This is a genomic window from Rhodococcus sp. IEGM 1379 (assembly GCF_030056815.1).
Taxonomy (GTDB): domain Bacteria; phylum Actinomycetota; class Actinomycetes; order Mycobacteriales; family Mycobacteriaceae; genus Rhodococcus_F.
In genome coordinates this window covers 57,672-115,342 of sequence record NZ_JASHKR010000009.1, presented here as the reverse complement: position 1 = coordinate 115,342, position 57,671 = coordinate 57,672, and the positions used below count along the sequence as shown (strand labels likewise).

Sequence of the window (57,671 nt, the reverse complement as noted above, 5' to 3'; positions counted from 1 at the left end):
ACATGCAGAACAATTGAAACGCAGCAGATAACGAACGGTCAGTTCGCGTCGTAAATCACATAGTGAGCAAACACTTTCATGTGCCATGCCACCAAATATCCCCAGGTGAAAGCACTCTCGGTACTGGTGTCCGATTTTCGGTCGTCTACTATGTGAAACCTGCCGCCGCACGACCACGGCGCAGATATCGCTGCATGGCCACGAACGAAGGGATGAACTGTGAAAACGGGAGGAACCGCGGCAGATTCGTTCCAAGAGCGACTCAATGCCCTGTACCCAGACACCCCTCCCAGATTGACCAATGCTCAAGTTGTAGAGGCGCTTTCACAGCGCGGATGCCGCATCTCAACGCCGTATCTTTCACAATTGCGCAGTGGTGTTCGGACCAATCCGTCGGAGCAGGTCGTGTTGGCGCTCGCCGAGTACTTCAACGTCCAAGCCGAGTATTTCTTCAGCCCTACTCCGCGCCAGGATCCCGAACTCATTCCGGAAGAAGACCGTTCGGTCGCCGAAGAGTTCATCGACCCAGAATTGCGTTCCCTGGCACGTAAAGCCGTGGATCTCTCGCCCGAGTCGCAGAGTCTGCTGTCCTCGATCGCCGAAAGGCTCCGATCCTCAGAGGGTCTGCCGTCGGTGCCGCCGGACTGCATCACCTACACAGCGCCCGTCTCACGCGAAGCGAATCCCACACTCAGCGCGTGAGCCGGCCTAGCAGTGCCGAAGCTGTGACGATTCCTGCCAGCGCCGCTCCGATCAGTACCGCAAAGTCGACAATGTAGTTGGTGGGCATCCCGATCAGCAAGCCTCGCAACGCCGATACCTCGTAGCTCAGCGGATTGATTCGACTGAGCCACTGCACCCATCTCGGCATCAGTTCCACCGGATACAGGGCATTCGACGCGAAGAACAACGGCATGGTGATGGCTTGTCCGATGCCCATCAGTCGATCTCGCTTGAGGACGATGCCGGCAATCGCAACAGACAGGCAGGCGAAGAAGGCTGCGCCCAGTACGACAACCCCGACGACGCCAAGAAGTTTGATCGGATTCCACGTCATACTCACGCCGAGTAGAACTGCGACGATCACGACAACTACGGCTTGGGCGACGGCACGAATCCCGGCGGCAAATGCTTTTCCGGTGACGAGCGCTGCGCGCGGCGTCGGAGTGACCATAAGTTTCGTGAGGACGCCGGCGTCCCGCTCCCAGATGATCTGGATGCCGTAGAAGATCGCGACAAAGAGCGCCGACTGCGCGATGATGCCGGGAGCCAAGAAGTCCAGATACGGTACATCTCCGGTAGGTATCGCTCGGATATGGCTGAACGTCTGCCCGAAGATGACAAGCCAGAGAATCGGTTGGATTGCGCGCGTGACCAACTCGGATCGATCGTGGCGCAATTTCTGCACTTCGACGAGACAAAAAGTGTAGATCCGCGACATCAATCGGGCGAACCCGTTGACGCTCGGATCAGCCCAAGCGGCGCGCTGTACGACGGGTGCTGCGGACATCGCGGAGACCTCCCGACTCTCGGCCGGTGAAGTCGTCGCCGGCAACGTGACGAAAAACGTCTTCCAGTGTGGCGTCCGGGCCGAGTGACGCGGCCAGTTCGCTCGGACTTCCGACTGCCCTCAGTTCCCCGTGGTGCATCAGAGCAACACGATCGCACAATTCGTCGGCTTCCTCCATGTAGTGCGTGGTCAGCAGAACGGTCATTCCGTATTGCTGCTGCATCTCGGATACTCTGCGCCACACGGATTCACGCGCAATGGGGTCCAGCCCGACCGTCGGCTCGTCCAAGACCAGTAGCGCGGGCCGATTGACCAGCGCCTGCGCCAATTCCAATCGTCGCACCATTCCCCCGGAGAAGCCGGCGGCGACTCGGTCTGCAGAGTCGAGCAGATCCACCATCTCCAAAGCTTGATCCACACGCTCACGCCGCTCGGATCTCGGCACGTCGTACAGGCGAGCAAACCACGTGACGTTCTCCCGGGCCGTCAACGTACTCTCGATCGAAAGTTGTTGCGGTACATAACCAAGATGACGCCTGATGGTCATCGCGTCGGTACGTACAGACTTTCCCAGGATGCGGATATCACCGTCCTGCAAGGGCAGCAGGGTATTGAGAAGTCGAATCGTGGTGGTCTTTCCTGCTCCGTTAGGCCCGAGAAGACCAAAACATTCACCCTGCTCGATGGTCAAACTCAGGTTGTCCACTGCCAGGTTGTCGCCCGCGCGGCTGGAACCGAATCTGTACGAGAGACTTTCGATCTCAACCGCAGGCACGTTGGGAGGCGACACTTCCGTGATACCTCGCCGGTTCCACCAGTGCTCAGCCATGTCAGGCCTCCTCGGTTTCGGCGCCGGCTGTGGCCAGCGCAACTGCAAGCCGAGTCAGCGCCGGCAAGGCAGCTTCTATGTGTGCTTGATCCTCGGCGCTCAAACTCGACATCGCCTGTCCCACTACGACGCTGCGCCGATCTCGCCAGTATTCGACCCGTTCACGCGCTTCCTTCGACAACGCGAGCCTCGCCACGCGCCGGTCTGCACCGTCGACGACCCGCTCGATCACTCCGTCGTCGGCAAGCTGACGAACCAGCGTGGACACCGTATTCGCGGCGACACCGAGCTTGGTGGCTGCCTCCGCCACCGAGAGTCCGGGATTTCTTCTCAGCAACCGCACAAGTTCTATCTGGGCACCGCCCAGTGGACGCTCCGCAAACGGACGCCCCGACGCTTTTCGAGTGCCTCGCCGCAACTGACCTAGCGTCTCGAGTACGTCATCGGACAGGCGATGAGGTACTTCGTGACCTGCATCTTGTATATCCATATCTCACAATACCTCTGTAACAGAGCTATTGTCGATGGTGTTCCGCTTGGTTTCCGGATCGGCTGCATCGGGTATCCCACACTGCTAGCACCGACCACCCGTGAAATGGAGCGATCATGCGCAGACAGTGGTTGTTCGCGATTGTCGCCAGTGCCGCACTTGCCGTGTCTGGCTGTTCGTACGACGCCACCGATTCCGGCACCGACGCAGATAACGTCACCGAGATGTCGACGTCACTGTCACCGCCTGCTGCAGCCGGTGCGGTGTTGCTGAAGACTGCCAGTTCTCCGCTGGGGACGATTGCCGTTGACGGTGAAGGCATGACCGTCTACATCTACAACCCGGACAAGGAAAACTCGAACGCGGATTCGTGCGACGAGAACTGCCTCTTGCACTGGCCGGCGGTCACGTCTACCACCGATTCGCCGGTGGTCCAGGGCATCGAGGCCGATATCGGCACGGTGCCCGGTCCGGACGGTTCCTTCCAAGTGACGGTGAACGGCAAGCCCGCCTATCGATACTTGGACGACCAGGTCCCCGGCGACATGTTCGGTCAGGGCGTCGGCAGCCTGTGGTTCGTGATCGATGCAACCGGGAATCCGGTGTTCGCTACGGAGTAGTGGTTCAGTTGTACGGCTGCCGTGCGGTTTCCGGGTCACCGTAGGTTATTGCTCGTTCCCGGCGAGTTTTCGACGCCAGGGTGACTCCCCAGTTGAGTGCTGTGCTGACGCGGTTGCGGAATCCTGCCAGGAACGCGATGTGGATGACTCCCCACGACACCCAGCCGAGGAACCCGGACATCCGAATCGGACCGGCCTGTAGTAGCGCGTGTCGACGCGAAATGTAGGCGGCAGTACCGAGATCACGGTATTTGAAGGGCTTCCCGTTGGGTCCACCGTTTTCGACGATCGCCGCAATCTGATTGCCGGCGTACCGCCCGCCTTGCATCGCGACTTCTGCGACGCCCGGCAGTTTGTCGAGGGACATGATGTCGCCCACCACCCAGACATCGGGGTGTCCTGGCACTGTCAGGTCGCGACCGACTTCGATACGGCCGCCGCCGACCTGCTTGACTCCGAGTGCGCCGGCCAGCGCTTCCACAAAAGGGACCGCCTCGACGCCGGCAGTCCACAGGATTGTTCGAGTCTCGTACCGCCGCTTCTCTTTTGTCTTCTTGTCGGTGGTCTCCACCTCGGTTTCGGATACGTCGGTCACATGCACGCCGAGATGTGTTTCGACGCCGATCTTCTCGAGGGTACGGCCGGCCGATGCGGACAGTGCCCGGCTGAACGACGGCAATACTCGGTCGTCGCCGTGAAAGAGCAGCACGCGCGCTTCCTCAGGATCGATTGCGCGAAACTCATTGGTGAGCGCATGCATCGCCAATTCACGGATCTGCCCGGCTATCTCGACTCCGGTGGGTCCGCCACCGGCCACTGCGAAGGTCAACCAGGGTCGCCGTTCCTCGGCGGTGGGCAGCGATTCCGCCATCTCGAATGCGGCAACCAGACTGCGTCGGATTGCCAGCGCGTCGTCGAGGGTTTTCATTCCCGGCGCCCACTTGATGAAGTCTTCCTGCCCGTGGTACGACTGCCGCATGCCGGCCGCGACGATCAGGTAGTCGTAGGAGAGGTCGAAAGTGGAGCCGTCGAATCGGCTGGCTGTCAGCACCTTGGCCTCGGCATCCACCGATTTAGCTTCGCCCAGAACTACATTCGCATTCTTCTGATCTTCCAACAGATGCCGGAGTGGGCTTGCGATCTGTCCTTCGGACAGGAGACCGGTAGCGCACTGGTAGAGCAGCGGCTGAAAAACGTGGCTGGTTCCGCGGTCGATCAGAATGACCTCGACGTCGGCCTTCTTGAGTCGCTTCGCGGCGTACAGTCCGCCGAATCCCCCACCTACGATGACAACTCGGGGTTTGCCGTTCGAGATATACATGCTCATCAGACAAACCTCGCTGTCACGGAGTTGGGCAGGAAGCGGAGCGCGGCATCGATGCCTTGCCATTTGAGGCCCGGCAAAGCCGCTCTGGTGGCCTCCTTTTCGATGGCATCCACCATCGCATCGACACCCTCGTCGAGGTCCGCCATCAACGAGGAATCGTCACCGGCACCGGCGGACATGTCGGTCTTGATGTAGCCGGGCAGGAGCGTCGTCACTCGAATCGGTGTGCGCGCCAACTCAATACTCAGTGCCTCTCCGAGTGCCGCAACTCCGGCTTTGCTAGCGGAGTACGTGGCTTTGCTGCCCGGCAACCCTCGATCTGCACTGATCGAAGACACCAGCACGAGGTGACCGGCGTTCTGTTCACGGAAGATTCCGAGTGAGGCTTCGCACTGCGACAGTGCTCCGACGAAGTTCGTCTGCGCCGTCGCAAGATTCGCGTAAGCCTTGCCGGTGCCGATCTTGGCGCCCTTACCGACTCCGGCATTCACGATCACCCGGTCGAGCCCGCCGAGTTCGTCACGGAGTTCACCGAATACTCGTACAACGGAATCATGTTCGGTGACGTCCAGGCCCCGGACTGCTACCTTGATGTCGGGATTGTGCGCCACCAATTCCTCGCGGAGGGCGTCGAGACGGTCTGTTCTACGCGCACACAACGCCAGATCGCGACCTTGGGCGGCAAATCTCCTGGCCATCCCTTCGCCCAGACCTGAACTTGCGCCGGTGATCAGAATTCTCTGCCGTGTCATGGACGCAACTGTAACCATCAAGGCGCGCTTCCACCGGGCTGTTACCCAGCGAACTGCACCCGTTTCGGCCTACCGTTGAACAATGACCGAAGAATTCGATGTCATAGTCATCGGTGGCGGACCAGCCGGCGAAAATGCCGCGGCCTATGCCATCGCCGGTAGCATCCGCACCGCGGCAATCGTGGAGCATGAACTTGTCGGCGGCGAGTGCTCGTACTGGGCCTGTATGCCGAGTAAAGCGTTGCTCCGGCCGGGGCAGGTACACGACGCGGCGAGCGCCTTGCCCGGGATGTCGATCGAACCGCCAGGTAACACGGCTCACTCGATCAGTGCAACCTTGGCCCGACGCGACTCCATCACCCACAATCACGACGATTCTTCGCAGGTGGAGTGGGCAAAGTCGACGGGCATCACCGTGATCCGAGGCCACGGCGCACTTGACGGCGAAAGAACCGTCGTGGTCGACGGCACACGAAAACTCCTTGCCCGCCAAGCCGTCGTACTGGCCACTGGAACCACTGCGTCGGTGCCGGACACGCCGGGGTTACGGGCGGCGCTCCCCTGGACGTCTCGCGACGCCACCAACCTCCACGAGGTTCCGCGGCGTGTTGCTGTCATCGGCGGCGGCGTCGTCGCGACGGAATGTGCGACGTGGATGTTGTCGTTCGGTGCCGAAGTGACCCTGCTGGTTCGCGGCAACGCGGTGTTGAAGTCTGCCGAACCGTTTGCCGGTGAGATGGTGGCCAGTCATCTCGCTGCCCGCGGCGCTGACGTTCGCTTCGGTACCACCGTCAATTCCGTGTCACGGCCAGATGCCCGGGACACCGGTGAAGGAAACATTCACGGCGGTCCGGTCACCCTCGACACGTCGTCCGGCGTCATCGAAGTAGACGAGGTGATCGTTGCCGCCGGACGCGCTCCGACGTCGGCTCACCTGGGCCTCTCGACCGTCGGATTAGACGACGGTAAGTACGTGCCGACCGACGATCGTCTCTGCGCACAAGGTGAATGGCTCTATGCGGTCGGCGATATCAATGGCCGCTCTCCACTGACTCACATGGGCAAATACCAGGCGAGGGTGTGCGGCGACGTCATAGCGGCCCGCGCCACGGGTAGTCCGCTGGCAGCCCCACGATGCACCGCGTCAGCAGACAACGGCCGAGTTCCTCAAGTCGTCTTCACGTCACCCGAAGTTGCCTGGGTAGGACGGACGGAAGTGCAGGCGCGCAAGGACGGTCTGGACATCGAAATCGTGGACATACCGATTGCCGTCGCCGGGTCGTCACTGCTCCGGGACGGTTACGAGGGCCGCGCGAAACTGGTGATCGACAAGCTCGAGGACATCATCGTCGGTGCCACATTTGTCGGACCCGAAGTGTCGGAGTTGCTGCACGCCGCGACAATCGCTGTGGTTGCGGAAGTCCCACTCGAAATGCTGTGGCATGCGGTCCCGTCGTATCCGACAGTCAGCGAGGTCTGGCTGCGATTGTTGGAGGCGCGTCGATGACGTAGTTACGTATAGTCACGGCTATGGCGGCAGACGCACGGATCAACTCAGAAGTACTTGTGACCACGGCCGACGGAATTTTGCGCGGTCTACGTGTCGGCAAACTCCGTGCGTGGAGAGGCATTCCCTACGCCCGTCCCCCGGTCGGAGCCTTGCGTCTGCGAGCACCCCAGCCCGTACTGCCGTGGAAAGGTGAACGGGCGGCGACGGCATTCGGCGACGCATCGGTGCAAAGCAAGAAGGGCCTGGCATTGGCCCCGGGAAAGTACCAGCCCAGCAGCGAAGACTGCCTCACCCTCAATGTTCTTGCGCCTGAGCAGGCTGCCGTCGAACCATTTCCGGTGATGGTCTTCATTCATGGGGGCGCCAACACCATCGGAACATCCGCGACGGGTCTCTATTCCGGACGTTCGCTAGTCACGCGGGGCAACATCATCTACGTGTCGATCAACTACCGCCTGGGCGCGTTGGGATTCCTGGATTTTTCCGAATTCTCCACCCCGGAACATCCTTTCGATTCCAATCTCGCGCTTCGAGACCAAGTGGCCGCGTTGGAATGGGTGCAGCGCAACATTGCGACTTTCGGTGGCGATCCTGATCGAGTGACAGTGTTCGGCGAGTCAGCGGGCGGCACCGCAGTCACCACACTGTTGGCGACACCCGCAGCAAAGGGACTGTTTGCCGGTGCGATTGCCGAGAGCTCGGCTCCGGATCTGGTTGTAAACCAAGAACTCTCACACATCTGGGCGAGAAGATTCATCGAGATCCTCAGTTCCGATGCCCCTCCGTCTCAGGCTTTGCGCCTGACCTCCGCTCGGGAGTTAAGCCGTACCGGATCTCTCCTGGGCACTGAAGTTCTTTCTGCCACACCGGGACTGCATCCGTTCGGACCTAGCGTCGACGGTGATTTCCTCCCCGTCTCACCCGTCGACGCGTTTTCTCGTGGGTTGGCCCATCAGGTGCCACTGATCATCGGAACCAACAAACGTGAGGGCACGCTCTTTCCCAAGGTGCTCGACGCACTGCCCACTTCTCCGCCGCGCATCGAGAAGATGTTTGCACTGACCGATCCCGAGGCCGGAAAGCGCATCCTTGCAACGTATCCGGACTATCCATCCGAGGATTCTGCGATCGACGTCGGCGGCGACGTGACATTCTGGCATCCGTCGATGGAGCTGGCACAAGCGCACGCCCAGAGCGCACCGACGTATGCTTACCGATTCGACTTTGCCCCACCGTTGATGCGCTGGCTCGGACTCGATGCGACACATGGTTTCGAGATGTTTGCAGTCTTCGGCATCGGCAACACCTCGATCGGCCGGGCGCTCACTGTGCCCGGCGGCCGACGCGGGCTCCGCGCTGTCACCGATGTGGTCCAGGAACATTGGCTCCATTTTGCGAAGCACGGCACTCCGCGTAGTTCGTGGCCCCGCTACGATGACAGCGCGCGCCGTACCTTGATCTTCGACGAGATCACTCACGTCGAAAACGATCCGCGACGCGAGCGACGTCTTGCCTGGTCTGGTTACGCGGGCTACCGCAACTACCAACCGAGCCAGGTTCTTTCGTGACGGTCGACGAGTGATGGACCACCTTGAAGTAGTTGTCGATTCCGGGAAGATCCGCGGTCGTCTTCTCGAACAGCGGGCCGGCAAAGTTGGGAAGCTCAGGACTGCGAGGTTCCGGACTTGGCGAGCGATTCCGTACGCTGCACCGCCCGTCGGCCCACTGCGGTTTCGAGCGCCTCAACCCGTAGAGCCCTGGCAGGGTATCCGCTCGGCTGCCGAATTCGGTTCGCCCGCACCACAGAGTAAGGGCAATCTTGACGAGAACTGTTTGCTCCTCAATGTGCTTGCATCCCAACATACTTCCGATGAACCGCGTCCGGTCATGGTATTCATTCACGGAGGCGCGTACAACGGAGGCAATCCGTCGGCGCCGATGTACCACGGCACATCCTTGGTGGAGCGCGGCAACATCATCTACGTCTCCATTCAGTATCGCCTCGGCGCACTGGGGTACCTCGACTTCAGTGAGTTATCCACCGACAAAAGATCATTCGAATCGAATCTCGGTCTCCGCGATCAAGTTTCTGCGCTGGAATGGGTACAGCGGAACATTGCGGCATTCGGCGGCGACCCGCACAATGTCACTGTGTTCGGTGAATCGTCCGGAGCAAATGCCGTCACAACACTGATGGCCACACCGGCGGCGACGGGTCTATTCGCGCAAGCCATCGCTCAAAGTCCTCCTGCCGCTTCGGCATACGGCAAGGATCGAGCACATCGTTGGGCACAGGAATTTCTCGAGATCGCCCACGCGTCGGCCACAGATCCGGCATCCTGGCTGTGCTCGGCTTCAGTTGGCGAATTAGTTGACGCCGGGGAGGAACTAGCACGCCGCGGTGCCGATGAAGAACCGGGAACGCGCGCGTTCGCTCCTGTTGTGGGCGATGACTTCCTTCCCGAACATCCACTCGACGTATTTGCGGCGGGAAACGCCCACCCAATCCCCTTTTTGGTGGGGTCGAATCTCCATGAGGGACGGATCTTTCCGCGCTTCCTCAACATCTTACCCACAGATCCGGCACGGATCGACAAGATGTTTTCTCACACTTCACCGGACGTGAAAGAGCGTGCGCTGGCAGCGTATCCAACGTATCCGCACCGTAATGCCGCCGCAGATCTGGGCGGCGATATTACCTTCTGGGAGCCGGCAATCCTCTGCGCACAAGGCCATTGCACTGTGGCACCAACCTACAGCTACCGCTACGATTTTGCGCCTCGACTGCTTCGGTTGCTCGGTATTGGCGCAACACATGCCACTGAATTGTTTGCCGTGTTCGGCCGATCGGATGCACTGATCAAGTGCCTCACTATCTTCGGCGGACGACGTTCACTCCACGCTGTCACCGAAACGATGCAGAATCATTGGCTTCACTTCGCTCGCCAAGGCACCCCGGGTAGCGATTGGCCCCAATACTCCACGGCGAACCGCGAGACCATGATCTTCGACAGCACCAGCTATGTGGACAACGATCCCCTCGCCGATCGCCGACGCGCCTGGATCGGATATCAGCACCGACGGTGAACTGCGTTCCGCTCAGGCCCCGAGAGCGTCATCTCTCGAACTCTTCAATTCTCAGTTTTTCAATTCTCAGCTCTTCGACGACCTTGCCGTCGGCAATCGAGAACACACGATCCGAATACCCCCTGGCTAGGGGGTCATGCGTAGCGACGACCACGGTCATCCCGTCATCCGCGAGCTCGCGAAACAGCGCGAACAGTGCCAGCGAGTTCACGGCGTCGAGAGCGCCAGTCGGTTCGTCGACCAGCAGTACTTTCCGGGCCCCGAGCAGGGCGCGGGCGACGCCGACGCGCTGCTTCTGACCGCTGGAGAGCTGCTGCGGGAAACGCCCGCCCAAGCCATCGAGACCGACCCGTCGCAGCGCTTCTTCAGCAGCCCGCTTCGCTGCCGACCGCCGCATACCTCCAGCTACCTGTGCCAGCGAGACATTGTCCACAACTGTCGCATTCGCGATCAGATTGTATTCCTGGAACACAACACCGACGCTCTCGCGGCGAAACGCCGCACGCTGATCGGCCGACAATGCGGTTACTTCGACGCCTGCCACATTCACGGTCCCAGAATCCGGATCATCTAGTCCTGCAATCATATTGATCAAGGTCGTCTTTCCAGATCCACTGACGCCGTAGATCGTCACAAGCTGGCCCGCCGCAATATCGAGCGAGACCCGCTCCACCGCAGGGACCGCGACGCCAACTGATCCGACACCACCCAGTCGGACACTATGCTCACTGCCCGACTGATATGTCTTGTAAACAGTATCGAGAGAAATCATCCACGCACCCCTAACCCAACTAGTTCGCTGAAGTCTCGAGGAAGCCCTCGAACCAACCTTGCGGACCTGCATGTTCACAGCAGAACTTTCGCACTTCTCAGCACTGCAATACTTCGCACAGCAACGCCGTTCGCCGCCGTCGACAAACCCAGCGACCCATTCGATGCCCCATCCGGAGGCAGCAAAAAGTCGCAGCTAAGGTAATCCACCATGCAAAGCAGGTACTCCTCAGTGAAGGGGATCCCACAACGGGAAACCGCCGATTCAGTCGATAGTCAACGCGTTTAGTGATTCGGTACTACTAACCAATCTATAACACAACAATGCCGCCAAAATCCGTCTCTTTCGTGAATATCCACCTAAAGTACTAGTGGTTCTGGACCGCCCCTTTGTTGGCATTTCCGAAAACCGTGCGACGGTAAATGGTCGAGTCTTCCCGACACTGCAAGTAGTTGGCCACGTAGGCTCTGCCTGAGAAGTCATCCGAGCCGGAGGTAGTCCACTGTCTGCTCAGCCACGTTCGTCATCCGCATGGTCTGCTCGTGCACGCTCGATCGCAGTAACCGGTGCGACAGGCCATATCGGCGGTCTGGTTGCTCGTTCACTGGCGCAGGAAGGCATCAGCCAACGATTACTTGCACGTTCGGTTGCCCGCCTCCCCCAACTAACCGGCGCCGACGCGGTGGAAACGTCGTATAGCGACTTCGACGCCGCCGTGGCAGGGCTTACCGGGATCGACGCACTGTTCATGGTCTCGGCGGCGGAAAGTGCTGATCGACTCACTGCGCACCGCACCTTCGTCGACGCTGCGACCACTGCCGGCGTCCGCCATATTGTCTATACCTCATATCTCGGCGCGGCCCCGGACGCCACATTTACACTGGCCCGCGATCATTGGGCAACCGAGAAATATATTCGCTCAACCGGAATGGCTTTTACATTTCTTCGCGATAGTGCGTACATCGATTTCCTCCCGTCTCTGGCGGGCACCGACGGAGTTATTCGCGGGCCTGCAAGTAACGGAGTGGTCGGTGCGGTTTCTCGGTCCGACATCGCCCGCGTCGCAGTTTCTGTTCTGAAGGATCTCGATTCACATGCGGGACGGACGTACGATCTCACCGGCCGTGAAGCACTGACGCTGACCGAGGTGGCCGCGATCATCACCGAAGTCACGGGCACACCGACGGCGTACGTCGAAGAGACCATCGAAGAGGCCTACGTATCCCGCGCATCGTACAACGCCCCGGATTGGGAAGTTGATGCCTGGGTATCGACATATACCGCAATCGCAAATGGCGAACTGACGTCGATAAGCACTGCAGTAGAGGATATTACCGGCGTTCCGCCGTTGACCTTGCGAGACTTTCTCACGGCAGGTTCCGGCGCCTGATGCCTCCACGCAAGCGATCCAGTGCTCGTACTGCAACACGCAAAACCACTCCCACTCCTGATGTTCCCACTGCCGGTCCGGGAGAGCGAGTCTGGCTTCTCGACGTCCCGTTTCGAACGGCAGTGCCGGGCGCCCAGTTCGTGAAGAAGTGGAAGAGCTACGCCTGGGTGGGCAGTGAATTACCCACGGAACTTGCACCTTTCAAGGCTCTGCCGTTCTCGTACCAGCAGTGGGTCGAGGACGACATCAACAACTCGACGGGTGAGCGCCCAACCGCGTCGCCCAAAACTCCTCGATCCGAGCAAGTTTCAGGATCAGCCGCCGTAGTCGATGCCGCTCGCGCAGGCCGACGAGGTTTCCTGCTTGCCGACAACGCCGGTCTGGGCAAGACCTTGATCGCCATCATGTCAGCCAAGACAATTGCCGAGGAGCGCGGCGAGACCAACATCCTTGTTCTTGTTGATCGACCGGCCCAGATCACCATCCCGCATTGGCGTTACTCCATCGCATCGGTGGGTGACGGCGGATTCCGGTGGCTGATCATGTCACCGGACCAATTGAAGAAGCTCATCGCACGAAACGGACGCCCCAAGTACACCTTCGGCGTGGTAATCGCAGACGAAGCTCAGCTGTACAGCAACGATACGCAGCGCACAACGGCATTCGAGAAGGTCGCGCGGTTCTCCAACGCTCACGATCAGGCCCCGTTTGTTCTGTCCGTAACTGCGACGCCGGGTCACACGCCTGCCGATCAGCGTTACCTTGCACCACTTTTTGCGCAGGTACACGGTGAATCTCCAGAGCATTGGCAAGATTTGGGTGCGCGCCTTCTGGAATCCGGCCTTCCCTTGGACAAGTCATACGGCAAGTGGACGTGGAGTGCCGAAGCCAAAGAGTCACCGGCACTGCAAGCACGCGCCTTGGAAACCGTCCGCGGTTGGTTGTCGAACAGCAAGCCACCGTTGATGATTCACCGCCCTACACCGTGGGGTCCGGTACCCCTCGACGGAATGCCGATCGACCTCACCCCGGGCCAACGCGCCGAATATGAGACGGAATGGGCCGAATACGCCTACGAGATGGGTCTGGCTCGCAAGAGTCGCAACATCGCCCGCGGACGTGCACTGGTCCTGCGGTACCGGCAGAAGGCCGGGATGATTCGCGCAGAGTCCACCGCCCAGTGGGCGGGGGCTCAGGTCAAATCGGGCAAGCAGGTACTTGTTGCCGTCGAGTTCGTCTCCACCGCAGGTGATCCGCTCGTTGAGATGATCGAGGATGCCGGAATATCCGTCGCAAAGCTCTTCGGCGCGGTGCCGGACAAAGAACAGCAACGTCTTCGCTTCCAACGAGGAGATGCGCCGGTTGTCGTCTTCAATGTCACGACTTCTATTTCGCTCCATGCCAACGAAGCCTTACCGGATGGCACCTACGCATCTCCATTGCCTCGAACCGGAATCTTCCATCAACCCCGCTATTCCGGGATCGCCGCCGAGCAGACCTTCGGTAGGTCGCACCGTGACTACCAGACGTGCCCTTGGCTTATCCCCTTCGGCGTCGGAACCAAGGAAGAGGACGTCGCAACAACAATGCTCCGCAATCTCCAGTCGGTGACTGGATTGAAAGGCGGCGATCAATCGGGCCTCCGGAGCCTCGCCGAACTCCTGGGAGTCGAATGGCTCGAACCAGATGTGCTGACCTCCGAACGATAACCTCCAGTTTGCGCAGATAGTCCCAATTGCCTTTGATAGGAACGGGACTCGTCGAAACCGCATTGTTCGGAGAATCTCCATTGCGCTCGTGTAACTGCGACCGCGCGTGGCACAATCCTCTCCGAGACACTCGAATCCAACAGGCGACATCCGCCGACCGGCAGGTACCTGACCCACCGAGATCAGGAGCACCATGCGCAATCCCTACCGGTCATTGATGCGCACCGTGGGCCACACCCAATGGTTCTCCGATCTGGGCAAGGATTTGGCCACGATCGATCGTGGCGTGCAGAAATAGACTCGAGGCAAGGTCTCTCTCGTCGGGAACGGCACAGTCCCACAACTGCTACTTACCGTGACCGGACGTAAGAGCGGACAATCCCATACGACGCCACTCCTGTACGCACCGGACGACGGATCATTTATCGTGGTCGGCTCCAATTGGGGCCAGACGGCGCATCCCCAGTGGACCTACAATCTGATCGCCGATCAGCGTGCGACGGTAGCAATCAAAGGTGTGAAGACTCCGGTTCTGGCTGAACTTGCCGAAGGTGCTCTGCGGAAACGACTCTGGGAACTCGCGACCGATTCCTGGCCGGCATACATCACCTACGCGGATCGCGCGTACTCGCGGAAAATCCGGGTTTTCAGGCTCAATCCGGTCTTGCTCGCCCCCGGCCCCCTGACGCCTTAACTCTCTGAGGCCCTGACGATAAGCAATCTGGACACGCACATGCGTGTGGGCTTCGCATCGGCGAGAATCTGATGCGAAGCCTGACACGTCTGCAATTGTGGTGCAACACTTTTCAGGTGCGCAGCACCGGACCGAGCGGCAGGGTTGATCGCCGCGGCCACCGCTCCGGATCAACCCCCGCCGGCGGAATGAACCACGGCCTACGATCCGACCCCATCTTGATTTCCCACCGCCCCGCGAACCCGGCCTGACGGTGAATCAGAGTGTGATGCGCTCGGCAGAGCAAGGTGAGGTTGTCCATCACCGTCAGACCGCCCTTCGACCACCCCTTGATGTGGTGCGCATCGCACCACGCCGGCACCGCATCACACGACGGAAACGCACACCCCTCGTCTCGGGCGATCAACGCCGTCCGCTGCGCCGCCGACACCACCCGTTTCAGCGGACTGACATCGAGCGGGGCACCATTCTCGTCGAGGAGCACCGTCGAGAGCATGCAGTCACACGCCAACATCCGGGTGCGGGTGATACTCAACGGACCCATCCACGGCATGTGCCCGACATCAAGATCGTCGAAGTCGTCGAAACCCCACACCGGTACATCCTCGACATCAGTCTCTTCGTCGGGAGAAGCCGAACTCGACGAAGCAGTCCGCGTGCTCGCGCACTCTCGATGCTCCGCAAGATCTTTCACAGACACATGCACATTCACATGCGGACGCTGACCACCATCGACCCCCGTCGCCGCATTATCGAGATACCGGCGAATCAACTCCGTCAACGCATCCGCCGTCCGCTTCGCAGCCGACCGCGCATCCGGAGTCCCGTCCACGGCGGGGGTCGGCATCGACAACCCCGACAACGCGGAGAGAAGCATTTCGCCGGTCAACGCATCGAACTCACCTTTGATCACCACCCGACCGTTCAACGTCGGAGAAATACGTAGTTCGTTGCGATCGTCGTCCTCCCCCGCCGGGACGTCCTCGGATTCGAAGATCCGCTCGAGCACCGCGATGGCGTACCGCAGTTTCATGGTGGTCGCTTCCACCCCGGACGCTGCCGCGAGCAGCGTTGTGATGCAGTGCGGCAGAGCGCGCTCCGGCATCCCTTTCGGTGGGGATTCGCAGAACGCGGTGATCAGCGCGGCATGATCGACGGTGAGGTCACCGGCATCGAACTGCGCCGCGATATCGGGGAAGGCTCGTAAGGCGACGCCGAGAGCGGCGATCTTGTTTCCGGCCGCGTTCTGCAGCATCGTATTCGCCGCCAGCCAGCGGCCGACGCCGCGGTAACACAGCACCTGCTCGTCCGGATGAAGTGCCAACTCGTCGACCGCGGCAACGCGGATAGCTTCCAGTCGAAGGATTTCCGCGGATGCGGTGACCGCAACGTCCCGCACATCGCACGGCCGCAACCGCCACAGCATGCCACGCACATTCACAGCAGAACCAGCTACGACATCGGCAACTACAGTATCGACGCTCATCGGATCCCCCCATCCTTACCCCTAACTTTACTCGAACATACATTCGAGTCAAGGGGAAGTTTTGAGCGGAGATTCAGCGGGCCCCTCGAAAACCTTTGCAGCAAACAACTTTCATACTTGTTTTTCAGACATGACCGGAACGTGAGCGCGAGAGGAGGCAGCGTTCTCCAACCGTCGATCAAACACCCACACCAGTGTCGTGGCCACCGAGAACGCCAACCCGGCCACACACACTCCGGACCACCCGTATGCTTTCCAGACAACTGATCCCACCGCAGATCCCAGAGCGGCACCGATGAAGTAGGTGGTCATGTACACGGAATTGACGCGTGATCTCGCTGCGGGGATGAGTGCGTAGACAATGTTCTGGTTGCTGACATGCACCCCTTGCAGTGCCAAATCCGCGAGCACAAAGGCAACAAGGAACCATGTCACGTGCGTCCCGCCGACAGCAAAAGGCAACCAGCACAACAATAGAACGGCCAGGGCACTACCAGTAGCGAGTTGCGTCATTCCCCGATCCGCCAACCGGCCCGCGACTGTTGCCATCAATGCTCCCGCCACGCCGAGCAATCCGACGAGGCCGATCTGAGTATCGCTGTACCCGTATTCCCCCGCCAACAGAAATGCCATGGTGGTGAAGACGGTACTGACCGCGGCAAATGCGAGACCGCCCATGGCAGCTCGGGTTCGTAGACGCGGCAACGTTTTCGCCAGATGGCCGAGTGAGCGTAGCGTCGCTGCGTAGCTGGCGTTCTCGCGAGAGCCTGCGTCCGATGGCAGCACCCTCCAGAGCGCCACAGCCATTACCACCATGAGCACGGCGGCAACCTTGTATACCGTCGACCAGCCGCCCAGGCCGGACAGCAGTCCGGCAACACTGCGCGCCAAGAGAATTCCGATCAGCAGCCCACTCATGATGGTGCCGACCACCTGACCCGAACGCTCTGGCTCGGCCAGGGCTGCAGCAAAGGGAACCAACACCTGAGCTGCCACGGAAAACACGCCGGCGACAGCAATACCCACCGCCAGAGTGGCGAAGTTGGGTGCAAACCCGCTGACTGCCTGCCCGACCGCAGCCAGAAACATGAGTCCCACGGTGAGCTTTCGTCGGTCGACAATATCTCCGACCGGAACTAGGAGTATCAACCCGAGGGCGTACGCCACCTGGGCGATTGTCACCGTCGCCGCGGCCGTCGACGCGGATACATGGAGATGGACTGCGATGGAGTCCAGCAACGGCTGGTTGAAGTAGTTGCCTCCAGCGCAAAGCCCGGTAGCCGCCGCCATCAGCAGGACTGTCGGCAACCCGAGCCGCGATTGTGTGTCGCCTGAAATCATCGTTCAAGCATGGACTGATGCGCACGCGGCGTCCAATAGATAGATCTGGATGAATAATCTTCCAAACCGATAGATCATGCCACTGCCGGCCAACGAGAAACACGGCGCCCTGCTTCGGTTACAACCGAAGCAGGGCGCCGCGCCGAACTATCTCAGTGCGAGCAGAAACTACTGTCCGAGCACGAACTACAAGGAATCAACTGGTCGCGGCAAAGTATCCGCTGTGCGATCCCGTGGAACTGGCCGCATCGGTCGCACCCAAGCTGCTGGAACCACCCAAACTGCCGAGACTTCAGGAGCCACCCGAACTGCCCGGGCCGCCGTTGCCACCCAAACTGCCCAGGATTCCTGACCCTCCGAGGCTACCCAGGCCGCCGTTGCCACCCAAGCTTCCGGACCCGCCGTTGCCACTGTCACCGTTGGAAACAGTGACCGTACCGACTGCCGTCGCCGTCAAACCATGCGCCGCCGACGTCGACGTCAAGAACCCAGCCGAACCCGCGAACACCGCCGTAATACTCTGCGTACCTTCAGCAAACGCCTGCGTCAACACAGCCTTGCCGTCAGCATCCACATTCACTGGACCACCAAGATTGCCGTTGGCGTCCTTGAACTGAACCGTGCCGCTACCGGGATTCGGCGACACCTGAGCCGTCAGCGCCACATCCACACCTGTCACAGCCGAAGCAGAACCGCTGATCGCGGTCGTGGTCTGCGCAGCTGCAGCCGACACCGTCACGGTCTGCGGTGCCGAGGTGGACTCCAGGGTCGAAGGAGAACGTCCGCGATTTGGGGTCAACATAGGGACGCACCGGCCAATCATTGAGACCTGCGGTGACCTGCGCGAAATCAGCGCCAGTGCTGTCGATAGTCAGCGGGCTACCGTCCATCTTTGCTGAATTTTCGACGTACGTCAGGCACGTCGGGTGCATGTCCGTGACACGGTAGATGTACTCCACAACCCATGTACGCGTAAATCTCGTCGAGACGGTTATTACGTCATCCTCACTCGGCGTGACATTGCTGACCGTCCGGGTGAAGGAGGAGCTGCCCTCCGATCAACTCGCCGACCCGGCAGCCGCGTCGGCAACTCCGGTTCCGAAACTGACGGCAAGGCCGGCGGCAACGGCAAATGCGCTCACGGCACCGATGCCGCGGCGAATGTTTCTCTAGGACATACGTTTCCCCTCAAAAAGAGTGCATGGATAGGAACGGCGCCCTGCCCCGGTGCTAAGACTGGGACGGAGCGCCGTCAAAAGATGTTGAGTTACAAGCGATCAGCTACTAGAGCCGAATCCACCCAGGCTGCCCAAACTGCCGGAGCCGCCACCGTTTCCACCGTCACCGGGAGTTCCAGCTTCTGCAACCTGAAGGGTGGCGCTGTCAGCCGAACCATTAACGGTTCCGGCGCCACTGAATTCAGCCGTGATAGTGCGCTGTCCTGCTGCAGAAGGAGTCCAATCGATGCGCGCTACACCGGAGCCGTCAACTGCAACTGTTCCGATGACAGTGTCGCCGTCCTTGAAAGTGACTGTGCCGCCGGCGTTGGCCGGATCAATCTGCGCCGAGACGGCCGTGGACTTGCCAACCTGTGCGCTGCCGACTGTGAGATCAGTTGTCGACGCAGTGTTGCTGGCCGGCGCCTCAGCGACGGTCACAGTTGTAGAAGTCGTGGAGGTGGATACACCGGAGCGTCCGGAGAAGGCTGCAGTAATCGTCTGACTTCCCGACGTTTCCGGAGTCCAGGCATAGGTAGCTTCACCGTTGGCGCCGACAGCAACAACGGTGGGCTTGCCGTCAATCGTGAACGTAACGGTCCCACCGGCACCGGCAGGGCTCACTGTTGCCTTCAATGTGGTGGACGTCCCGACCTGCGCACCCGAGACAGTGGCGAGTGTGGTCGTGGATAGAGCATCTGCCTGCGAGACTCCCACCGACTGAGCAGCGGACGTTGATTCATTTGCCTTCGAGGTGGCCACGAACTTCGCGGACAGGTTGTGCGTGCCCTTGGAAGTTGGCTTCCAATTGAAGGTCGCAGCGCCGGTAGCGTCGAGGGCACCCTCGCCGATCTTGGTTCCACCGTCGTAAAACTCAACGGTGTTTCCGAGCGCACCACCGATGACAGTGGCCTTGAGCGGAACTGTCTGGCCCACCTGTACACCGGAAGGCACTGTGTCCAGTGCCGTCGTGGAGTTGTTCACCTGCACCGTGAAAGCAGGGCCCTTGCCCGGGTACTTGCCCTCACCCAAGGAACCGTTGTAAGACATCCCTGTCTGCAACGCAACGCCTCGATCGCAGCCCGCTCCAACCTTGTAGTCGAAGGAGAACGTCCGCGACTTCGGATTAATGTTCGGATATACCGGCCATTCAATAACGGTTCCCTTGACCTGTGCGTAATCAACGCCAGTACTGTCGATGGCCCGCGGACTACCGTCCACCTTTGCTGAATCTTCGACGTACGTCAGGCACGTAGGGTGCTGGTCCGTGACGCGGTAGATGTACTCCACAGCTCCTGTGCGCATGAACTTCGTCGAGATAGTGATTGTGTCACCCTCACTCGGCGTGACATTGCTGACCGTACGTTCGAAATTGCTGCCACCGTCCTTCCATGCCACCGAATCGGGAGCTGCGCTGGCAACACCGGTTCCGAAGCTCACGGCCAGTCCGGCTGCAATCGCACATGCGCTTACACCACCGACTACACGACGGATGTTTCTCTCAGACATCTCTATCCCTCTCGATTACCCGACGAAGATCCGCAACCAAGACATACGTCCGACTTAAGACCAATGGCACTGAGAATAGCGCATTTGCTGGAAAAAAACCAAGAAATCGCATATGGCATTTTCGAAAGATGAAGCATCGGTAAAACCCCTAATAATGACAGGTGATCTGCAAGGTAAGATACATCTCTGTCGAATCCTTAATTATGCAAACCATTAACTGGGACTTCGAACACAGGAAGCCTACCGGCGCCCGACCTTTTCGCGGCACAAATAACTGCACCCGTGAAATCGGTGCGAAATCCGATCACTCACCGGCTCCACCCGAGTCACGTCCGCAAGATCGATCCGCGATTCCCATCGCCTGAACCGATAGATTCGAGTGTATGGATCTGCGCCACATACGCTATGCATTGGCCGTCGCCGAGGATCGTCATTTCAGTCGAGCCGCGCTTCGCCTGCACATCTCACAATCAGCGCTCAGCGCCCAGATCCGGGATCTTGAACGCGAACTCGGTGTTGAGCTTTTCCATCGAAACAGTCGCAATGTCGGACTGACTTCTGCCGGCGAGGTCTTTGTTGCCCGCGCCCGCGATGTGCTCGGCGCTGTTTCCCGACTGGTGAGCGATGTTTCCGAGGACGGCGGCGAGCAGGTACGTCTGACTGTCGGAACGATTACCTCAGCGGGCCGCGTCGATATCGGTCGGGCACTTGCTTCTTTGACACGTCGGCATCCGACAATCAATGCAACAGTGCGCCCTTACGGTAGTGAAGTCGTCATCGAAGGCGTCCGATCCGGCGCGATCGATGTCGGGATCGTGGGGTTGGCGCCCGGCCGACTACCCAAGACGTTCTCGGCGGTTCCGCTGTGGAGTGAGTCGACGGCAGCGTTTGTCCCCGTCGATCACCCTTTCAGCACGGTTGCATCCATCAGACTCGAAGACCTCAGAGACGTCCCGCTAGTGGACTTCGCGTCGGGGAGCGAGGCGCGAGTTCAAACCGATCAGGCTTTTGCCGAGTCGCAGATTCCTCGCGGACGTACCTATGAAGCGAACTCTGTCGATCTCATCTGCTCCCTGACCGCCAATGGACTGGGCGTCGGACTACTTCCGGAGTCGATGAGCGTCGACCATCCCGAGTTGGTGTGCATTTCTATTGCCGATGCACCGCATCGGGTGGTCCATGCAATCACCGATCCTGCGCATTCGTCTTCATTGGCAAGGGAATTCGTCATCCTCCTGGCCGATCAGTTCTCTACTTGAGAAGGCGAGACATTCGCCGATCCGCCAAGGGCTTTCCACCCGTTTGGCAGGTTGCGCAGTACTGGAAGGAACGCTCGGCAAACGAGACCTCTCGAACCACGTCGCCGCAGACCGGGCAAGGCAGACCAGTGCGGGCATGCACCCGCATCCCGGATCGCTTCTCCCCCTTGAGTCTTGCGGCATCCTGTCCGACGGACCGCGCAATCGCATCAGTCAGCACTGATCGCAGGGCGCCGTAGAGCGTCGTAATCTGTTCTGCCGTAAGACGAGACGAATTTGCGAAGGGAGAGAGCTTCGCCGTGTGAAGGATTTCGTCAGAATAGGCGTTACCGATGCCGGCCAGGAGTGCCTGGTCGACCAGCGCGTTCTTTATCCGCGCAGATGTGCCGGCGAGAACTTCCGCAAACTCAGGTTCCGTCACAACCATCGCGTCCGGCCCCAGACTTGCAATTCCCGGAACCTCCGACGGATCTGTCACCACCCACACCGCGAGGCTCTTCTTTGTGCCGGCTTCGGTGAGATCGAATGCGGGAGTGAGACCTTCGGGTGTGAAGAAATGAACCCGCAACGCCAGCGGCCCCTTGCCTGGCTTCGGCGGTGTCGACGACGGATTGTCTTGCCAGCGCATCCATCCCGCTCGCGAGAGGTGCGTGATGAGCCACAATCCGTCACAATCCACACCGAGATGCTTCCCAAATCTTGCGGCTCCGGTCACGTCGCGGCCTGGCAAAGCGGTTATCGACGGATCAAAAGTCTTGAGGACGCTCAACGCTGCGATGTCGACCCGACCGACCACGGCCCCCATTGCGTGTTCGCGCAAGAAATCCGCGAGCGCTTCCACCTCGGGCAGTTCCGGCATAGGAGCCAGTCTATGAGAATTAGCCCGTGCCCTGCCCGACTTCGGAAAACTCGGGGACCGAGACGACGCTAATCTGCCGCCGCCTGGCCGAAGCTGTGACACAAAAGCACCTGGTCGCCGCCGGACGACTTCGCGCGGTACATGGCTTCGTCTGCGATTCGAAACAACTCCGCCAGTACGCCTTCTGCGTCGAGAGCCAGCCGAGTTGTCGATGCAATTGCGATACCCACGCTGGTTGTGACAACTGGATCGCGATTGTCGAGGCGTAGCTTCCGTGCAAAATCCTTCGTGAGTTGTTCCTCGGATCCCACCGGGACCGTGTCGACCAAGACAAACTCGTCCCCTCCGAATCGGGAGACCAACGCGTGGTTGCCACCGCACTCCCGCAGCCGCTCCGCCAACTCGCGAAGAACTCGATCGCCCTCCTCGTGACCCAACGTGTCGTTAACGGTTTTGAAATTGTCGACGTCGACAATCGCAACTACGTACGACGCTTCGCGCGGTGGACTGGCTGCCACTCCCCGCTCGTCGACGGCTCTTTGCAATCCTCGTCGATTAAGCAATCCGGTGAGGGGATCGAGTTCGGAATTCTCCGCATCCGTGCCCAACAACGAGAGCATGAACTGACAGGTGAAGGGAACAACCGTGATGCTCGAGAAGATGAGAAAACCCAGTGAGACGGCTAGCGCCGGATCCGTGTACTCAGCAACCTGGTGCCCGATCACCAACAGGACGATGACAGCAAAAATCATATGCGCGGTCTGCACCCTCGAACTGTGAAAAAACGCGATATACGCGCCGAAGAGTCCGAACACGCTGCATTGAAGCAATCCGACTAGCGGATTCTTGTTGAGAAATATGCCTGCCGGCACACCGATTTCTGCATATACGAGGAAGACATACGACCAGCGTCGCGTGAATGTCGGGATACACGCGAACGGGATGATCATCAAGAGCGTGGCAACGATAATCATCGCGTTGATGACACTGGTTATCTGGTTGTGGATACCTTGGTCGCTGAATCGAAGTAGCGACATGGTGACTGCAACGGATACCAACGAACAGATAAGCAGCAAGCGTCCCCACAATTCGAGGCCTTTCGACGCTATGTAGCGGGTGAAAGTATCGAATGGGTCCGGGCGCTTGAACCACTGGACAAGCAGTCCCATCGCAGTTCGCCAGTCTGCCTGCGGCGTTCCACGCCGAACCGGCACGATCACTTGCCGACCGCCCGGTCCGAACCACATCATGCGCAAAGCATAGGTGTGCTAATCCATTGCTGCGATATAACGGACAAGGCGAACGAAATTCGGCCCAACCGAACGTGCGTCAGCGACGCACCAGATACGTGTCCATGATCCAACCGTGCTGCTGACGCAACTCGGACCGCGTGCGCACGATCTCGTCTTCCACATCGCGCAGATTCCCGGCGATCAATACTTCGTGGCGGGTGCCCAGATAGGCACCCCACCAGATTTCGACCTCATTCCCGGCAACCTCGGTGAAGGTGCAGTTCGCGTCGAGCATCACGACGGCGTTGTCGACTCCGTCGGGCAACCCGTCGGCGAGATTGCGTCCGGTGGTGATGTGGATCGGTTCGCCGATGCGGTTGAGCACCATGCGGTGCTGCGCCGCCAAGGACTGGACGCTGGTGATTCCCGGAATCACGGAGTAGTCGAAGGTGACATTGCCGCGAGCAAGAACCCGTTCGACGATGCGCAGGGTGCTGTCGTAGAGCGACGGGTCGCCCCAGACGAGGATCGCGCCGATACCGGCTTCGGCTGCAAATTCTTTCTCGAAGATCGAGGCCCGCCGGTCGTGCCAGTCGTCCACAACACCTTCGTAGTCCGAAGGTGTCCGATCTCTCGGCGGATCGGTGATCTCGACAATGCGATATTCGCCGGTCACATGTTCACGGAGAATCCCGGTTCGCAGGTCCACCAGATCTTGCTTTTCGCTCCCTTTACCGATCACAAAAAACGTATCTGCCCTGTTCATGGCCTTGATAGCTTGGATCGTCACTTGATCGGGGTCACCGGCGCCGACGCCGATCACGAAGAGTTCATGCATTGAAGGAGGCTATCGTGCGTGCCCTAGACTGTTGGCCGTGACTGTCTCCACCGCTTATGAAGACCTGCTGAAGCTCGTAATGGAGACCGGCACCCCCAAAGCCGATCGCACCGGCACCGGCACCCGCAGCATCTTCGGTCACCAGATGCGCTTCGATCTTGCCGACGGTTTCCCCTTGGTCACCACCAAGAAGGTGCACCTCAAGTCGATAGTCAACGAACTCCTGTGGTTCCTGCGCGGCGATTCCAACATTGCCTGGCTGCACGAGCACGGCGTCAAAATCTGGGATGAGTGGGCCGACGAGAACGGCGAACTCGGCCCCGTCTACGGCGTCCAGTGGCGCAGCTGGCCCACTCCGTCCGGTGAGCACATCGACCAGATCACGCAGACCGTCGAAACCCTGCGGTCCAATCCCGATTCCCGACGCATCATCGTCTCCGCCTGGAATGTGGCCGATATTCCGCAGATGGCGCTCGCTCCGTGCCACGCGTTCTTCCAGTTCTATGTCGCCGACGGCAAACTCTCGTGCCAGCTGTACCAGCGCAGCGCCGACATGTTCCTCGGTGTCCCGTTCAACATCGCCAGCTACGCACTCCTCACGCACATGATGGCGCAACAAGCCAACCTCGACGTCGGTGAGTTCATCTGGACCGGCGGCGACTGCCATGTCTACGACAATCACATCGACCAGGTCGCCGAGCAGCTCAGCCGGACGCCACTCGACCTGCCGACCTTGAAACTGACCAAGCGCGATTCCATCTTCGACTACACCTTCGAGGACGTCGAAATCGTTGGATATCAACACCATCCGGCCATCAAGGCCCCGGTCGCAGTCTGATCATGAGCGACCGCGCAGTCACGCTCGTCTGGGCTCAGGCGAACAATCGTGTCATCGGCCAAGGCAACACCATTCCGTGGCACCTCTCCGAGGACATGGCGTATTTCAAGAACGTCACCATGGGACATCCCGTGATCATGGGCCGGTTGACGTGGGATTCGATACCGCCCAAGTTCCGGCCGTTCAGTGGTCGCCGAAATATTGTTGTCACCCGCGACACGACATGGGCTGCAGACGGAACCGAAGCCGCACACAGTCTCGATGACGCACTGGCACTATCGGACGCTGATGTCTGCGTTATCGGCGGCGGTCAAATCTATTCGGCAGCAATGCCATTCGCAACCAAGCTACTCGTCACCGAAATTGATCTCGACATTGCCGGCGACGCGTATGCTCCCGTCGTCGGACCCGAGTGGACACTGTGTTCCGACGAGCCCTGGCAGACGTCGGAGAAAAGCGGGCTACGGTTCCGCTGGCTGGAATACGCACGCCACGAATCGACTAGCTGATCACTTAGTCCGTTCGTCAGGCACTCCGGACGCGCGTCGGTCATACTCGGGGAACCGAGATGATCGCAGCAACCCCGAGAGGTCTTCGATGGACAAGAAGTCACTGACAGCCCTCGCTCGCCAACAGTTGAAGCTGGCGGCCACTGCCAGCAGCGGTCGCAGTTCCCAAACCGTCTACGGCGGCCATCAGCGCAGCCTGCGGCAAACAGTGATCGCGCTCAGTGCCGGCAAGAGTCTCGCCGAGCATGACAGCCCCGGCGAAGCAACGTTGCTGGTACTCAGCGGCAAACTCAACCTCGTGTGCGGCGACGATCAGTGGAAGGGTTCCACCGGAGATTTCCTCGCCGTCCCGGCCCAGCGCCACAGTGTCGAGGCACTCGAAGACGTCGCATTCCTGTTGACAGTCGCAATGTAATAACCGTCGCAATGCAATTACCGTCGCAATGCAATTACGGTGCCGGTAGCGTCACGGGTGTGAAAGCGATACTTGTGAAAGCGGTGCTGCAGTGACCGAAACGGTAATCGAAATATCCGTCGTATCACCGCGCGCTGCCTTGTGGCCCGCGCTCATTGATCCCGCATTGATTCGGCGTTGGCACGGCTGGGACTGCGCCGAACTCGACGACGAGATCGAGTACATCTACTCCACTGCTGAAGCCGATCCCGATGCGTTCACCCTCATACTCGGCAACGGCGATCAATTCTCTCTCATCGAAAATGACGGCACGACGATCGTCCGAATCACTCGCCCACCTCGACGCCCCGACGACGAATGGTTCGCGGACGTCACCGAAGGCTGGACAACCTTCCTGCATTTCTTGAAGTTCGGCGTCGAGCACCACGGATTGGCCGAGCGCAGAACGATTTACCTCGACGGCCCACTCCGCCCCGGTGAAACAGCTGCTTCTGTTCTCGGACTCGACTCCGTCGCAGCGGTGCCCGGCACCCGCTACAACGCCACCCTGGCTCCCGGGGATTACGCCGAAGGCGTCGTCGACTATGTAAGCGACCTGCAAACAGGAGTGACAATCGAAGACCTTGGTCCCGGATTATTGGTCTGCGCAACGCAGCCCGCAGGCTCGCACCGCCCCCATCAGGGACTCCAAATCCTTCTGGCCACCTATGATCTCAGCGGAGATGAGTTCGCGGAGATCGAACATCATTGGAAACAGTGGTGGGACGAGCGAACTCGCGCAATCTGAACACTCGCGAACCGATATGCTTCGCTAATGATCGATTCTTCGGGCCACAGTCCGACACGAACTTTCGGTGAGGTACTGGAGCGACTTGCTCATACCGACGCCGATATCCCCACGCTCCACCGGCTTCTCGAAGCCGTTCTTGTTGTCGGTTCCGGTCTCGATCTCGATCTGACTTTGCAGCGCATCATCACCGCAGCAACCACCGTATTGAATTGCCGGTACGGAGCGTTGGGTGTGCGTGCGCCCAGCGGCGGCCTCGCCGAGTTCGTGTACGAGGGCATCGATGAACCCCTACGGCAAGCGATGGGACACTTCCCGGAGGGCCACGGCGTGCTCGGCGTCCTCATGAACGATCCCAAGACGTTGCGAGTCTCACACTTGGGCGCTCATCCGGAATCTGTCGGCTTTCCCGCCAATCATCCTCCGATGGACAGCTTCCTGGGTGCACCGATCATGATGCGCGGCGAGGTATTCGGCAGTATCTACCTCACCGAGAAGCGCGGCGCCGCAGAGTTCACCGAAGAGGACGAGGTCATTCTCGAGGCCCTCGCCATCGCAGCCGGAATGGCCGCCGAGAACGCCCGCCTGTTCGAACAGTCTCGGACCCGCGAAAGATGGCTCACCGCAATGTCAGCCGTACGGACGAGATTGCTGGCAGGCGACTCCCTCGAAGACGGTCTGCAACTTCTCGCCACGCGGGTCCGCGACCTTACCGGCGCCGACGACGTCATCGTGGTCATCTGTGAAGACGGCTACGCTCAGGTCCACACTGCCGCCAGCGCTCGACCCACTTCGCGCGGAATACGCATTCCGGCAGATACTTACCCTTTCAACATTGTTCGGCAAACGCACAAGGTACAGGTCTTCACCGACCTCGGAGCTGTAGCGGAATTGGTCCCCACGGCCGTCAGCGCCGTCCTCTCACCGATGACCATTGGGTCCGGCGTGGTGGGCGCACTCCTGCTCGCCTCTGATTCGACAAACACGCTGTGGGACTCGGACGAGCTTACTCGAATCGAATCGATGGCCGAGATTGGTTCCGTGGCAATTGAATTCGATCGCAAACAACGCGGCCAACGCCTACTGTCGGTGCTCGCAGACCGCGATCGCATTGCCCGCGATCTGCACGACAACGTCATTCAACGCCTGTTTGCCAGTGGGATGAGCCTGCAGAGCACCCTGCCGGATTCGAGTCTCCCGGCCTCCGCACGCGCCATCGTCACCAGGTCGCTCGAGCAACTGGACCAGACTGTCCGTGAAATCCGCACCACCATCTTCGATCTCCAGACACCAGCCACCGCAGACTCGACAAGCTTGCGTCGACGCCTCCTCGACGTAATCGCCGATGCCACAGCACAATCGACTGTCACTCCGAGTGTGCAGTTCTCCGGGGCCATCGACACTCTGGTCAAAGCCGGCATCCATCCGCATGCCGAAGCAGTGCTCCGCGAGGGCCTGAGTAACGTGCTGCGTCACGCGCAGGCCGACACCATCACCATCTCGGTGACTGCCAATCTCGAATTCGCGATCACCATCGACGACGACGGCAACGGCATCCCCGCCGGTGTACACAAAAGCGGGCTGCACAATCTGGAACGACGTGCCGAACACTGCGGTGGCACTTGCACAATCGGTAACCGCGAACCGCAGGGCACCCGCCTGGTGTGGCGGGTGCCGCTGCGACGCGAGAAGCCCTGAGCTACTTGCTGCGCAACTCGGTGGCCAGTACTGCGGCCTGAGTTCTGCGCTGCATACCCAACTTCGAGAGCAGTCGCGTCACATAGTTCTTGACTGTCTTCTCCGCCAAGAAGAGTCGAGCGCCGATCTCGCGGTTGGTCAGCCCCTCCCCGATCAGGTCGAACACCGCACGTTCCTGATCGGAAAGTTCGGCCAAGGGATCGGCCGTGCGCTCGCTACGGATGCGTTGCATCAATGCCTCGGTGGCCCGGCTGTCCAGCAAGGAACCACCGAGACCCACAGTGCGCACTGCCGCAACAAGATCCGTGCCCAGGATCTGCTTCAGCACAAACCCCGAAGCGCCGGCCATGATGGCGTCGAGCAGTGCTTCATCGTCGGCATACGACGTCAGCATCAAGCACCGCAGGTCCGGCAGAATCGACCGGAGGTCACGGCACAACTCGACGCCGTTGCCGTCGGCCAGGCGCACGTCGAGGACCGCGACGTCGACGTTGCGCTGTGGGATCACAGCCATGGCTTCCCGTACCGACGACGCTTCACCGACCACCTCGAAATCCTCGACGCCGCCGAGTAGATCGAACAGTCCACGCCGGACGATCTCGTGATCGTCGACCAGGAACACGCGCGTAGTCATTGAAGCCCTTCTTGGAATTTTGAATCGATCGGAAACAACGCGTAATGCGTACTACTTGTGCCGCACAATCAGCACCGGGCAGTCGGCGGTGTGGAGGAGCGCCCGACTGGTCGAGCCGAGGAGCATTCCCACGAAGCCGCCGCGTCCGCGACTGCCGACAACGATCAACTGCGCTGTCTCGGCATATTCGCTGAGCACTCGTACCGGGCGATCCCGTGCGACCACGCGCTCGACCACAACGTCCGGGTACCGATCGGTGAACCCGGCCAACTGCTCGGCCAGAACCACCTCTTCGCCGGTCTGAATGCTGCCCCACAGTGGATCCTCCGGGGTTGCGCCCAGTGAAGGCTGCACACTGACATCGCTCCACACGTTGACTGCAATGAGTGTGGCTCCACGCGCCGAGGCCTGCTCGAAGGCATGCTCGATAGCTTCGATGCTGTTCTCGGAACCGTCCACGCCAACCACGACGGGCCCCTCGGTAGGCGGATGGCCGTCCAACGTCCGTCCCCGAACCACCGCTACCGGCGATTCACCGTGCGAGACAAGCGAAACCGTCACCGAACCGACGACCAGACCGGTGAATTCACCATGCCCACGCGGACCCAACGCCATCATGTAGGCGCGCTTCGACAGTTCGATGAGCGAATCGGAGACGCTACCGGTGAGTTGCTCGGTCACAACCTCGAGATCGCCGTCGACGCTCTGATGAGCCAGAATCTTGGCGCTGTCGAGACGCGCGCGTGCAGTGCGGTGCAGTTCCTCCTTGAAACTCTCGGCCAGATACGGCTCGGAGTAGTAGAACGCCGGAATATGCACCACCGTCACGATGTGAAGGGGACGGCCCAATGTCGCGGCCGTGTGAGCAGCCCACACAACTGCCGACGACGCGGACTCGGAACCGTCCACTGCTACGACGACGGGTTGGTTTGCACTCATGTTCGTCCCTTCACGATCAGACTGTTCGAAACTCCGCAGCGCGCGGTGCCACGGAGTTCTCCGCCACCACACTATTGCCTTCACACTATTGCTCGAGTACCGCAAATAGGGTCATCAACACCAGAAGGTCCCGAATCGGACATGACGGTCCTGCCCGCAAGTCGACTGTGCAACCCGAACACGGCGACGGCCCCGCCAACATCCCTGACGGGCGTCAACGAGGCCGGTTGTGGCGGATTCACGAACAAACCCTGGCCACACACCTCACGATAGGGCGACGAGCAGTTGCCTCATAAGTGCACAAGGTCCCGCTTGCTGTGTGCCTTTACCACCCGCGGGTGGTGAGGAAAGCCGCACAGCAGTTAGTCACAAATCTTCCGGAACTTCTCGATCAGCGCGACACGGCCCGCGCGATCAGCCGCCAACGGGGTGACGTTGAGGGTGGTGACGCCGGCTTCCGCGAATGCTGCGACGCGTTCCTTGACGTAGCTTTCGGGTCCGATGAGGGAGATAGCGCGCACCAACTCGTCCGGAACGGCCGCTGCTGCTTCGTCTTTCTTACCCGCAAGGTAGAGATCCTGAATCTTCGCGGCAGCTTCCTCGTAGCCGTAGCGGATGGCAAGGTCGTTGTAGAAGTTCTTTCCCTTGGCACCCATGCCGCCGATGTAGAGGGCGAGGCTGGGTCGCACCCAGTCGAGCATGTGGTCGACGTCGTCGCCGATGGCCAACGCCGGGGATGCGTAGACCTGGAGTTCACCGAGACTGGGATCGCGCTTGGCCTTACCCTTCGCGATCGGCTCGCCCCACACACTCGCCGCCTTCTCCGGGTGGAAGAAGATAGGCTCCCAGCCCTCGGCGATTTCGGCGGTAAGTTCCACGTTCTTGGGGCCGAGCGATGCGATCAAGATCGGAATACGCTCGCGTACAGGATGATTGATCAGCTTGAGCGGCTTGCCCAGCCCGGTGCCCTTTTCGGCCGGCAGCGGCACCTGGTAATACTTGCCCTGGTACTCGACCTTCTCGCGGCGCCACACCTTGCGGCAAATTTCGACTACCTCGCGGGTGCGTCCCAGCGGAGCGTCGTACTTGACGCCGTGAAAGCCTTCGATCACCTGCGGGCCGGAGGCACCGATGCCCATGACAAAACGTCCGTTTGACACGAAGTCGAGGCCGGCGGCAGTCATCGCGGTCAGCGACGGCGTACGGGTGTAAATCTGGAAGATGCCGGAGGCAAGCTCGATGGTCGACGTCTTGGCCGCCAGGTAGCCGAGTTGGCTGACAGCGTCGAACGAGTAGGCCTCGGGGACGAAGGCGATGTCCAAACCGGCCTTTTCGAGGTCACCGACCTCTTCTACTGTTTCAGCGAACCCGCCGCTGTAGTTCAATCCCATACCGATACGCACGTTGTAACCCCAATCCTGACGATTGCCGAGTGTGCTGCAGGCACACCTCACGCCGAACATTACTCACCCGAACACTACGGAACATGAGTCCGTATTCATGTGACTGGCCCGTTCATATTCGATGACCGAAATGAACGGGCCAGGCCACAAACTTCAGCGATCAGGAATCTTCGGGACGAACCACCATCACCGAGCATTGTGCGTTGGCGATCAGCGTGTTGCTGGTCGAGCCGAGAAGCATTCCGCGGAATCCACCACGACCACGGCTACCGACAACAACCAATTGCGCACGGGCAGACCACTCGAGGAGACGTCCACGCGGATTGTCGAGATAGATTTCGCGTCGTACGACCACGTCGGGGTACTTTTCGCACCACCCGGCCAGGCTTTCGCTCAGTACCGCGTGCTCTTCCTCCTCGAACGACTGCGGCGCCAGCGCGGCAGCGCGAGGATCCTCGAAGGCTGCAGTTCCGAGGTCACTCCACACGTGAACGGCCACAAGCTCTGCGCCGCGGAACGACGCTTCCTCGAACGCCGCGCCCACGGCCTGAGCGCTCAGAGCGCTGCCGTCGACACCCACCACGACGGGCCCCTCGGACGGTACGACGCCGTCGCGTTCGCGAACAACGATCACGGGGCACTTACCGTGGCTCGCCACACCGACCGCCGTATTGCCGAGAACAGCCGTCGCTGTCTTGCCGGACGACGACGCCCCGACGACTGCGAGCCTCGCCTTTGCAGAACTCTCCAACAGCCACTGCGTCGGGCTGCCGATCGCGATCTCACTGTGAATGGTCACCGTGGGCGCGACCTCGCGGGCAAACTTCTCGGCTTCCGCGAGGACTTCTTTGCCTGCTTCTTCGATCCATTCGTAAACGCCGCCCGCATCGATGTACGGTCCGCCGAATCCGTACGGCGCAAAGTCGAGCGCATGCAGGATATCGAGACGTAATTCGCGCTGTGCGGCAATCTTTGCAGCTTCGCGGAGCGCGCTGGACGACGTGTCCGACCCGTCTACTCCGACGACGACATTGTTGTGTTCGCGTGAACTCATGTGCCCACCTTCCGTAAGAAGTTATCGAGCCACTTCTACTGTAGCCATCGCAGTTAGCCCGCGCTGTCCGGGTCGACCATTGTCGACAACGCAAAAATATGCTCGAAACTGTTGACGGATAAGTCAATTAGTCTGCCCACGTATGGACAGAGTTGCCTCGCCGCATGTTCTCGATATGCCTGCGCGCCCTCTCCACCAGGCGATCCCCACCCACCCATCGCGGGCAATACAGAGTTGCGCCTTGCGCCGATATGCACAGTCTCGGCCGCACTCCCTGATTCTCCATTTCGAAAGTTATTGTGTCCGTAGATTGTTCGAAGATCAGAAGCCAAGATTCAGGTGAACGTCGGCAGCATCTCTGAAGACTAACCGCCGGGGTGGATCGGGAAACGAAAACTACGGCAAAACAAAAACTGCGGCGGTACCCGGAGCAAGTCCCGGTACCACCGCAGTGGAAAAGAGTGTTTTTTCAGGCCAACGTTTTTCAGGCCAACGTTTTTCAGGCCAACGTTTTTCAGGCCCAGGTAGGCGATACTCCGCGGGCGCGCAGCCACGCGGCGGGATCAACCTTTGCACCGTTCTGTGCTACCTCGAAGTGCAGGTGCGGGCCGGTGGACTGGCCACGGTTGCCAACTGTCGCGATCTGCTGGCCGGCGTTGACACGCTGGCCGACGTTGACCTGGTAGTCGTTGACATGTCCGTAAGTGGTGACGGCGCCGTCGTCATGCTGCACGCGCACCCACAAGCCGAAGCCCGAGGCCGGACCGGCGTCGATGACCTTGCCGGATGCTGCAGCGCGGATCGGGGTGCCGATCGGAGCGGCGATGTCCAGGCCGCCATGATGTGCGCCCCAGCGGGAGCCGAAATCGGAAGTCAGTGTTCCGGAAACCGGCTGCACTGTCTCGCCGTTCGACGAGAGTGGATTGACCGAACCAGAGCTGATCGAGCCCGTAAACTGCTGCACCTGCTCGTTGACCTGCGCCAGGACGTCCGGGAGCGGGGGAAGTTCGATGCTGGACAATGCCGGCAGTTGCATGCTCGACAGCCCGGCCGGAATCTCGAGGCCGACGGGAAGCAATCCCTGCGGAATCTCGAATCCGGCAATGTTTTGTGTGGCCGGCGCTGCCGCGGCAGTGCCGGCACCCATCTGTCCTGCGCCGACAAGAAGAGCACCTGTAGCCGCAGCTACGACACCCGCTTTGACGCCGGCGCCCGGCCCAGCCGACGGAACGCGGTGGCGTCCGTTTGCTGCATCAGGATCGATCTCGAATGCAACATTGGAATTGCCCGTGCGGTGGTGGTTTCCCACAGTGTGTACTCCGTCAGTCGTCGGCCTGCAGCGATCTTCAAGTGAAGACCGCTCCTCTGTCTGCCGACGAATGTAACAGTTTGGTCAAGGTGACCGCTACCGTTACACGTTCTTGACCAAAACTATTTTTCGTCCGACTGCCGACTGGCGTCGAGTTCTGCGCGGAATGCGTCGTATCGTGCCCGGTGAGCGGGCCGACGACGGATAATCGCCCAGGCGATGCCGAGTGCGACAAACCAGATCGGTGTCACGATGAGCGCTTGCAGCGTGTCGTCCTTCGTGGTCAACGCCCACAAAATGAAGACGAAGAAAGCAAGTACGACCCAGCACATCACGACGCCGCCGGGCATCTTGAACTTCGACGCCGCATGCAGATGCGGACGACGCTTCCGGTACACCATGTAGCTCGCCAGAATGATGGTCCAGACGAACATGAAAAGCAGCGCTGAGATTGTCGTCACGACAGTGAACGCCTCGATCACCGAGTCGCCCGAGAACAGCAGAATCAACGACGCGAGCAGGAAGATGCAGGAGAACATCAACGCGTTCGCGGGAACCTTGCGCGAGTTCAGTTTGCCCAGCGCCTTCGGTGCGTCGCCCTCCTGCGCGAGGCCGTACACCATCCGTGAGGTGGAGTAGATGCCCGAGTTGGCCGACGATGCCGCCGACGTCAGCACCACGAAGTTGATGACCGAAGCCGCCATCCCCAGTCCGGCGAGGGTGAACATTGCAACGAACGGACTCTTGCCCGCCTCGATCTCGCGCCACGGCGTCACCGCGATGATGACGGTCAGTGCGACGACGTAAAACAGCAGCACACGAATCGGGATGGAGTTGATTGCCTTGGGCAGGTTCTTCTCCGGGTCCTTTGCCTCGGCCGCCGTCGTACCCACCAATTCGATACCCACGAACGCGAACACCGCGATCTGGAATCCGGCTACGAAGCCCATGAAACCGGTCGGGAACATGCCGCCGTCGTTCCACAGATTGTCGATGCCGGATGTGGCTCCGTTCGGTGCTGTGAAGCCGGAGACGACCATGACGATGCCCACGATGATGAGCGCGACAATGGCAACGATCTTGATCAGCGCGAACCAGAACTCGGCCTCACCGAAGGCCCTGACCGTCGGCAAGTTCAGCAGAAGTAGCGCCGCGATCGTGAGCAACGCGGGAATCCACGCGGCCAACCCGGGCCACCAGTACTTGAAGTAACCCGAGATCGCGATCACGTCCGCGATGCCGGTGACAATCCAACAGAACCAATAAGTCCAACCGGTGAAGAACCCCGCCCACGGGCCGAGTAGATCGGCCGCGAAGTCGGAGAACGACTTGTACGACATGTTGGAGAGCAGCAACTCCCCCATCGCCCGCATGACGAAGAAGAGCATGAAGCCGATGATCATGTAAACGAAGATCACGGACGGTCCGGCCAGCGAGATCGTCTTGCCCGAACCCATGAACAGGCCGGTGCCGATAGCGCCGCCGATGGCGATCAGCTGAATATGGCGGTTGGAAAGTTGCCGCGACAAGTGGGGATCGTCACCTGCAGATTTTGACAGTTCAACACGGTTCACGTCGTCGGACACGGAGGATCCCCCTGGTCGTTCGGCTCGCGCACAGGCATCGAACGCTGCCCGTCACACCAACCTCGGAAAAAATGTGCCCTCCCAAAGTACGCGTGTACAGGCTCAGAGCGCGCATCGAAAGCTCACGCCGATAGCCTGTACCGATGAGCATCGACAGCACTGGCCATCAATACGGGCAAATAACCGCAACGCTGTTCGACTTCTCGGGAACGCTCTTTCGTCTCGAAGAAAATTCCGACTGGGACGAACATTTTGTCGATCACGCCGGTGAACCGATGGATGTACACGCGCAAGCCGAATTGATGCGGCGGATGACCGCGCCCGTCGGCCTGACCGTCGACATGGACGAAGCCGGGCTGCACGCCTGGAACAACCGTGACCGCGATCCCAAACTTCATCGCCAGGCGTATCTCGATGTTCTCGCCAAGTCAGGTGTGCCCGACCATGCTCGCGCCGAGGCTCTGTACAGCTTGTTGATCGACCCCGCCCGATGGGTGCCCTACCCCGATGCAGGCGAAGTTCTGAAGTCATTGTCGGAGAAGGGGATCCGAACCGCAGTTCTGAGCAACATCGCCTTCGACATCCGGCCGGCCTTTGTCGCCCGCGGGTGGGACATCTGGGTGGACGAGTTCGTACTGTCCTTCGAAATCGGTGCCGTCAAACCCGAAGTCGAGATCTTCGAGTACGCGCTGTCGCAACTCGACGTCGACGCCGAACGCGCATTGATGGTGGGCGACAGTGAAATCGCCGACGGCGCAGCCCGGGAACTCGGTTGCGCATTCGTCTTGGTCGATCCTCTACCTACCGCCGAGCGTCCGCGCGCTTTGCTGGACGCTGTCGCGAAGTTCGGACTCCTCTGACCCGAGGGTTCAGACTGCGTGCGCTACTTCGCGAATTCGGTTGCTGCGCTTACGCAGTGATCGCACATATTCTGCGCGCTCGGTTTCCGTCATGCCGCCCCAGATTCCGTAGGGCTCGTGAACGGACAGCGCGTGCTCTCGGCACTGCTGCAGCACCGGGCATCCCGCGCACACCTTCTTGGCGTTGAGCTCGCGATTCTCGCGAGCATGTCCACGCTCGCCGTCCGGATGGAAGTACACAGCTGAATCGTGCCCGCGGCACGAACCTCGCAACTGCCAGTCCCAGGTCTCGGCAGTCGGAACGGGCATCGGAAGGTGCTTATGCATGATGGCGACCTCATTCTGTTGAACTGCGACTCACCTGTTGGACCTTGCTCGTCGTGAGTCACAACACAGCCTAGGCCGACTTCTGCTTTTTCACAATACCCACTTACGTACTTCAAGTGCTAAAGTAATCAACCTTTTGTATCCTGAAGTAACGCAGAGAGAATGCTTGAATAGAACTCATGACCCGACCGTTCACGACTCCCGCTACAGCGGGCGAGGTGTTCTCGCTGATCCGCACAGGATCCGCGACCACTCGCAGCGAAATCGGGAAGCTCACCGGATTGTCTCGGACGGCGGTATCGGCGAGAGTGAGCGCACTACAGTCACTCGGACTCATCGCGGACGACGACGAAGGCCCCTCGACCGGCGGCCGTCCGCCGTCCACTCTGACTTTCGCCACATCAGCGGGACTGGTCCTTGTAGTCGCGATCGGCCGCTCGCGTGCACAGTTGGCCGTCACCGACCTCTCCGGCACAATCCTCACCGCCGAAGACATCGACAAATCAGTGGGCGTGGGACCAGCCGAGTTGATGCCCGAAATCGCCGAGCATCTGAAATCGATCCTCGAGCGCATTGGGAGGCCGTCCACCGACGTCATCGGCGTCGGACTCAGCATCCCGGGCACGGTCGACGTGGCAGCCGGGGCGAGCCTCGACTCGCCGATGATGTCCGGCTGGGATGGCGTCGCACTGGCGCCGTACCTCGCATCGGTAACCAGTGCACCGCTGTTTGCCGACAACGATGCCAATGTCATGGCTTTGGCCGAACTCAGCGAAAGACGTGAGAGCGCACCGAATCTGCTGATGATCAAGGCCTCCACTGGATTAGGTGCAGGCATCGTTCTCGGCGGCGTTCTCCAACGTGGTTCACTCGGCGCGGCCGGCGAGATCGGGCATACCAAAACCGCTGCTGCCCGAGACATCAAATGTCACTGCGGCGACGTGGGTTGCGTCGAAACCGTCGCCAGCGGTTGGGCTCTCGTCGATGCACTGCAAGCCCAAGGTCGCAACGTCGGGCACGTTCGAGACGTCGTTCGCCTCGCGCTCGACGGCGACAGCGAAGCACGCCGATTGATCCGCTCCAGCGGCCGTCTCGTCGGTGATGTCATTTCCGGCGCGGTCAATCTCCTCAACCCTGAGGTACTTGTCATCGGCGGCGACATGGCCGAAGCCGACGAACTTTTCCTCGCCGGCCTTCGGGAGTCCGTCTACGGCAATGCAACTGCCCTTGCCACCCGTTCCCTTCACATCGTTTCCGTCAGCCACGGCGCACAGTCGGGAATCCTCGGCTGTGCCGTCCTCGTACTGGACAATCTCCTCAATGCACGGGAGATCGACCGTCGGGTCGCCGAGTCGGTCCGCTAGCCGAACTTGCGAAGGACGAACTCCGGCAACTTCTTTGCCGAGTTCGCGGCGCGGGCAATCTGGTAATTCTTGCCGCGCATCAATGCCAACTGCACGCGGGACTCCACCCAGAACGCCCCGCGAGGTGACTTGTTCCACGACTTGTGCAGCAGCGTCTTTGTTGCCGCGACCGCATCCGGTGATCGAGTCATGATCTGCGCCAGCAGTTCCCGGGCCTGTGCGAGTGGATCCTCGTCGACGCCGGTGACCAACCCCCACGCGAGAGCCTGCCTGCCGTCGAAAATTTCTGCCGTCATCGCCAGACGCTTCACAACGTCCATCGCCGCGAGCTCACGTAAAGTCACGGTTCCCGTCATGTCGGGGATCAATCCCCATTTGGCTTCCATCACCGAAAACGTGCAGTCCGGTGTGCTGAACCGGAAGTCGGCAGCGAGCGCAAGCTGCAATCCGCCGCCGAAGCAATGCCCGTGCACCACTGCGATCACCGGAACCGGCAATTCCCGCCACACCCAGCACGCCCGCTGAAAGAGATTGGTCTTCTGTCCGGGCAGTTTCGCAAATGCCTTCGCCATCCGCTTGGGTTGCTTTCCCGCCGACGCAAAATCCAGACCGGCGGAAAACGCCTTGCCGGAACCCTGCAGAATCACACCGCGGATCGAGCGATCCGCTTTGATGCACCGAGCCGCATCCACCAACTCTTCGAGTGTGTCGAGGTCGAGTCCATTGAGCTTCTCCGGCCGATTCAGGCTGACGTAGGCAACTGACTCGACTATCTCGACACGAACACGATCGCTCACTGAGACTCCTTTTGTCGCCGCGGAACGGATTGCTCGACCCTACCGACCGAGCACGGCAGCCCGTCGACTTCGCGCGGTTATCAGCATGCCGCTACACTGACTACCGCAGCTGTGACGCCCAAGGCCCCGTGCCCGCCGGCCAAGCAACCGCACAGGCTCAACCGCTAAGCGAAAACCGCAGTACAACATGCGTTTCTATGCTTTTCGGATGCGCTCCCCGCCCTCGTAGCTCAGGGGATAGAGCATTCCTCTCCTAAAGGAAGGGTCGCAGGTTCGAATCCTGCCGAGGGCACCAGATGAGATTGTTGTTTCGTCAGCGCTTGGTACATGCAATGCTGATTTCATGACGCCATCACCCGCCATGAGCACTCCCCCGAAAAATATGTCTTTGATTCCGGGTGGAACGTTCTGGATGGGCTCCGAGGATTTTTATCCCGAAGAACGCCCAGTTCACCAGGTGAGTGTCGACAGTTTCTGGATGGATACGACGGCCGTGACCGTCGCCGAGTTCCGACGTTTCGTCAAAGCCACGGGGCATGTCACGACGGCAGAGATCGCACCATCGGCCGAGGACTACCCCGATGCCGATCCGGCGCTGTTGGTACCCGGTTCGTTGGTGTTCAATTCCCCGCCCGGTCCGGTATCCCTCGATGACTACACGCAGTGGTGGTCCTTCACTCCAGGAGCAGACTGGCGACACCCTGAAGGTTCCGACAGCAATGTCGGCGGACGCGAGAAGCATCCCGTCACCCATGTCTCGTATTTCGACGCTCAGGCGTACGCCGAGTGGGCCGGCAAAGAACTGCCCAGCGAAGCTGAGTGGGAGTTCGCGGCCCGCGGTGGTCTCGACCGCCAGGCCTATGTCTGGGGCAACGAGGACTCTCCGGGTGGAAAGCCCGGCGGAAATGTGTGGCAGGGCCAGTTCCCGTGGGAGAACCTGCTCGAGGACGGGTACGAGCGCACTGCGCCCGTCGGCAAGTTTCGTCCCAATGGGTACGGATTGCTCGACATGGCCGGCAACGTATGGGAGTGGACGGCCGATCACTACAAGTCCGACCACGCCCACAGTTCCAAAAATCTTGCGCCCGCGACCTCCTGCTGCATTCCACGCAACCCTCGTGCCGAGTTCGCGACGGAAACCGTTGTGGGAGAGCCATATGCGCGACGCGTCATCAAGGGCGGCTCACACCTGTGCGCGCCCAACTACTGCTTGCGTTACCGGCCGGCCGCGCGGCAGAGCGAGTCCGAAGAGTCCTCGACCTGCCACGTCGGCTTCCGGTGCATCGTGCGGATTCCGCAGAACTAAGACCCGATCAGAAGGGTGCGTCGCCCAGAATCGCGACGCGCTCCATGACGCGGCGATGCGGGAAGTAATCGCTTGCCGCGTAGTGCTGCGTTGCCCGGTTGTCCCAGAACGCAATTGAATTGGCAGCCCACTTGAAACGGCACTGGAAATCGGGAACCTTGACCTGCGCGAACAACAGGTTGAGCAGATCACGGCTCTCCAGCGGATCCATATCCGGGATGTGAGTGGTGAAGAGGCTGTTCACGAACAGTGTCTTGCGGCCCGTTTCGGGATGCTTGCGCACCATCGGATGCAGCACCGGCGGGAACTGTTCCTTCATCTGTTCGAGCTTCTCAGGAGTCATTCCGCGGCCAAACGACGGCACGAAGTCATGGATCGCGTCGCGCCCGTCAATCAGTTCCTTGACCTCGTTGGGAAGGCAATCGAAGGCATTGCCCATATCTGCCCAGAGTGTGTCGCCGCCGGCCGGAGGAACATCGATCGCACGCAGGACAGAGCCCAACGGCGGGGTCTTGGTCCACGTGACGTCGACGTGCCAGATATTTTCGGTCCCCGGACTGTCCTCGCCACGCTCGAATCGGACCACGGCCGGGACCTCACCCTGCGGAAGCAATGGGTGAACTTCGAGTTCGCCCCAATTACTGGCGAAGTCACGGTGATTGAGGCTGGAGATGTTCTGGTCGCGGAAAAATACGACCTTCCATTCGAGCAGCGCCCGACGAATATCGTCGATCTGCTCCGCCGAGGGATCCCGTAGATCAATGTTGCTGATCTCGGCGCCGATGAACGGAGTGACCGGCGTCAGCGTGAAACGCTCGTAGGGCATCGACTCCACACCCTCGGGATTGCGGCGCATCCCGCGAGGTCCGAATTCGATTGTGTGATTACCGATTTGAACGGTGCGGGAGGACGTGAGTGCGGCCATCGAAAGGCTCCGATCAGTTGTATGCGGGGTCGCGAGTCAATCGACTCACGTGGTTCGTGTTCGTGTGTGTCCACTCTGTGGAGCAAGAAGAGCCGCTACCATCAGGTCCACCAAATGGTCGACGGTAGTGTCGAAGTCAGCCTTTACCACCGGCATTCCCTCTTCGCGTCGCTGTTCGAAGACAGCCAGTGCAGAGACCGTCATGTTGGACATCAGGTCGATCCGTTCGAGCGCAACGCGACGCGGCAAATGCGAGAGTGCCCGCGCCAGGCGGGAGACGACCTCGTTGCTCGCTTCACTGACTTCGCGAAATTCCGGGCTCATGGTGTCTACCGAAGGCGAAACCCTGGCAATGAAGCGGGCGTAGTTGGATCCATCTGCAGTAGCGAGAAAGTCCGACAAGGGATAGAGGAACGCTTCGACCAAGGCCCGAACCGTATCGGTTCGACCACGTGCATCGATGTCGTCGAGGTACGTCAAACGTGCAACGTTAATCTGACTCATCCGAAACCGGAAGACCGCTTGCACCAAACCGTCTCGCCCACCGAAGTGATATTGGACGGCAGAGTTGTTGCGCTGCCCAGCCGCTGCCGCAACGTCACGCATCGATACCTCATGGATGCCACGCTCGGCAAACATGCGTTCGGCGACGGCAATCATTGCGCTCTTGGGATCTAACGAACTGGACATGAACACATCATATAAGTCACTGACTTAATTCTGCAACCCTCAGTTGCTGCGCGCCTCTATTGACCGACGCTGGTTAATGAAGGCGCACAGCGGGGGTCGCATCCCACTCAGCGAGACCCCTGCTGTAAATAGGCGAACAGACACTACGCTCCAATTTAAGTCAGCACCTTAAATTACCGGTACCGGTTACACAGCCAGGAGCACGCTTGTGAATCGTCATTCCATCCCGATCATCCCCGAAACACCGAACGTCGCCGCCTCCGTCGACTACCGTGACCAGCAGGTTCCGTTCACGAGGCCGGAACCGGTCCGCCCGCCCGCCGGCGCTCCCAACGTTCTACTGATCATGATCGACGATGTCGGATTCGGCGCAGCCTCGTCTTTCGGCGGTCCTTGCCGCACACCGACGGCCGAGCGCCTGGCAGATAACGGCATCAAGTACAGCCGATTCCACACTGCTGCACTGTGCTCACCGACCCGCGCAGCTACTCTGACCGGCCGCAATCACCACAGCGTCGGCATGGGCGTCATCTCCGAAATGGCCAACGCCGCACCCGGATACAACGGCACCCGCCCCGCATCCGCAGCAACCGTCGCCCGCGTTCTGCAGGGCAACGGCTACGCCACCGGTGCATTCGGCAAGATGCATCAGACTCCGACGTGGGAGACCACCGCAGCCGGCCCGTTCGACCGTTGGCCCGTGCGTGAAGGCTTCGACAAGTTCTACGGTTTCCTCGGCGCCGAGTCCGACCAGTTCACCCCGGTCCTCTACGAGGACTTCACGATGGTCGACCTGCCCAAGACACCGCAAGAGGGCTACCACCTCTCGGAGGATCTGGTCGATCACGCGATCGAATGGATCGAGGGTGTCAACACCATGGATCCCGACAAGCCGTTCTTCTGCTACCTCCCCTTCGGCGCTTGCCATGCACCACTTCAGATTCCGGACAGCTACCTGAACAAGTACGTCGGCGAGTTCGATCACGGCTGGGATCGACAGCGCGAGATCACCCTCGAGAAGCAGAAGGAAATGGGCGTCGTCGGGCCCGATACCGAATTGGCTCCGTGGGCACCGGGCGCACCGCACTGGGACGAGCTCGACGACGACCAGAAGAAGGTCTCGGCTCGGCTCATGGAGCTGTACGCAGCGTTCCTCGAGCACACCGACGACGAGGTCGGACGACTCGTAGATCGCTTGCAGGACATGGGCGTTCTGGACAACACGCTGGTCCTGTACATGCTCGGCGACAACGGAGCATCCGCCGAAGGTGGCATGGAGGGTTCCTTCAACTACCTCGCCGGCCTCAACGGCTACAAGACCGCGACGGCCGACGTCCTCGCGCGCTACGACGAACTGGGCACCGAAACCAGCTACCCGCATTACCCGGCGTCGTGGGCCTTGGCACTCGATACCCCGTACCAGTGGGCAAAGCAGGTTGCGTCGCACTACGGCGGAACTCGCAACGGACTGATCGCGCACTGGCCCAGGGGAATCGACAATCCGGGTATCCGCGAGCAGTGGCATCACTGCGTCGACATCACCCCGACAATTCTCGAGGCCGCAGGTATTCCCGCACCCACGAGCGTCGACGGCGTCACCCAGAAGCCGATGGAGGGTGTCGCAATGAACTACACCTTCGACGAGCCCAAGGCCGAAGAACGCCACACCACACAGTATTTCGAGATCTTCGGCAACCGCGGCATCTACGATCACGGCTGGACTGCAGTAACCGCGCACCGCGCACCGTGGCTGATGGCAACGCACGGACTCGAGCTGACCTCACTCAGCGACGACAAGTGGGAGTTGTACGACACCACCGTCGACTGGTCTCAGGCCCGCGACCTCGCGGACGAGCATCCCGAGATCCTCGCTCGCCTCAAGGAAAAGTTCCTGGTCGAGGCAGCCAAGTATCAGGTACTCCCCCTTGATGATCGGACCGTCGGACGGCACTCCACTCCGGAATCGCGTCCGCCTCATCCCATGATGGGCCGCAAGTCCCTCACGCTGTACCCACACATGAACGGGCTGGTCGAGAAGGCCGCACCCAATTTCTTCAACCGCTCCTACTCGCTGACCGCCGATCTGGGCAGCGTCGCCGACGGCATGCTGGTCAGCCTGGGCGGCCGGTTCGGTGGATTCGCCTTGTACATCATCGATTCCGTTCCTGTCTTCTGCTACAACTTCAGCGGTGGCGGCCGGACGTTCGTGCGCGCCGAGAACCCCTTGAACAGTGATGCCAAGGAAGTATCGGTCAACTTCCAGTACGACGGCGGGGGTATCGGCAAGGGCGGTGTGGCGACTCTGAGCGTCGACGGCGTCGTTGTTGCCGAAGGCCGGATCGAGAAGACCACACGGGCGATCTTCAGCATGAACGAGCAGCTGGATATCGGCATCAACCGCGGTAGCCCGGTCGCCGAAGAGTTCGCTGAGCAGGGCACCTTCCGCTACGGCGGCAAGCTGAACAGCGTGCGAATCGACCTACTCCCGACGCGTGACGTTGTCTCGACAGAAGAGCGCGACAAGATCGCGCTGGCGGTTCACTGATCGTCCGTAGACCCTGAAAACCTCGCAGACCGAATGTGCAGCCGCGCGCGCAATTGCCCGCGCGGCTGCACATTCGGCGAGCGAGTTCAGTTGCTTCCCAGTATCTCCCGTGCCCGCTCGCGAGAACTGTTGAACTCCCACCACGAATCCTCGGATCCGAGCAGTTCCTGCTTCAAGTACATCAGCGCGTCGCTGCGCTGCGGCTCGGTCAAGCGGTCCAGCGCCGGAACCGCATCGGCCGAAAGTGTGCGCAGGTAGAACGTGTCGATAGTTTTTCCGTTCTCGAATCGTTGGACATTCTTCTCCGCGATGTAGGCATCCGGGTTGAACACGGCAAATGCCAGCAGCCCCACGGCAGCTGTTGCCAGAACACCGATCGGCAGCCACTTGCCCGACATCCGCACGCCCGCCGCGATGAGCAGAATGAACACCACACCGAGTAGGAGTTCTGTAGCAAAGACGCTCACCCGCAGCCTGGTGAAGCCGTACTGGTTCTCGTAGAGCCACATTCGATGAACTGCGGATGCCACGATGACCAAGCTGAAAGCGCAGAGCGCTCCGAGAAGTCCTCGAGCCAAGTTTCGCGATCGTCGATCTCCGCGATCTACGCGGCGCACGGCGACAGCGATAACCACCAGCGTCAGTACCGTCACGGCCATCAACTGCCAGAAGCCTTGGCGCGCATAGTTCGCGTACGTCAGACCATCGGTAACCTGAACGTGCTTGTCGCCGCCGAACAGTGTTTTCAGCTGTACTGCAACAAATCCCAGGAACAGGATATTGAGTACCGCCAGCGGTACTGCCCACTCCCAGAGAGACAGAGGCACGGCTGGTTTCGGCGCAAGCGCGTCGACGCTCGGAGTTCTGCGTCGAAGATACACCGCGCTCAGCGTGACAAATGCTACGAGCGCACCGATGACCAGACGGGCGATCGGTTCGTCCACTCGTACAGCGGGTGCGTCGCCGAAGATTTTCGCGAACTCCGGATCTGCACTGACAAACAATGAACCGAAGATCAAGAGCAGCGTCACGCTCACGGCAGTCACCGCGACCACACGCATAGTGGGTACACGTGGGCTGGTTCCCACCCTCAGCTTCCGTCGCCGGACAAATCCCACGACGCGAAGTGCTGCACGCCAAGGCATTACAGGCCCCACAACAATTCCCGTCCACGTGCGACCGCCGACCAACACCCAGGTGAACACCACCCAGGCTGCCACGATACAGACGAAGGCAAGCCACCCGGCCCCGCGAATTGCGGCCACCCCCAACAGTGCGAGTGCGCCCACGCACGCTGCCCATTGAACGGCCGTCAGCCGTGGCGGCGTCAGGATTCCGACCACGGCGAGTACGCCGACCCCGACTATCAAGTAAGCCGCGCCGACCACTCCGATATCGAGGATTGTGGCTGCGAGCAGACCGAGGACAACCGATCCGACGAGCATCGAACGAGTCGCCATCGACGTCCGATCTGGCCGACGCCACAACCGGCCAGGCTTCTTCGGGGCTGGCACCGTCGTCATCGGCTTCTGCGGGACTGTGAGCGGAGCAGTCATGTTCTTTCCCACTTTCAAGGTCGACAAAGTTCAATTGGGGTCAACAAGGAGCGACGCGGCCCAAAACAGGCCGGCGCCGTAGAGCCAGCTAATTCAGTTCTGCGGCAGCACTACTCGGATGCAACAACCCGATCGAGCGTCGACAACTGCGATGGTTCCACCGTGCAGTTCGACCGCCCATTTTGCAATAGCAAGCCCAAGCCCGGTCCCGCCATCCGTGGACCCACCTCGAGTGAACCGATCGAAAACCATTGCGCGCGAGTCAGGTTCAATTCCGGGACCGTTGTCGTTCACCTCGATCACCACCTCGCCGTCCACCCGGCCATACGCACGGATGACGATCCCCACCTCCGTGGATCCGTGCCGCACCGCATTGTCCACGAGATTTGTCACCACCTGGTGGAGTCGATCCGGATCAGCGAGCACTGCCAATCCCGGTGGTCGCACATCGATCGCCACGTCAGTTCCCCTCTCCGCGGCAACATCACGGAGGAAGGGTTCGAGATCGAAGTTGCTGAGCTTCAGCGGTATTGCGCCGCCTTCAAGTTTCGAGAGATCGAGTAGATCGGATACCAAAACACCGAGTCGTTCGGCCTGAGCGAGCGCCGAGCGCATCGTTTCCGGATTCGGCTCCTGCACACCGTCGACGACGTTCTCGAGTAGTGCCTGCAAAACCGTTATCGGCGTGCGTAATTCGTGTGAAACATTGCTGATCAGTTCCCGGCGATACTGGTCGTCAGCGCCGAGGTCCTCCGCCATTCGATTGAACGCCACCGCAAGTTCACCCACTTCGTCGCGTGAGGTTGCCCGGACTCTACGGGAGTAGTCACCGCGCGCCATGGCCTGTGCTGCCGCTGTCATCTCACGGAGCGGTGACGTCATGCCGTGGGCGAGCACCTGCGTAACTCCCAGTGCCACTATCAAAGCCGTCAACAGCGCAAAGCGGAACGGTTGCTGCGAGGTCAGCCAAAATCCGCCCGACGCGAAGAACAACGCCGCAACGACGAGCAGACCAACTTTGACTTTGAATGAGCGCATCGGATCCAGCGGGCGCGGCCACCTCGCGAAAACCCTTTCAATGAAACTCATTTCGGCGCATCCCAGGCGTACCCGACACCATGAACCGTTCGAATCACCGAGGGACCCAACTTGCGTCGCAAGGCCTTGACGTGACTGTCCACCGTGCGGCTTCCTCCGCCCTCACCCCAACCCCAGATCTCCTCGAACAACGACTCACGAGGAATAGCGGCGCGGGGTCTCTCGGCGAGGTAGGCGATGAGGTCGAACTCGGTTCGTGTCAGATGCACTTCCTGATCGCCCCGGCGCACCCGACGCTCCGTCAGATCGATGACGACATCGCCGAATTCGAGGAGCACGGGTCGCGCCGCGATCTCGGCACGATCAGCGCGTCGAAGCAACGCCTGCACCCGTGCTACCAGCACGCGCATGCTGAACGGTTTGCTGAGATAGTCGTCGGCGCCCACACCCAGGCCGATCACCATGTCCGTCTCGTCGGCACGCGCGGTGAGCATCAGTACCGGCACGGGCCGCACAGCCTGGATTCGACGGCATACTTCGAGGCCGTCGAATCCAGGCATCATCACGTCCAGAACCACCAGGTCTGGATCGATCTCGGCGCAACGCGAGACAGCGCTGGGACCGTCGAACGCCAACTCCACGTCAAATCCCTCGGCACGTAGCCGTGCCGCGATCGATTCGCAGATACCGGCCTCGTCGTCGACCACGAGCACTTTTCGCTGACTCATGGAACTGACTGTATTAGGCCGACATGGATGAACCCGGGAGGACTTGTGAAGGTTCTGTGCAGAAAACTAGAAGCGGCGAATGTTGTTGATCGGCAGATTTGCCAACGGTGTCAGCCCTGTCGGAACGCCAGTGCCGTAGGCGTTGAACACCATTCCGCCGCCGGCGTAGATACCGACGTGCGTCGCGCCTGGATAGAAGGTGATGATGTCACCGATGGCCAGAGCCCACAGCGGAACCGCTTGGCCCGCATTCGCCTGCTCCTGGCTCGTGCGTGGAATCCAGACACCCGCCTGCCGGAAGGCCCACTGCGTCAGGCCCGAGCAATCCCACGAGTTCGGTCCGTTGCCACCCCATTGGTACGGCTTGCCGGTTTGCGTTGTTGCCGCTGCCAGTGCGACGAGGCCGGCGGGGCTCGGAATAGGCAGGACCGCAGAACCACTGCTGATGCTTCCCAGGCTCCCCAGGCTGCCGGTGCTCCCCAGGCTGCCGGTGCTCCCGGTACTTCCCGGCTCGGCAAGAGCCGGTGCGGCGGACAAGAGCAACACACTTCCGGTCAGCAGTGCGGCAATTGTCCCCTTGCGCAACGTCGACTTCCTCATGCAACCGTCCTTCGGTGAGAGTGCTTCGGCCGCGCACACTGCGCACCGAAATGGATCGAACTGGCCTGACAGTGACAAGCAATGATCAACTTCGGATGCTAACGGCTATTGCGGGCAATTCGGACAGGATTTGACGATCCTGATTGTGGGAGATGCACAAAGGGGTCTTTTGTCCCTTTGTGCAGTAAAGATCCGGGATTTCCTGGATTACCAAAGCGTACAAATTTCATAAATTCGACTCATGCGCTCACACCTCGCCGCCGCAGTCGTAGTTGCGACGTCACTGGCCCTCGTCGGCTGCTCCACGATCCAACGGGCTGTCGACGTTCAATCTGATCTAGTTTCGCTCACCAGATCGGGCGCCGTCGGTGCTATCGCGACTCTCGACGGCGGAAACACAACTACAGTCCTGACCAGCGGCGTCCCGAATCTTACCGACGGTGATTCGATCGGCGACAACGATCGTGTTCGGATCGGCAGTGTGACGCAGGCCTTCACGGCAGTTCTCGTCCTGCAATTCGTCGCGGAAGGAACGATCACTCTCGGCGCGTTGGTCCGGCAGTATCTGCCGGACCAACGCGCCGGCCACACCGCCGGACAAAGAGCTTGCTGAAATGACCGCCCCACAAACAGGTTCCACCAAAGCCGACGCACTCGACTACGGCCTGGGTCTTCATGTAACAGACCTTCCGTGTGGAGTGACCTACGTCGGGCACAGCGGCGGAATCCGCGGTTATTCCACGTTGTCCGGTGCAACGCCGGATCAGGCGTTCACCGTGACTATGACCGGGGCGCCGAAGAATCCGCCGGACACCACGGCGATGCTGTCCCATGCGCTCTGTCCCTGAACAGGAACCTGGTGTTCGCACAATGCCATACAGTGCTGTCATGGGGTATCGGCGACACCACGTCCGCAGATCCGACGCTGTCGCAATTGCCACGGGCACAATCATTCTCGGAATGATCATCTTTCTAGTGGCAGTACAAGGCCATGGCCGGCGCGGCGGGCAACTCTGGCGCCGGCCTGTGCGCCGATCGATCTCCGTGGGGAAGTCCCGAGAATTCGCCCTATCCCGGTCCACTAGGTGTGCGGAAATCACGCTCCTGGTGGCCGATCGGCATTACGTGCACAGGACCCGCCCCTGATACAGGCACGGTCACTGTCGAGAAGCCACAGGGGTGGGGACCATCCGTCGTCGGATACACGTCCCTGATCTTCGTCTTCCTGGGAGCAACCGCCCTGACAATTCAACTCCGACGACCGAAAGTCCGCTAGTCTCCTCTCGTCACGTCAGTCGGCGTCTTGTCGCCCCGTATCCCCCGCCAACTCGGATGCCGTAGCCGACTACTCTCCGTCCAGTCCATGAATCGCACCTCACCGACCAGTTCGGGACTGACCCATACCGCCCCCTTTCGGTCGTCGGCCGGAAGCTCTTCCGCAAAGGGATTTTCGCTCTGCTGCAAGGGTTTCAATACCGCCAACAATTTTTCGAGATCACGATCGGTGAACCCCGTGCCCACCCGGCCGACATAGCTCAGTCCGTTCTCTCCGGGGATACCCAGGAGAAGGGCACCGATCCCGTGGGAGCGATTACCTTGCCCTGTTCGCCATCCGCCGATCACGACTTCTTGGGTGCGCCAGTTCTTGACCTTGATCCAACTCGAACCTCGCCGTCCTGGAAGGTACACCGATGCAAGGCGTTTGGCGACTATCCCCTCCCACCCGGATTCTCTACTCACTTCCAGCGCATTTTCGGCAGTCCCCTCGATCTGCGGCGGAACGTTGAGGTCACCGACGTTTGCAGCCAGTGCATTCAGCACTGTCCGCCTGTCGGCATACGACTTCCGAAGCAAAGACACCCCATCGAGATACAGGAGATCGAATGCCAGAAACTCCGGCGTACCACCACGTTGCAGCAACCCGAAGTCTGTGACACCTTGCGGGTCGTAGGCCACCACTTCACCGTCGATAACTACCTCGTGGCCGTCCAGAATTTCACCCAGATGCGCCAGCGCCGGATAGTCGGCGGTCTTGTCATTTCCGGCCCGGCTGCGCAATGACATTGCACCCGAATGATACTCGAGAATCACTCGTATCCCGTCCCACTTTCCTTCGAAGGCCCATTCTTCGACATCCAAATCCTCGGCTGAACCGACAGTGGCGAGCATCGGCTCGAGATTCTTGGGAAACTCCGTTCCGAAACTCGCATTCTGATCCTTCATCAGATGCATCAACCACTGATCGCCCTTGGTCCGGATAATCGCGAAGCGGCCCTGCACTCTCTCCCCCGCCAACCGCACTATCACCTCGTCGTCCCGCCACTTCTCGGTCTCGTACGTCCCGGAATCCCAGATCGTCATGGAACCGCCGCCGTACTCGCCCTTCGGTATTACTCCGGAAAAGGTGGCGTATTCCATCGGATGATCCTCGGTGTGTACTGCCAGCCGATTCTCACCGGCAGTTGTCGGCACACCTTTCGGTACAGCCCAGGACACCAACACTCCGCCGCGCTCGAGCCGAACGTCATAGTGCAGTCTACGAGCGTGATGTTCTTGAATGACAAAGGAATTGCCGACGGTGGGCGCTGGCTTGTCTCGGGGTACCGGCTCCGGTGTTCTCGCAGCTGACCGCTTGCTGCGGTACCGAGTCAATGAATCTTCCATGGCCACTGTCGGATCCAGTCCTGCTAATAGATCGCCGCCGGATTCGACGCGCTCCAGAACCTCGTCGAACAGTAATTGCTGCAACGTGGGGTCGTCGAGTTCTTTCCAACTGCGCGGCGCGGCAACGTACGGCTGAGCGCGCCCGCGCATCGAATACGGAGCGATGGTGGTCTTTGCAGCATTATTCTGACTCCAGTCGACAAAAACCTTGCCCGCCCGGATATTCCGCGCCATCGTTGCCGTCACGAGTTCCGGATGAATCTTCTCGAGTCCTGTCGCCACTTGCTTGGCGACGGTCGACGCACCATTCCCGTCCAATGGCCGATCAAGAGGAACGTACAGGTGAATGCCCTTGCTGCCACTGGTAACCGGGTAGGCCGTCCACCCCAAAGTTCCGACCAAATCACGGATCCAGCGAGCTACTTCGGCACATTCTGCTAACCCGACGCCCTCTCCCGGGTCCAGATCGAACACCAACCGGGTTGCCGGTCCCCGGCCCGAACCGTCGAATCGCCATTGCGGAACATGTAATTCGAGCGCGGCTTGCTGGCCGAGCCAGGCGAGCGATGCCACCGAATCAAAAATGGGATAGGTGACCACCCGATCGGAGTGTTGCAGCGACGCGCGGGTCAACCATGCCGGAGCAGATGATGCGAGATTTTTCTCGAAGAACGATTGACCGTCCACCCCGTTCGGCCACCGCTTGCGCGTACCCGGACAGGCAACGACGTGCGGGATCATCACGGACGAAATCCGGGTGTAGTAGTCGATCACTTCAGCTTTGGTTGTCCCGCTCTCCGGATAGAGGACCTTCCCGAGGTTGGTCACGGGCACGATTATGCCGTCGAGTGTGATCTGACCCCGATCGGTCGTCGCCATGTCCTCATTGTGCGCGAAAAAGCGGCACCTGGTCGTAAAATTCGCAGCCCGGCAGCAAAGACTTCGACTTCGCGCTCGACCAGTTCACGATTTCCGGGGACCGCCGCGACGCCGTCGATTTCAGCTCGCCGTATTACGCGGTGGCGCAGTCTGTCATTGCGTTGCAGAGCAACAGCGCGTCGCAGGCCGCTGATCTCACGTCGCTCGCAACGTATCGACTGGGCGCGCAGGCTGGTTCGACCAGCTTGCTTGCCATCACCGACACCATCACCCCGAAGACACCGCCACGGACTTACGCAAACACCAACGACGCGAAGGCTGCGCTGGTGGCCGGCGAAATCGACCCACTGGTTGTCGACATTCCCACCGGTTTCCACATCACCGAAACCGAGCTACCCCAGTCGGTGATCGTCGGACAGTTCCCCAGGCCAAACGCTGTCACGGAATTCTTCAGCTTGGTTCTCGAGAAAAACAGCCCGCTCACTGCTTGTGTTTCTGCGGCCGTCGACTCGCTCTACGCCGACGGAACTCTCGAGGCGCTGGCCACCGAGTGGATCACCGACACTGCGGACGCACCGATCCTCGAATAACTCCGATCATCCGGCACGGCCGCTGATCGCTCCGACGAACACCTTGGGAATATCCGCGGGCGTGGGTGCGAAGTGACTGTTGCCGCCGGTGACAGCGGAAATCTGTTTCAGCACTTCGGTATCCGCGTCGTCGGTGACACCGATGGTGATGATGGGAACCGGCCGCGCGGAATCCTGTTCACGCGCAAGGGTATCGAGCAAGTCCTTCAGCGAGATTCCCGACGGATCGTCATTAGCCCCGTCCGTCACCAAAATCACCGAATTGATCGAGGCAGGATCATAGGTGCTTTGAATCTGACGGAATGCGGCGAGGATGCTGTCGTACAGTCCTGTCCCGCCGCCGACGAGCGAAGGCAGCGTGTCGACTTGTGAGAGAAGTTGGGTGCGATGATCGGCATTGCCCTCGGCCGCGTCCATACGTCGAACCGGTTCGAGTTCTCGGTAGTCGGTATCCCCTCCGAGTGTGATCGAGAACGCCCACAAGCCCAATTGTGCGTTGCCCGGGAACATTCGGATCGCGATGTCGCCGGCCTGGGCCGTCGCAGCCATCCGGGTCACACCGTCCTGCACGTAATCCATCGAACCTGAGACGTCGACAACCGCCAGAGCACGGGAGGGCCGAGAAAGAACGTCGTAGCGTGCCAGTGCTTTTGCCACCACCGACGGATCACTCGGTACCAGGGCCGTGCTGACGCCGATGCCGCCGCTTCCGAGCGGTTCGTTGCCCGGACCACGGAAACCTAGTCCGGACAAGACCGTTCGGCCAGTCTCGGATGAGAGCGCGTCGATGAGGACCTGTGCCTGAGCGCTCGCGTCGACCGTGCCGGCTCCGGTGAGCGCTACGGGGTAGTTCATGAAGACCGTGCCTGTTGCCGGCACCACTGCGGTCAATTGAGCATCGGCGTGAGCGGCGCGGTAGGTGGTAAAGGTCTGTTCTGTAGTGACCGCTGTTCCGCCGGCTTCCGCAACCTTTTCGATGCGTCCGGTTGAACCCGCTTCCTTCACGTTGCCCAACTGCACCTGCGCGACGGGAACCAATGCGGCCGAGATGGATGCCGGATTGCCGTTCTGCGCCTGTGTTTCGGCGAAAGCCGCCACGATGGGGGCGCTGGAAACAGCACTCGACAGCGGATCGCCGATGTGCAACCCGGGTACCGCAAGAACGTCGAGCCAATTTCCTGGCCGCGTCCCTTCGCCGGTTCTCGTGACCGTGACGACCGGAGTGGAGGCTACCGAGGCACTGACCTTGCGGAAACTACTGCGCCCGACCCCGGTGACCTTGTCCAGCCATTCCGACGAGTCGGGGATCCACAGTGCCGGACCGGTGCCGCCACCGGCGAGATCGCCGAATGTACGGGCAGAATCCTGGGAAACCACAGTGAACGACGCGCAGCCGAGCTTTTCCGGAGCGATGGTAGCGACAACAGCTTCGACGCCGGTCGCAATAGACGGATCGACCGCGATGACGAGCTTGGACTTCTCCCCACAACCAGGTTCAGGTGGGGCGGAAGCTACCGCCGGAACGCGCGCCTCCACACTACTGAAGGTGACTACGAATGCAGCAGCACCAGCGACAGCAACCACCGCGAGCACCCCGACCAGCACTTTTACCGATCGCGGCATCGACGCTGCGGGCACCCCGGACGGTCCGTGACGACCAGACATTGACGGAATCCTCTCCGGCAGGAGCAACCGACCAATAACAAACTATTGCCCTGTTTATTCCGCCGGAAAGAATCCTAACTCATGTTTGCCAAAAAGTAGCTCTTGTTCGAATTTCAGGCGTAAATTTGCACGAACTGTGCCAACGACTTTTCGATGTCACCTTTGAGTGCCCGGGCAACTCCGGACCCGATAGGTCCGAACAGTGGTGCGCCACCGAGTTCGATGGTCAACGCCAACTCGGAACCTGCCCCCTTAGGCTTGACGTCCAACTCGAGACCCAGTTTGACGCCACCCTTGCCGTCGCCCTTGAGCGAGAGAGCTTTGGGGACGTCGTACTTCTTGATGGTCCAGCGCACGCGATTGCGCAGGCCTTTCACTGTCACGACGGAGCTGATTTCAGTGCCGACACCCAAATTCTCGGGCAGATCACTGCGCCACCCGTCGTGGACTACCAGCCAGTTCTCGTAACCACTGAGGTCGGAGGCCTTGTCCCACACTTCCTGAGTCGGGAGCGGAACGTCGATTTTCACCGTGAGCTTTGCCATGGGGCGACAATAGCCCTGTGCGCCTTTCTGGTAGTTGGGGCTACCAAAAAGGCGCACAGGGGCGGAACCCCTAGTGGTCGACGGCCTTTTCAACGCCGACGCCCGTGAGGGAACGAACTTCCATCTCAGCCTGCTTGGCCGGATCTTCGAGCTTGTTGCGCCCGACGTACGTACCGATGATGCCGAGCGCGAAAGCCAGCGGGATCGAGACGATGCCGGGGTTGGAGAGCGGGAACCACGCGAAGTCGGAGTTCGGGAGCATCGACGACGGCTTGCCGGAAACAGCCGGTGAGAACACGATCAGCGTCAGGCAACTGATCAGACCACCGTAGATACTGAACAGTGCGCCGGTGGTGTTGAACTTCTTCCAGAACAACGAGTACAGCAGGGTCGGCAGGTTCGCCGAGGCTGCGACAGCGAAGGCAAGTGCGACCAGGAAGGCGATGTTCTGGCCCATGGCACCGATACCGAGCACGATGGAGATGAGCCCGATCACCACGACAGTGATGCGTGAAACCCGGACCTGCTGCTCTTCGGTTGCGTTGCCTCGCTTGATGACACTGGCGTAGATATCGTGAGCGAAGGACGCCGATGCTGTGATCGCGAGTCCGGCGACAACCGCGAGAATCGTTGCGAAGGCGATTGCCGAGATGATGCCGAGGAAGATGGTGCCGCCCAACTCGAAGGCCAACAGCGGAGCCGCCGAGTTCTCCTTGCCGGGTGCAGCCAGGATCTTGTCCGGGCCGACCATGCTGGCGGCGCCGTAGCCCAGAACCAGTGTGAACAGGTAGAAAGCGCCGATCAGGGAGATCGCCCACGTCACGGAGCGACGGGCTTCCTTAGCGGTGGGGACCGTGTAGAAGCGCATGAGGACGTGCGGCAGACCAGCGGTACCGAGCACCAAAGCGATTCCGAGAGAGATGAAGTCGAGCTTGCTCATCGAGGTGAGACCGTACTTGGCACCGGGTCCGAGGACATCGCGTCCCGCGACGCCCTTGGTCTCGGAACCGTTGACCATGTCCTGAGCATTGGCAAGAAGCTGCGAGAAGTTTCCGCGCACTGCCCAGAGCACCAGCACGAACATGATGCCGGCGCCGGCAACCAGCAGGACTGCCTTGACCATCTGCACGTACGTGGTGCCCTTCATACCGCCGACCAAGACGTACACGATCATCAGCACGCCGACGATCGCGACGACAACGCCCTGACCGAACTTGCCGTCGATGTTGAGCAGGAGCGCGACAAGTCCACCGGCACCAGCCATTTGGGCCAACAGGTAGAAGAGCGAGACTGTGAGGGTCGAGATTGCCGCAGCCATGCGCACCGGGCGCTGCTTGAGGCGGAAACTTAACACGTCGGCCATCGTGAATCTGCCGGTGTTCCTGAGCAATTCGGCCACCAGGAGCAAAGCCACCAACCAGGCGACGAGGAAGCCGATGGAGTACAGGAAGCCGTCGTAGCCGTAAACGGCAATTGCGCCGGCGATTCCGAGGAACGACGCGGCCGAAAGGTAGTCGCCGGCGATAGCGAAACCGTTCTGCGGCCCGGTGAATTGTCCACCGCCGGTGTAGAAGTCGGAAGCCTTCTTGGTGGTGCGACTGGCGCGGATCACGATGGTCATGGTGACTACAACAAACGCCGCAAAGATCGCGATATTGAAAGCGGGGTTACCTACGTCCGTCCCGGACGCGGCGAGAGTGGTGATCACGATGCGGGACCTTCCAGTTCTTCACGGATAGCAGCGGAGCGCGGATCGAGCTCACGGGCGGCAAATTTCACGTACCAGGCGGTGATCGCGAATGTGGTCACGAACTGACCGAGTCCGAGGATGATGCCGAGATTGACATTGCCGAAGACCTTGGTGGCCATGAAGTCATGGGCGTAGGTCGCGAGCAAGACGTACACCGCATACCAGAGCAGGAAGAATGCAGTGATGGGAAAAACGAACTTGCGCAGTCGAGTCCGCAGTTCCTGAAACTCAGGGCTCGCTTGCATGTCTATGAATGCCTGGGCATCCGGGGTGGGTCGCTCTTGCGACGCTCCCTCACTGATTTCCGCTGTGGACACTGCCGGCTCCTCGCCTCGCGTGTGAAGTGAACTACGTGCAGACGTTAGTGAGATCGGAGTCACATAAAGTGGATATGGCGACACTCACACGGTGAGCTGTCGGGCGGTGCGCCAAACGGTCGCCGCAGCGCGACAAACGGCACCGAAAACCTAGGGCTGACGTAGATCTTCTTCGCGATCGGACCCCATGCCCAGACGCTCGGGTGCATGCATTCGCGTAAAGATCCGTGCGATATCCGCAGGTACTTGCTTACTCGACGCCTTGCTCACCACGATCATCGTCACGAACGCGAGAGGCACACTGACTGCAGCCGGAAACGCGAAGATCGCGGCCGGCCAACCACTGAGCACCGTCTCCGACAATCCGCCGAGGATGGCGATGGTCGCGGCCGACCCGGCCACGAATCCACCCACCACCATTCCGGCGCCGGCACCCACCGCGGTCAATCCGCGCCACCAGACACCCAGGAGCAGCAGAGGGCAGAGCGTCGACGCGGCGACGGCAAACACCAATCCGACAGTGCGCGAGAGGTCGACTGACACCACCGCAAGGGACATGACGAGCGGAATCACACCAGCCAGCAGTGCAGCGATCCGGAAATCACGTACCCGCCCACGCAGGACATCCGTACTGATCACCCCGGCGATACTCACCAGCAGACCTGAGGAGGTCGACAGGAACGCCGCGATCGCGCCCGACGCTACCAGCGCGGCCAACAACTGCCCACCCCACCCGGAAAACACCGAACCGGGGAGCAGCAGCACCGCAGCATCCGACGTTCCGGTAATCAGCAACTGCGGTACGTACAACCGCGCAAATACTCCGAGCAGCATCGGAAACAGATAGAACACACTGACCAACCCCACCACCGCCAACGACGTCAAGCGTGCGGTCCGCCCATCCGGGTTGGTGTAGAAACGC

General features: G+C 60.3%; 54 protein-coding genes, 1 tRNA gene and 1 pseudogene (1 of these 56 only partly in view). 23 read left to right on the top strand and 33 right to left on the bottom strand.

The window, feature by feature from the left end:
• Window positions 1-219: 219 nt before the first annotated feature.
• Window positions 220-702 carry a helix-turn-helix domain-containing protein gene (locus tag QM600_RS08310; protein WP_283260985.1) on the top strand — a complete coding sequence of 161 codons (483 nt, stop codon included), beginning with the start codon at window positions 220-222 and terminating at the stop codon, window positions 700-702.
• Here QM600_RS08310 and QM600_RS08305 read toward each other — a convergent pair.
• The 3 genes from QM600_RS08305 to QM600_RS08295 are packed head-to-tail and all read right to left on the bottom strand — an operon-like array spanning window position 692 to window position 2,829.
• Entirely contained in the window at window positions 692-1,510 is an 819-nt protein-coding gene (locus tag QM600_RS08305; RefSeq protein ID WP_283260984.1) for an ABC transporter permease, read from the bottom strand. The genes QM600_RS08310 and QM600_RS08305 overlap by 11 nt on opposite strands.
• Complete coding sequence (locus QM600_RS08300; RefSeq protein WP_283260983.1) at window positions 1,470-2,339, bottom strand: ABC transporter ATP-binding protein; 870 nt, start codon at window positions 2,337-2,339, stop codon at window positions 1,470-1,472. The genes QM600_RS08305 and QM600_RS08300 overlap by 41 nt, the downstream gene beginning before the upstream one ends.
• A 1-nt stretch (window position 2,340) precedes the next feature.
• Complete coding sequence (locus QM600_RS08295) at window positions 2,341-2,829, bottom strand: MarR family winged helix-turn-helix transcriptional regulator (protein ID WP_283260982.1); 489 nt, start codon at window positions 2,827-2,829, stop codon at window positions 2,341-2,343.
• A 116-nt stretch (window positions 2,830-2,945) separates the two neighbouring features.
• Between QM600_RS08295 and QM600_RS08290 the strand changes: the two genes are divergently transcribed.
• Window positions 2,946-3,449 (top strand): COG4315 family predicted lipoprotein, encoded by a 504-nt coding sequence (locus tag QM600_RS08290; RefSeq protein ID WP_283260981.1) that lies wholly within the window; start codon window positions 2,946-2,948, stop codon window positions 3,447-3,449.
• 4 nt (window positions 3,450-3,453) lie between these two features.
• Here the strand turns inward: QM600_RS08290 and QM600_RS08285 are convergent, their stop codons facing one another.
• Both QM600_RS08285 and QM600_RS08280 read right to left on the bottom strand, forming a co-directional pair.
• Window positions 3,454-4,776, bottom strand: a complete 1,323-nt coding sequence (locus QM600_RS08285) for an NAD(P)/FAD-dependent oxidoreductase (protein ID WP_283260980.1) — start codon at window positions 4,774-4,776, stop codon at window positions 3,454-3,456.
• On the bottom strand, window positions 4,776-5,528 hold the full coding sequence (locus QM600_RS08280) for an SDR family oxidoreductase (protein WP_283260979.1): 753 nt from the start codon (window positions 5,526-5,528) through the stop codon (window positions 4,776-4,778). The genes QM600_RS08285 and QM600_RS08280 overlap by 1 nt, the downstream gene beginning before the upstream one ends.
• A gap of 82 nt (window positions 5,529-5,610) precedes the next feature.
• On the opposite strand from QM600_RS08280, the gene QM600_RS08275 reads away from it, so the two are divergent.
• Genes QM600_RS08275 through QM600_RS08265 form a run of 3 tightly spaced genes read left to right on the top strand, consistent with a single transcriptional unit; the run spans window position 5,611 to window position 10,125 of the window.
• Window positions 5,611-7,035 carry a dihydrolipoyl dehydrogenase family protein gene (locus QM600_RS08275; RefSeq protein ID WP_283260978.1) on the top strand — a complete coding sequence of 475 codons (1,425 nt, stop codon included), beginning with the start codon at window positions 5,611-5,613 and terminating at the stop codon, window positions 7,033-7,035.
• A 23-nt stretch (window positions 7,036-7,058) separates the two neighbouring features.
• Entirely contained in the window at window positions 7,059-8,606 is a 1,548-nt protein-coding gene (locus QM600_RS08270) for a carboxylesterase/lipase family protein (protein WP_283260977.1), read from the top strand.
• Window positions 8,607-8,619: 13 nt separating this feature from the next.
• A complete protein-coding gene (locus tag QM600_RS08265; RefSeq protein ID WP_283261002.1) occupies window positions 8,620-10,125 on the top strand; it encodes a carboxylesterase/lipase family protein in 1,506 nt (501 codons plus the stop codon).
• 28 nt (window positions 10,126-10,153) lie between these two features.
• Here QM600_RS08265 and QM600_RS08260 read toward each other — a convergent pair whose 3' ends face one another.
• Window positions 10,154-10,897 (bottom strand): ABC transporter ATP-binding protein, encoded by a 744-nt coding sequence (locus tag QM600_RS08260; RefSeq protein ID WP_283260976.1) that lies wholly within the window; start codon window positions 10,895-10,897, stop codon window positions 10,154-10,156.
• A gap of 481 nt (window positions 10,898-11,378) precedes the next feature.
• On the opposite strand from QM600_RS08260, the gene QM600_RS08255 reads away from it, so the two are divergent.
• The 3 genes from QM600_RS08255 (at window position 11,379) to QM600_RS08245 (ending at window position 14,690) form a co-directional block, all read left to right on the top strand.
• On the top strand, window positions 11,379-12,287 hold the full coding sequence (locus QM600_RS08255) for an SDR family oxidoreductase (protein ID WP_502942913.1): 909 nt from the start codon (window positions 11,379-11,381) through the stop codon (window positions 12,285-12,287).
• On the top strand, window positions 12,287-13,996 hold the full coding sequence (locus QM600_RS08250) for a DEAD/DEAH box helicase family protein (RefSeq protein ID WP_283260975.1): 1,710 nt from the start codon (window positions 12,287-12,289) through the stop codon (window positions 13,994-13,996). Before QM600_RS08255 ends, QM600_RS08250 begins: the two co-directional genes overlap by 1 nt.
• A gap of 343 nt (window positions 13,997-14,339) precedes the next feature.
• Window positions 14,340-14,690, top strand: a complete 351-nt coding sequence (locus QM600_RS08245) for a nitroreductase/quinone reductase family protein (RefSeq protein ID WP_283261000.1) — start codon at window positions 14,340-14,342, stop codon at window positions 14,688-14,690.
• 112 nt (window positions 14,691-14,802) lie between these two features.
• On the opposite strand, the gene QM600_RS08240 is transcribed toward QM600_RS08245, so the two are convergent.
• The 3 genes from QM600_RS08240 to QM600_RS08230 form a co-directional block, all read right to left on the bottom strand.
• Complete coding sequence (locus QM600_RS08240; protein WP_283260974.1) at window positions 14,803-16,176, bottom strand: HNH endonuclease signature motif containing protein; 1,374 nt, start codon at window positions 16,174-16,176, stop codon at window positions 14,803-14,805.
• Window positions 16,177-16,287: 111 nt separating this feature from the next.
• The gene (locus QM600_RS08235; protein ID WP_283260973.1) at window positions 16,288-17,517 is read right to left on the bottom strand and encodes an MFS transporter; all 1,230 of its coding nucleotides are present in this window, start codon (window positions 17,515-17,517) and stop codon (window positions 16,288-16,290) included.
• Window positions 17,518-17,809: 292 nt separating this feature from the next.
• Window positions 17,810-18,319, bottom strand: coding sequence for an Ig-like domain-containing protein (locus tag QM600_RS08230; protein ID WP_283260972.1), 510 nt, complete (start codon window positions 18,317-18,319; stop codon window positions 17,810-17,812).
• A 212-nt stretch (window positions 18,320-18,531) separates the two neighbouring features.
• Between QM600_RS08230 and QM600_RS08225 the strand changes: the two genes are divergently transcribed.
• A complete protein-coding gene (locus QM600_RS08225) occupies window positions 18,532-18,690 on the top strand; it encodes a hypothetical protein (protein ID WP_283260971.1) in 159 nt (52 codons plus the stop codon).
• A gap of 104 nt (window positions 18,691-18,794) precedes the next feature.
• On the opposite strand, the gene QM600_RS08220 is transcribed toward QM600_RS08225, so the two are convergent.
• On the bottom strand, window positions 18,795-20,243 hold the full coding sequence (locus tag QM600_RS08220) for an Ig-like domain-containing protein (protein ID WP_283260970.1): 1,449 nt from the start codon (window positions 20,241-20,243) through the stop codon (window positions 18,795-18,797).
• Window positions 20,244-20,626: 383 nt separating this feature from the next.
• On the opposite strand from QM600_RS08220, the gene QM600_RS08215 reads away from it, so the two are divergent.
• Window positions 20,627-21,502, top strand: a complete 876-nt coding sequence (locus tag QM600_RS08215; RefSeq protein ID WP_283260969.1) for a LysR family transcriptional regulator — start codon at window positions 20,627-20,629, stop codon at window positions 21,500-21,502.
• Here the strand turns inward: QM600_RS08215 and QM600_RS08210 are convergent.
• The 3 genes from QM600_RS08210 to cobF form a co-directional block, all read right to left on the bottom strand.
• Window positions 21,495-22,361, bottom strand: coding sequence for an Fpg/Nei family DNA glycosylase (locus tag QM600_RS08210; RefSeq protein ID WP_283260968.1), 867 nt, complete (start codon window positions 22,359-22,361; stop codon window positions 21,495-21,497). The genes QM600_RS08215 and QM600_RS08210 overlap by 8 nt on opposite strands.
• A gap of 68 nt (window positions 22,362-22,429) precedes the next feature.
• Complete coding sequence (locus QM600_RS08205; RefSeq protein ID WP_283260967.1) at window positions 22,430-23,611, bottom strand: GGDEF domain-containing protein; 1,182 nt, start codon at window positions 23,609-23,611, stop codon at window positions 22,430-22,432.
• Window positions 23,612-23,690: 79 nt separating this feature from the next.
• Window positions 23,691-24,431: a precorrin-6A synthase (deacetylating) gene (gene cobF / locus QM600_RS08200; protein WP_283260966.1), complete on the bottom strand. Its 741-nt coding sequence runs from the start codon at window positions 24,429-24,431 to the stop codon at window positions 23,691-23,693.
• Window positions 24,432-24,468: 37 nt separating this feature from the next.
• Between cobF and QM600_RS08195 the strand changes: the two genes are divergently transcribed.
• The 5 genes from QM600_RS08195 to QM600_RS08175 all read left to right on the top strand — a co-directional run bounded on the left by QM600_RS08195 (window position 24,469) and on the right by QM600_RS08175 (window position 28,678).
• Complete coding sequence (locus QM600_RS08195) at window positions 24,469-25,269, top strand: thymidylate synthase (RefSeq protein WP_283260965.1); 801 nt, start codon at window positions 24,469-24,471, stop codon at window positions 25,267-25,269.
• A gap of 2 nt (window positions 25,270-25,271) precedes the next feature.
• On the top strand, window positions 25,272-25,778 hold the full coding sequence (locus tag QM600_RS08190; RefSeq protein WP_283260964.1) for a dihydrofolate reductase: 507 nt from the start codon (window positions 25,272-25,274) through the stop codon (window positions 25,776-25,778).
• Window positions 25,779-25,866: 88 nt separating this feature from the next.
• On the top strand, window positions 25,867-26,193 hold the full coding sequence (locus QM600_RS08185; protein ID WP_283260963.1) for a cupin domain-containing protein: 327 nt from the start codon (window positions 25,867-25,869) through the stop codon (window positions 26,191-26,193).
• Between the two features lie 91 nt (window positions 26,194-26,284).
• Entirely contained in the window at window positions 26,285-26,980 is a 696-nt protein-coding gene (locus QM600_RS08180; protein ID WP_283260962.1) for an SRPBCC family protein, read from the top strand.
• A gap of 27 nt (window positions 26,981-27,007) precedes the next feature.
• Complete coding sequence (locus QM600_RS08175) at window positions 27,008-28,678, top strand: sensor histidine kinase (RefSeq protein ID WP_283260961.1); 1,671 nt, start codon at window positions 27,008-27,010, stop codon at window positions 28,676-28,678.
• A gap of 1 nt (window position 28,679) precedes the next feature.
• Here the strand turns inward: QM600_RS08175 and QM600_RS08170 are convergent, their stop codons facing one another.
• The 6 genes from QM600_RS08170 to cycA all read right to left on the bottom strand — a co-directional run bounded on the left by QM600_RS08170 (window position 28,680) and on the right by cycA (window position 35,603).
• On the bottom strand, window positions 28,680-29,312 hold the full coding sequence (locus QM600_RS08170; protein WP_283260960.1) for a response regulator: 633 nt from the start codon (window positions 29,310-29,312) through the stop codon (window positions 28,680-28,682).
• Between the two features lie 51 nt (window positions 29,313-29,363).
• The gene (locus QM600_RS08165; RefSeq protein ID WP_283260959.1) at window positions 29,364-30,251 is read right to left on the bottom strand and encodes a universal stress protein; all 888 of its coding nucleotides are present in this window, start codon (window positions 30,249-30,251) and stop codon (window positions 29,364-29,366) included.
• Window positions 30,252-30,613: 362 nt separating this feature from the next.
• On the bottom strand, window positions 30,614-31,654 hold the full coding sequence (locus QM600_RS08160; RefSeq protein WP_283260958.1) for an LLM class F420-dependent oxidoreductase: 1,041 nt from the start codon (window positions 31,652-31,654) through the stop codon (window positions 30,614-30,616).
• A gap of 160 nt (window positions 31,655-31,814) precedes the next feature.
• Window positions 31,815-32,708: a universal stress protein gene (locus QM600_RS08155; RefSeq protein WP_283260957.1), complete on the bottom strand. Its 894-nt coding sequence runs from the start codon at window positions 32,706-32,708 to the stop codon at window positions 31,815-31,817.
• Between the two features lie 514 nt (window positions 32,709-33,222).
• Complete coding sequence (locus QM600_RS08150; protein ID WP_283260956.1) at window positions 33,223-34,017, bottom strand: M23 family metallopeptidase; 795 nt, start codon at window positions 34,015-34,017, stop codon at window positions 33,223-33,225.
• A 122-nt stretch (window positions 34,018-34,139) separates the two neighbouring features.
• Window positions 34,140-35,603 (bottom strand): D-serine/D-alanine/glycine transporter, encoded by a 1,464-nt coding sequence (gene cycA / locus QM600_RS08145; RefSeq protein WP_283260955.1) that lies wholly within the window; start codon window positions 35,601-35,603, stop codon window positions 34,140-34,142.
• Between the two features lie 143 nt (window positions 35,604-35,746).
• Here cycA and QM600_RS08140 point away from each other — a divergent pair, with 143 nt between their 5' ends.
• Window positions 35,747-36,463, top strand: coding sequence for an HAD family hydrolase (locus QM600_RS08140; RefSeq protein ID WP_283260954.1), 717 nt, complete (start codon window positions 35,747-35,749; stop codon window positions 36,461-36,463).
• Between the two features lie 9 nt (window positions 36,464-36,472).
• On the opposite strand, the gene QM600_RS08135 is transcribed toward QM600_RS08140, so the two are convergent.
• Entirely contained in the window at window positions 36,473-36,790 is a 318-nt protein-coding gene (locus QM600_RS08135; protein ID WP_094271508.1) for a WhiB family transcriptional regulator, read from the bottom strand.
• Window positions 36,791-36,969: 179 nt separating this feature from the next.
• Between QM600_RS08135 and QM600_RS08130 the strand changes: the two genes are divergently transcribed.
• Complete coding sequence (locus tag QM600_RS08130) at window positions 36,970-38,154, top strand: ROK family transcriptional regulator (RefSeq protein WP_283260953.1); 1,185 nt, start codon at window positions 36,970-36,972, stop codon at window positions 38,152-38,154.
• On the opposite strand, the gene QM600_RS08125 is transcribed toward QM600_RS08130, so the two are convergent.
• Window positions 38,151-38,951 (bottom strand): crotonase/enoyl-CoA hydratase family protein, encoded by an 801-nt coding sequence (locus QM600_RS08125; protein ID WP_283260952.1) that lies wholly within the window; start codon window positions 38,949-38,951, stop codon window positions 38,151-38,153. The genes QM600_RS08130 and QM600_RS08125 overlap by 4 nt on opposite strands.
• Window positions 38,952-39,170: 219 nt before the next feature.
• Here QM600_RS08125 and QM600_RS08120 point away from each other — a divergent pair.
• Both QM600_RS08120 and QM600_RS08115 read left to right on the top strand, forming a co-directional pair.
• Window positions 39,171-39,246, top strand: a tRNA-Arg gene (locus QM600_RS08120).
• 48 nt (window positions 39,247-39,294) lie between these two features.
• The gene (locus QM600_RS08115; RefSeq protein WP_283260951.1) at window positions 39,295-40,257 is read left to right on the top strand and encodes a formylglycine-generating enzyme family protein; all 963 of its coding nucleotides are present in this window, start codon (window positions 39,295-39,297) and stop codon (window positions 40,255-40,257) included.
• Between the two features lie 7 nt (window positions 40,258-40,264).
• Here QM600_RS08115 and QM600_RS08110 read toward each other — a convergent pair whose 3' ends face one another.
• Together QM600_RS08110 and QM600_RS08105 are read right to left on the bottom strand one after the other, a co-directional pair.
• Complete coding sequence (locus QM600_RS08110) at window positions 40,265-41,182, bottom strand: TauD/TfdA dioxygenase family protein (protein WP_283260950.1); 918 nt, start codon at window positions 41,180-41,182, stop codon at window positions 40,265-40,267.
• Window positions 41,183-41,227: 45 nt separating this feature from the next.
• The gene (locus QM600_RS08105; protein WP_283260949.1) at window positions 41,228-41,872 is read right to left on the bottom strand and encodes a TetR/AcrR family transcriptional regulator; all 645 of its coding nucleotides are present in this window, start codon (window positions 41,870-41,872) and stop codon (window positions 41,228-41,230) included.
• 208 nt (window positions 41,873-42,080) lie between these two features.
• On the opposite strand from QM600_RS08105, the gene QM600_RS08100 reads away from it, so the two are divergent.
• Window positions 42,081-44,417, top strand: coding sequence for an arylsulfatase (locus tag QM600_RS08100; protein WP_283260948.1), 2,337 nt, complete (start codon window positions 42,081-42,083; stop codon window positions 44,415-44,417).
• Window positions 44,418-44,503: 86 nt separating this feature from the next.
• On the opposite strand, the gene QM600_RS08095 is transcribed toward QM600_RS08100, so the two are convergent.
• The 4 genes from QM600_RS08095 to QM600_RS08080 form a co-directional block, all read right to left on the bottom strand.
• Window positions 44,504-45,973, bottom strand: a complete 1,470-nt coding sequence (locus tag QM600_RS08095; protein WP_283260947.1) for a DUF4153 domain-containing protein — start codon at window positions 45,971-45,973, stop codon at window positions 44,504-44,506.
• A 93-nt stretch (window positions 45,974-46,066) separates the two neighbouring features.
• Window positions 46,067-47,062 (bottom strand): sensor histidine kinase, encoded by a 996-nt coding sequence (locus QM600_RS08090; RefSeq protein WP_283260946.1) that lies wholly within the window; start codon window positions 47,060-47,062, stop codon window positions 46,067-46,069.
• On the bottom strand, window positions 47,059-47,739 hold the full coding sequence (locus tag QM600_RS08085; RefSeq protein ID WP_283260945.1) for a response regulator transcription factor: 681 nt from the start codon (window positions 47,737-47,739) through the stop codon (window positions 47,059-47,061). The genes QM600_RS08090 and QM600_RS08085 overlap by 4 nt, the downstream gene beginning before the upstream one ends.
• Window positions 47,740-47,805: 66 nt before the next feature.
• Window positions 47,806-48,339 (bottom strand): NlpC/P60 family protein, encoded by a 534-nt coding sequence (locus QM600_RS08080; RefSeq protein WP_283260944.1) that lies wholly within the window; start codon window positions 48,337-48,339, stop codon window positions 47,806-47,808.
• Between the two features lie 241 nt (window positions 48,340-48,580).
• On the opposite strand from QM600_RS08080, the gene QM600_RS08075 reads away from it, so the two are divergent.
• Both QM600_RS08075 and QM600_RS08070 read left to right on the top strand, forming a co-directional pair.
• Window positions 48,581-48,952 carry a serine hydrolase gene (locus QM600_RS08075; RefSeq protein ID WP_283260943.1) on the top strand — a complete coding sequence of 124 codons (372 nt, stop codon included), beginning with the start codon at window positions 48,581-48,583 and terminating at the stop codon, window positions 48,950-48,952.
• 1 nt (window position 48,953) lies between these two features.
• Window positions 48,954-49,187, top strand: a complete 234-nt coding sequence (locus QM600_RS08070; RefSeq protein ID WP_283260942.1) for a hypothetical protein — start codon at window positions 48,954-48,956, stop codon at window positions 49,185-49,187.
• A 424-nt stretch (window positions 49,188-49,611) separates the two neighbouring features.
• Here QM600_RS08070 and QM600_RS08065 read toward each other — a convergent pair whose 3' ends face one another.
• On the bottom strand, window positions 49,612-51,882 hold the full coding sequence (locus QM600_RS08065) for an ATP-dependent DNA ligase (RefSeq protein ID WP_283260941.1): 2,271 nt from the start codon (window positions 51,880-51,882) through the stop codon (window positions 49,612-49,614).
• A 47-nt stretch (window positions 51,883-51,929) separates the two neighbouring features.
• Here QM600_RS08065 and QM600_RS08060 point away from each other — a divergent pair.
• A pseudogene (locus QM600_RS08060) lies at window positions 51,930-52,472 on the top strand (transporter substrate-binding domain-containing protein); the annotation flags it as partial.
• A gap of 6 nt (window positions 52,473-52,478) precedes the next feature.
• Here QM600_RS08060 and QM600_RS08055 read toward each other — a convergent pair.
• The 5 genes from QM600_RS08055 to QM600_RS08035 form a co-directional block, all read right to left on the bottom strand.
• A complete protein-coding gene (locus QM600_RS08055) occupies window positions 52,479-54,137 on the bottom strand; it encodes a VWA domain-containing protein (RefSeq protein WP_283260940.1) in 1,659 nt (552 codons plus the stop codon).
• A gap of 113 nt (window positions 54,138-54,250) precedes the next feature.
• The gene (locus tag QM600_RS08050) at window positions 54,251-54,682 is read right to left on the bottom strand and encodes a type II toxin-antitoxin system Rv0910 family toxin (RefSeq protein ID WP_283260939.1); all 432 of its coding nucleotides are present in this window, start codon (window positions 54,680-54,682) and stop codon (window positions 54,251-54,253) included.
• Between the two features lie 70 nt (window positions 54,683-54,752).
• Window positions 54,753-56,390, bottom strand: coding sequence for a monocarboxylic acid transporter (locus tag QM600_RS08045; protein WP_283260938.1), 1,638 nt, complete (start codon window positions 56,388-56,390; stop codon window positions 54,753-54,755).
• A complete protein-coding gene (locus tag QM600_RS08040; protein ID WP_283260937.1) occupies window positions 56,387-56,749 on the bottom strand; it encodes a DUF485 domain-containing protein in 363 nt (120 codons plus the stop codon). Before QM600_RS08040 ends, QM600_RS08045 begins: the two co-directional genes overlap by 4 nt.
• A 150-nt stretch (window positions 56,750-56,899) precedes the next feature.
• Window positions 56,900-57,671, bottom strand: the 3' end of a protein-coding gene (locus tag QM600_RS08035) for a sodium/solute symporter (RefSeq protein ID WP_283260936.1). The gene runs 1,019 nt beyond the window's last position; only the last 772 of its 1,791 coding nucleotides appear in the window; its start codon lies off the right edge, out of view; it ends in the stop codon at window positions 56,900-56,902.

Excerpts from the sequence above, each read along its gene's own strand:
- QM600_RS08305 (WP_283260984.1), bottom strand. The coding sequence starts at position 1,510 with ATGTCCGCAGCACCCGTCGTACAGCGCGCCGCTTGGGCTGATCCGAGC.
- QM600_RS08300 (WP_283260983.1), bottom strand. The coding sequence starts at position 2,339 with ATGGCTGAGCACTGGTGGAACCGGCGAGGTATCACGGAAGTGTCGCCT.
- QM600_RS08295 (WP_283260982.1), bottom strand. The coding sequence starts at position 2,829 with ATGGATATACAAGATGCAGGTCACGAAGTACCTCATCGCCTGTCCGAT.
- QM600_RS08290 (WP_283260981.1), top strand. The coding sequence starts at position 2,946 with ATGCGCAGACAGTGGTTGTTCGCGATTGTCGCCAGTGCCGCACTTGCC.
- QM600_RS08285 (WP_283260980.1), bottom strand. The coding sequence starts at position 4,776 with ATGAGCATGTATATCTCGAACGGCAAACCCCGAGTTGTCATCGTAGGT.
- QM600_RS08280 (WP_283260979.1), bottom strand. The coding sequence starts at position 5,528 with ATGACACGGCAGAGAATTCTGATCACCGGCGCAAGTTCAGGTCTGGGC.
- QM600_RS08275 (WP_283260978.1), top strand. The coding sequence starts at position 5,611 with ATGACCGAAGAATTCGATGTCATAGTCATCGGTGGCGGACCAGCCGGC.
- QM600_RS08270 (WP_283260977.1), top strand. The coding sequence starts at position 7,059 with ATGGCGGCAGACGCACGGATCAACTCAGAAGTACTTGTGACCACGGCC.
- QM600_RS08265 (WP_283261002.1), top strand. The coding sequence starts at position 8,620 with ATGGACCACCTTGAAGTAGTTGTCGATTCCGGGAAGATCCGCGGTCGT.
- QM600_RS08260 (WP_283260976.1), bottom strand. The coding sequence starts at position 10,897 with ATGATTTCTCTCGATACTGTTTACAAGACATATCAGTCGGGCAGTGAG.
- QM600_RS08250 (WP_283260975.1), top strand. The coding sequence starts at position 12,287 with ATGCCTCCACGCAAGCGATCCAGTGCTCGTACTGCAACACGCAAAACC.
- QM600_RS08240 (WP_283260974.1), bottom strand. The coding sequence starts at position 16,176 with ATGAGCGTCGATACTGTAGTTGCCGATGTCGTAGCTGGTTCTGCTGTG.
- QM600_RS08235 (WP_283260973.1), bottom strand. The coding sequence starts at position 17,517 with ATGATTTCAGGCGACACACAATCGCGGCTCGGGTTGCCGACAGTCCTG.
- QM600_RS08230 (WP_283260972.1), bottom strand. The coding sequence starts at position 18,319 with ATGTTGACCCCAAATCGCGGACGTTCTCCTTCGACCCTGGAGTCCACC.
- QM600_RS08220 (WP_283260970.1), bottom strand. The coding sequence starts at position 20,243 with ATGTCTGAGAGAAACATCCGTCGTGTAGTCGGTGGTGTAAGCGCATGT.
- QM600_RS08215 (WP_283260969.1), top strand. The coding sequence starts at position 20,627 with ATGGATCTGCGCCACATACGCTATGCATTGGCCGTCGCCGAGGATCGT.
- QM600_RS08210 (WP_283260968.1), bottom strand. The coding sequence starts at position 22,361 with ATGCCGGAACTGCCCGAGGTGGAAGCGCTCGCGGATTTCTTGCGCGAA.
- QM600_RS08205 (WP_283260967.1), bottom strand. The coding sequence starts at position 23,611 with ATGATGTGGTTCGGACCGGGCGGTCGGCAAGTGATCGTGCCGGTTCGG.
- cobF (WP_283260966.1), bottom strand. The coding sequence starts at position 24,431 with ATGCATGAACTCTTCGTGATCGGCGTCGGCGCCGGTGACCCCGATCAA.
- QM600_RS08190 (WP_283260964.1), top strand. The coding sequence starts at position 25,272 with ATGAGCGACCGCGCAGTCACGCTCGTCTGGGCTCAGGCGAACAATCGT.
- QM600_RS08185 (WP_283260963.1), top strand. The coding sequence starts at position 25,867 with ATGGACAAGAAGTCACTGACAGCCCTCGCTCGCCAACAGTTGAAGCTG.
- QM600_RS08175 (WP_283260961.1), top strand. The coding sequence starts at position 27,008 with ATGATCGATTCTTCGGGCCACAGTCCGACACGAACTTTCGGTGAGGTA.
- QM600_RS08170 (WP_283260960.1), bottom strand. The coding sequence starts at position 29,312 with ATGACTACGCGCGTGTTCCTGGTCGACGATCACGAGATCGTCCGGCGT.
- QM600_RS08165 (WP_283260959.1), bottom strand. The coding sequence starts at position 30,251 with ATGAGTGCAAACCAACCCGTCGTCGTAGCAGTGGACGGTTCCGAGTCC.
- QM600_RS08155 (WP_283260957.1), bottom strand. The coding sequence starts at position 32,708 with ATGAGTTCACGCGAACACAACAATGTCGTCGTCGGAGTAGACGGGTCG.
- QM600_RS08140 (WP_283260954.1), top strand. The coding sequence starts at position 35,747 with ATGAGCATCGACAGCACTGGCCATCAATACGGGCAAATAACCGCAACG.
- QM600_RS08135 (WP_094271508.1), bottom strand. The coding sequence starts at position 36,790 with ATGCATAAGCACCTTCCGATGCCCGTTCCGACTGCCGAGACCTGGGAC.
- QM600_RS08130 (WP_283260953.1), top strand. The coding sequence starts at position 36,970 with ATGACCCGACCGTTCACGACTCCCGCTACAGCGGGCGAGGTGTTCTCG.
- QM600_RS08115 (WP_283260951.1), top strand. The coding sequence starts at position 39,295 with ATGACGCCATCACCCGCCATGAGCACTCCCCCGAAAAATATGTCTTTG.
- QM600_RS08110 (WP_283260950.1), bottom strand. The coding sequence starts at position 41,182 with ATGGCCGCACTCACGTCCTCCCGCACCGTTCAAATCGGTAATCACACA.
- QM600_RS08105 (WP_283260949.1), bottom strand. The coding sequence starts at position 41,872 with ATGTCCAGTTCGTTAGATCCCAAGAGCGCAATGATTGCCGTCGCCGAA.
- QM600_RS08095 (WP_283260947.1), bottom strand. The coding sequence starts at position 45,973 with ATGACTGCTCCGCTCACAGTCCCGCAGAAGCCGATGACGACGGTGCCA.
- QM600_RS08090 (WP_283260946.1), bottom strand. The coding sequence starts at position 47,062 with ATGAGTTTCATTGAAAGGGTTTTCGCGAGGTGGCCGCGCCCGCTGGAT.
- QM600_RS08085 (WP_283260945.1), bottom strand. The coding sequence starts at position 47,739 with ATGAGTCAGCGAAAAGTGCTCGTGGTCGACGACGAGGCCGGTATCTGC.
- QM600_RS08080 (WP_283260944.1), bottom strand. The coding sequence starts at position 48,339 with ATGAGGAAGTCGACGTTGCGCAAGGGGACAATTGCCGCACTGCTGACC.
- QM600_RS08075 (WP_283260943.1), top strand. The coding sequence starts at position 48,581 with ATGCGCTCACACCTCGCCGCCGCAGTCGTAGTTGCGACGTCACTGGCC.
- QM600_RS08070 (WP_283260942.1), top strand. The coding sequence starts at position 48,954 with ATGACCGCCCCACAAACAGGTTCCACCAAAGCCGACGCACTCGACTAC.
- QM600_RS08065 (WP_283260941.1), bottom strand. The coding sequence starts at position 51,882 with ATGGCGACGACCGATCGGGGTCAGATCACACTCGACGGCATAATCGTG.
- QM600_RS08055 (WP_283260940.1), bottom strand. The coding sequence starts at position 54,137 with ATGTCTGGTCGTCACGGACCGTCCGGGGTGCCCGCAGCGTCGATGCCG.
- QM600_RS08050 (WP_283260939.1), bottom strand. The coding sequence starts at position 54,682 with ATGGCAAAGCTCACGGTGAAAATCGACGTTCCGCTCCCGACTCAGGAA.